The organism is Chryseobacterium paludis (assembly GCF_025403485.1).
Lineage (GTDB): Bacteria > Bacteroidota > Bacteroidia > Flavobacteriales > Weeksellaceae > Chryseobacterium > Chryseobacterium paludis.
Genome location: NZ_CP099966.1, coordinates 1,268,774 through 1,326,444 on the forward strand (window position 1 = coordinate 1,268,774; position 57,671 = coordinate 1,326,444).

Annotated in this window: 58 protein-coding genes (2 of these 58 running past the window's edge); 41 read left to right on the forward strand and 17 right to left on the reverse strand. The window is 35.6% G+C overall.

Going from position 1 to position 57,671, the window contains the following annotated elements; translation table 11 throughout:
• Positions 1–120 carry the 5' portion of a DUF2490 domain-containing protein gene (locus NG806_RS05425; RefSeq protein WP_214824820.1) on the reverse strand. It extends 702 nt beyond the left edge of the window, so 120 of the gene's 822 nt are visible here — the first part of the coding sequence; it begins with the start codon at positions 118–120; the stop codon falls past the left edge of the window.
• Positions 121–448: 328 nt separating this feature from the next.
• Here NG806_RS05425 and NG806_RS05430 point away from each other — a divergent pair, with 328 nt between their 5' ends.
• The gene (locus NG806_RS05430; RefSeq protein ID WP_214824816.1) at positions 449–1,108 is read left to right on the forward strand and encodes a phosphatase PAP2 family protein; all 660 of its coding nucleotides are present in this window, start codon (positions 449–451) and stop codon (positions 1,106–1,108) included.
• A gap of 41 nt (positions 1,109–1,149) precedes the next feature.
• Here NG806_RS05430 and NG806_RS05435 read toward each other — a convergent pair whose 3' ends face one another.
• Positions 1,150–2,292, reverse strand: a complete 1,143-nt coding sequence (locus NG806_RS05435; protein WP_261512253.1) for a serine hydrolase domain-containing protein — start codon at positions 2,290–2,292, stop codon at positions 1,150–1,152.
• 270 nt (positions 2,293–2,562) lie between these two features.
• Entirely contained in the window at positions 2,563–2,955 is a 393-nt protein-coding gene (locus NG806_RS05440) for a VOC family protein (protein WP_214824812.1), read from the reverse strand.
• Positions 2,956–3,048: 93 nt separating this feature from the next.
• Here NG806_RS05440 and NG806_RS05445 point away from each other — a divergent pair, with 93 nt between their 5' ends.
• The 3 genes from NG806_RS05445 to NG806_RS05455 are packed head-to-tail and all read left to right on the forward strand — an operon-like array spanning position 3,049 to position 5,517.
• On the forward strand, positions 3,049–4,233 hold the full coding sequence (locus tag NG806_RS05445; RefSeq protein WP_261512256.1) for an MFS transporter: 1,185 nt from the start codon (positions 3,049–3,051) through the stop codon (positions 4,231–4,233).
• Positions 4,227–4,976: a DeoR/GlpR family DNA-binding transcription regulator gene (locus NG806_RS05450; RefSeq protein WP_214824810.1), complete on the forward strand. Its 750-nt coding sequence runs from the start codon at positions 4,227–4,229 to the stop codon at positions 4,974–4,976. The genes NG806_RS05445 and NG806_RS05450 overlap by 7 nt, the downstream gene beginning before the upstream one ends.
• 1 nt (position 4,977) lies before the next feature.
• Entirely contained in the window at positions 4,978–5,517 is a 540-nt protein-coding gene (locus NG806_RS05455; RefSeq protein WP_261512257.1) for a hypothetical protein, read from the forward strand.
• A gap of 25 nt (positions 5,518–5,542) precedes the next feature.
• Here NG806_RS05455 and NG806_RS05460 read toward each other — a convergent pair whose 3' ends face one another.
• The 4 genes from NG806_RS05460 to NG806_RS05475 all read right to left on the reverse strand — a co-directional run bounded on the left by NG806_RS05460 (position 5,543) and on the right by NG806_RS05475 (position 8,116).
• The gene (locus NG806_RS05460) at positions 5,543–6,217 is read right to left on the reverse strand and encodes a succinate dehydrogenase cytochrome b subunit (RefSeq protein WP_261512258.1); all 675 of its coding nucleotides are present in this window, start codon (positions 6,215–6,217) and stop codon (positions 5,543–5,545) included.
• 32 nt (positions 6,218–6,249) lie between these two features.
• The gene (locus NG806_RS05465) at positions 6,250–6,672 is read right to left on the reverse strand and encodes a cupin domain-containing protein (protein ID WP_214824807.1); all 423 of its coding nucleotides are present in this window, start codon (positions 6,670–6,672) and stop codon (positions 6,250–6,252) included.
• A gap of 195 nt (positions 6,673–6,867) precedes the next feature.
• Positions 6,868–7,155, reverse strand: coding sequence for a DUF6150 family protein (locus NG806_RS05470; protein ID WP_214824805.1), 288 nt, complete (start codon positions 7,153–7,155; stop codon positions 6,868–6,870).
• A 112-nt stretch (positions 7,156–7,267) separates the two neighbouring features.
• A complete protein-coding gene (locus NG806_RS05475) occupies positions 7,268–8,116 on the reverse strand; it encodes an AraC family transcriptional regulator (protein WP_261512259.1) in 849 nt (282 codons plus the stop codon).
• Between the two features lie 87 nt (positions 8,117–8,203).
• Here NG806_RS05475 and NG806_RS05480 point away from each other — a divergent pair, with 87 nt between their 5' ends.
• Positions 8,204–9,403, forward strand: coding sequence for an MFS transporter (locus NG806_RS05480; RefSeq protein ID WP_261512261.1), 1,200 nt, complete (start codon positions 8,204–8,206; stop codon positions 9,401–9,403).
• 101 nt (positions 9,404–9,504) lie between these two features.
• Here NG806_RS05480 and NG806_RS05485 read toward each other — a convergent pair whose 3' ends face one another.
• Positions 9,505–9,774 (reverse strand): hypothetical protein, encoded by a 270-nt coding sequence (locus tag NG806_RS05485; RefSeq protein ID WP_261512262.1) that lies wholly within the window; start codon positions 9,772–9,774, stop codon positions 9,505–9,507.
• Positions 9,775–9,909: 135 nt separating this feature from the next.
• Here NG806_RS05485 and NG806_RS05490 point away from each other — a divergent pair, with 135 nt between their 5' ends.
• The 15 genes from NG806_RS05490 to xth all read left to right on the forward strand — a co-directional run bounded on the left by NG806_RS05490 (position 9,910) and on the right by xth (position 24,911).
• Entirely contained in the window at positions 9,910–10,743 is an 834-nt protein-coding gene (locus tag NG806_RS05490; protein WP_261512263.1) for a helix-turn-helix domain-containing protein, read from the forward strand.
• Positions 10,744–10,795: 52 nt separating this feature from the next.
• The gene (locus NG806_RS05495; RefSeq protein ID WP_390882575.1) at positions 10,796–11,932 is read left to right on the forward strand and encodes an FAD-dependent oxidoreductase; all 1,137 of its coding nucleotides are present in this window, start codon (positions 10,796–10,798) and stop codon (positions 11,930–11,932) included.
• Positions 11,933–12,070: 138 nt separating this feature from the next.
• Positions 12,071–12,397 (forward strand): ArsR/SmtB family transcription factor, encoded by a 327-nt coding sequence (locus NG806_RS05500; protein ID WP_261512265.1) that lies wholly within the window; start codon positions 12,071–12,073, stop codon positions 12,395–12,397.
• A 60-nt stretch (positions 12,398–12,457) separates the two neighbouring features.
• Positions 12,458–12,928, forward strand: a complete 471-nt coding sequence (locus tag NG806_RS05505; protein ID WP_261512266.1) for a DUF6428 family protein — start codon at positions 12,458–12,460, stop codon at positions 12,926–12,928.
• A 29-nt stretch (positions 12,929–12,957) separates the two neighbouring features.
• The gene (locus NG806_RS05510) at positions 12,958–13,575 is read left to right on the forward strand and encodes a low molecular weight phosphatase family protein (RefSeq protein WP_261512267.1); all 618 of its coding nucleotides are present in this window, start codon (positions 12,958–12,960) and stop codon (positions 13,573–13,575) included.
• Between the two features lie 9 nt (positions 13,576–13,584).
• The gene (arsB, locus tag NG806_RS05515; RefSeq protein ID WP_261512268.1) at positions 13,585–14,619 is read left to right on the forward strand and encodes an ACR3 family arsenite efflux transporter; all 1,035 of its coding nucleotides are present in this window, start codon (positions 13,585–13,587) and stop codon (positions 14,617–14,619) included.
• 79 nt (positions 14,620–14,698) lie between these two features.
• Complete coding sequence (locus NG806_RS05520; RefSeq protein WP_261512269.1) at positions 14,699–15,088, forward strand: DoxX family protein; 390 nt, start codon at positions 14,699–14,701, stop codon at positions 15,086–15,088.
• A gap of 87 nt (positions 15,089–15,175) precedes the next feature.
• A complete protein-coding gene (locus NG806_RS05525; RefSeq protein ID WP_261512270.1) occupies positions 15,176–16,249 on the forward strand; it encodes a sensor histidine kinase in 1,074 nt (357 codons plus the stop codon).
• Positions 16,230–16,931: a LytR/AlgR family response regulator transcription factor gene (locus NG806_RS05530; RefSeq protein ID WP_214824767.1), complete on the forward strand. Its 702-nt coding sequence runs from the start codon at positions 16,230–16,232 to the stop codon at positions 16,929–16,931. Before NG806_RS05525 ends, NG806_RS05530 begins: the two co-directional genes overlap by 20 nt.
• Before the next feature lie 141 nt (positions 16,932–17,072).
• Entirely contained in the window at positions 17,073–20,096 is a 3,024-nt protein-coding gene (locus NG806_RS05535; protein WP_214824765.1) for a SusC/RagA family TonB-linked outer membrane protein, read from the forward strand.
• Positions 20,097–20,107: 11 nt separating this feature from the next.
• The gene (locus tag NG806_RS05540) at positions 20,108–21,544 is read left to right on the forward strand and encodes a SusD/RagB family nutrient-binding outer membrane lipoprotein (RefSeq protein ID WP_261512272.1); all 1,437 of its coding nucleotides are present in this window, start codon (positions 20,108–20,110) and stop codon (positions 21,542–21,544) included.
• A gap of 218 nt (positions 21,545–21,762) precedes the next feature.
• Positions 21,763–22,191 (forward strand): hypothetical protein, encoded by a 429-nt coding sequence (locus NG806_RS05545; RefSeq protein ID WP_214824761.1) that lies wholly within the window; start codon positions 21,763–21,765, stop codon positions 22,189–22,191.
• A gap of 810 nt (positions 22,192–23,001) precedes the next feature.
• Positions 23,002–23,625, forward strand: coding sequence for a DUF3347 domain-containing protein (locus NG806_RS05550; RefSeq protein ID WP_261512273.1), 624 nt, complete (start codon positions 23,002–23,004; stop codon positions 23,623–23,625).
• Between the two features lies 1 nt (position 23,626).
• Positions 23,627–24,079: a heme-binding domain-containing protein gene (locus tag NG806_RS05555; RefSeq protein WP_261512274.1), complete on the forward strand. Its 453-nt coding sequence runs from the start codon at positions 23,627–23,629 to the stop codon at positions 24,077–24,079.
• Positions 24,080–24,131: 52 nt separating this feature from the next.
• The gene (xth, locus tag NG806_RS05560) at positions 24,132–24,911 is read left to right on the forward strand and encodes an exodeoxyribonuclease III (RefSeq protein ID WP_261512275.1); all 780 of its coding nucleotides are present in this window, start codon (positions 24,132–24,134) and stop codon (positions 24,909–24,911) included.
• A 49-nt stretch (positions 24,912–24,960) separates the two neighbouring features.
• On the opposite strand, the gene NG806_RS05565 is transcribed toward xth, so the two are convergent.
• Positions 24,961–27,852, reverse strand: a complete 2,892-nt coding sequence (locus tag NG806_RS05565; RefSeq protein WP_261512277.1) for an AsmA-like C-terminal region-containing protein — start codon at positions 27,850–27,852, stop codon at positions 24,961–24,963.
• A gap of 273 nt (positions 27,853–28,125) precedes the next feature.
• Here NG806_RS05565 and NG806_RS05570 point away from each other — a divergent pair, with 273 nt between their 5' ends.
• The 3 genes from NG806_RS05570 (at position 28,126) to mug (ending at position 30,584) form a co-directional block, all read left to right on the forward strand.
• The gene (locus NG806_RS05570; RefSeq protein WP_261512278.1) at positions 28,126–29,031 is read left to right on the forward strand and encodes a helix-turn-helix domain-containing protein; all 906 of its coding nucleotides are present in this window, start codon (positions 28,126–28,128) and stop codon (positions 29,029–29,031) included.
• 75 nt (positions 29,032–29,106) lie between these two features.
• Positions 29,107–29,943 carry an SDR family NAD(P)-dependent oxidoreductase gene (locus NG806_RS05575; protein WP_261512279.1) on the forward strand — a complete coding sequence of 279 codons (837 nt, stop codon included), beginning with the start codon at positions 29,107–29,109 and terminating at the stop codon, positions 29,941–29,943.
• Positions 29,944–30,083: 140 nt separating this feature from the next.
• The gene (gene mug / locus NG806_RS05580) at positions 30,084–30,584 is read left to right on the forward strand and encodes a G/U mismatch-specific DNA glycosylase (RefSeq protein WP_261512281.1); all 501 of its coding nucleotides are present in this window, start codon (positions 30,084–30,086) and stop codon (positions 30,582–30,584) included.
• A gap of 10 nt (positions 30,585–30,594) precedes the next feature.
• On the opposite strand, the gene NG806_RS05585 is transcribed toward mug, so the two are convergent.
• Positions 30,595–31,245, reverse strand: coding sequence for a DNA-3-methyladenine glycosylase (locus NG806_RS05585; protein ID WP_261512282.1), 651 nt, complete (start codon positions 31,243–31,245; stop codon positions 30,595–30,597).
• Between the two features lie 229 nt (positions 31,246–31,474).
• Here NG806_RS05585 and NG806_RS05590 point away from each other — a divergent pair, with 229 nt between their 5' ends.
• The gene (locus NG806_RS05590) at positions 31,475–32,080 is read left to right on the forward strand and encodes a hypothetical protein (RefSeq protein WP_261512283.1); all 606 of its coding nucleotides are present in this window, start codon (positions 31,475–31,477) and stop codon (positions 32,078–32,080) included.
• 37 nt (positions 32,081–32,117) lie between these two features.
• Here the strand turns inward: NG806_RS05590 and pdxR are convergent, their stop codons facing one another.
• The 4 genes from pdxR to NG806_RS05610 form a co-directional block, all read right to left on the reverse strand.
• Complete coding sequence (gene pdxR, locus NG806_RS05595; RefSeq protein WP_261512285.1) at positions 32,118–33,581, reverse strand: MocR-like pyridoxine biosynthesis transcription factor PdxR; 1,464 nt, start codon at positions 33,579–33,581, stop codon at positions 32,118–32,120.
• A 132-nt stretch (positions 33,582–33,713) separates the two neighbouring features.
• Positions 33,714–34,148, reverse strand: a complete 435-nt coding sequence (locus tag NG806_RS05600) for a carboxymuconolactone decarboxylase family protein (protein ID WP_261512286.1) — start codon at positions 34,146–34,148, stop codon at positions 33,714–33,716.
• Positions 34,149–34,313: 165 nt separating this feature from the next.
• The gene (locus tag NG806_RS05605) at positions 34,314–34,955 is read right to left on the reverse strand and encodes an FMN-dependent NADH-azoreductase (protein WP_261512287.1); all 642 of its coding nucleotides are present in this window, start codon (positions 34,953–34,955) and stop codon (positions 34,314–34,316) included.
• Between the two features lie 21 nt (positions 34,956–34,976).
• Positions 34,977–35,423, reverse strand: coding sequence for a DoxX family membrane protein (locus tag NG806_RS05610; RefSeq protein WP_261512288.1), 447 nt, complete (start codon positions 35,421–35,423; stop codon positions 34,977–34,979).
• Positions 35,424–35,923: 500 nt separating this feature from the next.
• Between NG806_RS05610 and NG806_RS05615 the strand changes: the two genes are divergently transcribed.
• From NG806_RS05615 to NG806_RS05625, 3 genes are all read left to right on the forward strand, one after another.
• A complete protein-coding gene (locus NG806_RS05615) occupies positions 35,924–36,742 on the forward strand; it encodes an SDR family NAD(P)-dependent oxidoreductase (RefSeq protein WP_261512289.1) in 819 nt (272 codons plus the stop codon).
• A gap of 63 nt (positions 36,743–36,805) precedes the next feature.
• Positions 36,806–37,687, forward strand: coding sequence for a helix-turn-helix domain-containing protein (locus NG806_RS05620; RefSeq protein WP_261512290.1), 882 nt, complete (start codon positions 36,806–36,808; stop codon positions 37,685–37,687).
• A 136-nt stretch (positions 37,688–37,823) separates the two neighbouring features.
• Positions 37,824–38,633, forward strand: a complete 810-nt coding sequence (locus NG806_RS05625) for an SDR family NAD(P)-dependent oxidoreductase (protein WP_261512292.1) — start codon at positions 37,824–37,826, stop codon at positions 38,631–38,633.
• A gap of 56 nt (positions 38,634–38,689) precedes the next feature.
• On the opposite strand, the gene NG806_RS05630 is transcribed toward NG806_RS05625, so the two are convergent.
• Together NG806_RS05630 and NG806_RS05635 are read right to left on the reverse strand one after the other, a co-directional pair.
• Positions 38,690–40,861 (reverse strand): S9 family peptidase, encoded by a 2,172-nt coding sequence (locus tag NG806_RS05630; protein WP_261512293.1) that lies wholly within the window; start codon positions 40,859–40,861, stop codon positions 38,690–38,692.
• A 13-nt stretch (positions 40,862–40,874) separates the two neighbouring features.
• Positions 40,875–42,269 (reverse strand): aminopeptidase P family protein, encoded by a 1,395-nt coding sequence (locus tag NG806_RS05635; RefSeq protein ID WP_261512294.1) that lies wholly within the window; start codon positions 42,267–42,269, stop codon positions 40,875–40,877.
• Between the two features lie 187 nt (positions 42,270–42,456).
• Here NG806_RS05635 and NG806_RS05640 point away from each other — a divergent pair, with 187 nt between their 5' ends.
• The 7 genes from NG806_RS05640 to NG806_RS05670 all read left to right on the forward strand — a co-directional run bounded on the left by NG806_RS05640 (position 42,457) and on the right by NG806_RS05670 (position 49,884).
• A complete protein-coding gene (locus NG806_RS05640; protein WP_261512296.1) occupies positions 42,457–43,335 on the forward strand; it encodes an AraC family transcriptional regulator in 879 nt (292 codons plus the stop codon).
• A 93-nt stretch (positions 43,336–43,428) separates the two neighbouring features.
• Positions 43,429–44,334 (forward strand): dihydrodipicolinate synthase family protein, encoded by a 906-nt coding sequence (locus NG806_RS05645; RefSeq protein ID WP_261512297.1) that lies wholly within the window; start codon positions 43,429–43,431, stop codon positions 44,332–44,334.
• A gap of 17 nt (positions 44,335–44,351) precedes the next feature.
• A complete protein-coding gene (locus NG806_RS05650) occupies positions 44,352–45,833 on the forward strand; it encodes an aldehyde dehydrogenase (NADP(+)) (protein WP_261512298.1) in 1,482 nt (493 codons plus the stop codon).
• Between the two features lie 5 nt (positions 45,834–45,838).
• Positions 45,839–46,837, forward strand: coding sequence for a 4-hydroxyproline epimerase (locus NG806_RS05655; RefSeq protein WP_214824725.1), 999 nt, complete (start codon positions 45,839–45,841; stop codon positions 46,835–46,837).
• Positions 46,838–46,845: 8 nt separating this feature from the next.
• Positions 46,846–48,114, forward strand: coding sequence for an NAD(P)/FAD-dependent oxidoreductase (locus NG806_RS05660; protein WP_261512299.1), 1,269 nt, complete (start codon positions 46,846–46,848; stop codon positions 48,112–48,114).
• Between the two features lie 34 nt (positions 48,115–48,148).
• Complete coding sequence (locus NG806_RS05665) at positions 48,149–49,132, forward strand: alpha/beta hydrolase family esterase (protein ID WP_214824719.1); 984 nt, start codon at positions 48,149–48,151, stop codon at positions 49,130–49,132.
• Between the two features lie 257 nt (positions 49,133–49,389).
• Positions 49,390–49,884 (forward strand): GNAT family N-acetyltransferase, encoded by a 495-nt coding sequence (locus NG806_RS05670; RefSeq protein WP_261512300.1) that lies wholly within the window; start codon positions 49,390–49,392, stop codon positions 49,882–49,884.
• A gap of 502 nt (positions 49,885–50,386) precedes the next feature.
• Here NG806_RS05670 and NG806_RS05675 read toward each other — a convergent pair.
• Positions 50,387–51,727 (reverse strand): hypothetical protein, encoded by a 1,341-nt coding sequence (locus NG806_RS05675; RefSeq protein ID WP_261512301.1) that lies wholly within the window; start codon positions 51,725–51,727, stop codon positions 50,387–50,389.
• 366 nt (positions 51,728–52,093) lie between these two features.
• Between NG806_RS05675 and NG806_RS05680 the strand changes: the two genes are divergently transcribed.
• From NG806_RS05680 to cobA, 7 genes are all read left to right on the forward strand, one after another.
• Positions 52,094–52,510, forward strand: a complete 417-nt coding sequence (locus tag NG806_RS05680; protein ID WP_214824711.1) for an RrF2 family transcriptional regulator — start codon at positions 52,094–52,096, stop codon at positions 52,508–52,510.
• 79 nt (positions 52,511–52,589) lie between these two features.
• Positions 52,590–53,303 carry a phosphoadenylyl-sulfate reductase gene (locus NG806_RS05685; RefSeq protein ID WP_261512302.1) on the forward strand — a complete coding sequence of 238 codons (714 nt, stop codon included), beginning with the start codon at positions 52,590–52,592 and terminating at the stop codon, positions 53,301–53,303.
• Between the two features lie 10 nt (positions 53,304–53,313).
• Entirely contained in the window at positions 53,314–54,222 is a 909-nt protein-coding gene (gene cysD / locus NG806_RS05690; RefSeq protein ID WP_261512304.1) for a sulfate adenylyltransferase subunit CysD, read from the forward strand.
• Positions 54,223–54,334: 112 nt separating this feature from the next.
• Complete coding sequence (locus NG806_RS05695) at positions 54,335–55,573, forward strand: sulfate adenylyltransferase subunit 1 (protein WP_261512306.1); 1,239 nt, start codon at positions 54,335–54,337, stop codon at positions 55,571–55,573.
• 3 nt (positions 55,574–55,576) lie between these two features.
• Positions 55,577–56,407 (forward strand): serine O-acetyltransferase EpsC, encoded by an 831-nt coding sequence (epsC, locus tag NG806_RS05700; RefSeq protein WP_261512307.1) that lies wholly within the window; start codon positions 55,577–55,579, stop codon positions 56,405–56,407.
• 25 nt (positions 56,408–56,432) lie between these two features.
• On the forward strand, positions 56,433–57,344 hold the full coding sequence (gene cysK / locus NG806_RS05705; RefSeq protein ID WP_261512308.1) for a cysteine synthase A: 912 nt from the start codon (positions 56,433–56,435) through the stop codon (positions 57,342–57,344).
• A 25-nt stretch (positions 57,345–57,369) separates the two neighbouring features.
• Positions 57,370–57,671: the 5' end (the start) of a uroporphyrinogen-III C-methyltransferase gene (gene cobA / locus NG806_RS05710; RefSeq protein ID WP_261512309.1), read on the forward strand. Its footprint extends 544 nt past the window's final position; the window shows 302 of its 846 coding nt (coding positions 1–302); it begins with the start codon at positions 57,370–57,372; its stop codon lies beyond the right edge, outside the window.

Below are 57,671 nucleotides of genomic sequence, written 5' to 3' on the forward strand. Positions count from 1 at the left end.
GGCCTCACCTAAACCGGGTGGACTGATCTGGGCCTGTAAAAGAAGACCGGCAAACAAAAATAAGGCTCCGGTAATTTTTTTTAATCTAAACGGTCGTACAACACATAAAACATTCTCCATCGTCACAAATTTAAAGGCTTTTTAATCCTACTTATTATTTAAATATCTTTTAAAGTGTCGAAAATCGGGACAAATTCTGGAAGAATTCTGGAAAAGGGTCTATCCATTTACTATATAACAAATTTTAGCAATTTGTGGCCGGAGTATCTGAACTCCGGCTTTTTTATGTTTATTTATTTTATGGATAATTCTATCCCCAAAACCTTGCATTAGCACACATTTTGTTATCAAAGATGCTTAGCGTTGCAATGAGATTGATTTGACTTCTAGAAAATTCAAGATTAATTTGAAATTCGAATGCTATCTTGTCATGATTAATTTTTAAAATATGAAATTCATAACCTACCTGGAGGCTAATAAAAGGCTCTTATTCTATTCAACACTGATAAGTTTAGTGGTTATATTTATTATGTTGAGCCTCTTTGTTACCTTCATTTCCCCTGAATATTTAGATCTTCATATTTCTCAAGAGATCCAGGAAAATCAAACCCAGAATCTTAATACATTAATGATAGGTGTCAGTTGGTTGGGAAGAACACCAGTATCCGTCGTGATGGTTTTTCTCACTTCTTTACTATTGGTCTTATTACAGTATAAAAAAGAAGCGATTCTCGTTCTATCGACATTACTATCAGGGATCGTTGGATTAATCCTGAAAATACTCATCAACAGACCCCGTCCTTCTCAGGATCTGATTGTTCTCTTAGAAAAGACCCAGTATCAGAGTTTTCCAAGTGGACATGTCTTATTCTATACCACTTTTTTCGGAGCACTAATTCTTATTTTCCTTCATATGAAGAAAATAAGATATACAATAAGAATACTTCTTATAACCCTTTGTCTCCTGATGATATTCTTTGGAGCTTTTTCCCGTATTTATCTGGGAGCACATTGGTTTACCGATGTTGTAGGGGGATTTATTGTCGGAATTCTATGCTTATTTGCTCTGGGATCTGTTTATGTTAAAAATATGAAAACAGTCCCATAACAGGACTGTTTTATTTTGAATTGATATTCTAAACTTCTTTATTAAAACAACAAATTGAAGGTATCTTTTGCATTCAATAAGGCGACCACCTTTGGTGACCAGGTATTAAGAAGGATGCAGACCGTTACTTTTTGTTTTGGGAAATAATAGGATTTACCACCAAATCCAAATACATGCCCGTCATGTCCTAAAGCCACTCCCTGATTTGTATCCAGTTTCATCAGCCCCAATCCATACTGTTTATTATATTTCAGATCCGGTTCCAGTCGTGCTGGATCATTATCTACAAAGGTTTGCAGTTGCTGCATAGAGGTAGGTGAGAGGATCTTCCCTGTTAATAAACTTTCTACAAATAGGGTAATATCTGAAGCCGTTGATATCATTCCACCATCTATCGCCCCTTCACCACCGATACCATTATTATCTATGTGAGTTACGTCAGTCAGAGGATCACTGATCGTTTCAGCATAATAGGATCGGGTAAGTTTATCCGGCAGTAGGGTACTCGCAGTTGTATTTTTCAGCCCAAGTGGTGTGATCACTTTCTCATTGATTACCTGATAAGATGGTTTCCCAGTTACTTTTTTAATGATAAGAGAAAGTAAGAGATAATTGGAATTGCTGTAATATCCTTTTCCAACAGGATCATCAGCCGGTTTGTCATAAATAAGTTGCAGCGTCTGCTCTGCAGAATAATTAACGATACTTCCATCAAAAACACCTGGAGCAATATCCGGTAAATAGTTATGGATTCCCGCTCTGTGATTAAGACATTGCTCGATCGTTACCTCATTGGCATTGGCGATACGATCTGTAATACTGTGGGGAAGGTATTGGTTAATTTTATCTTTAATATTCAACAAACCCTCTTCCTGTAATTTTAAAATAGTTGTAGCTGCAAACATTTTGGTCATACTCCCGATACGAAGCCTATTATCCGTGGACATTTTGATATTCTTTTCTCTGTCGGCCAATCCACCGGAACCAGTCCAGGTACCTTCAGGAGAAATTACCGCTACATTCACTCCCACAGCTCCGGCTGCCATAAACTGATCAACAATACGCTGATATTTTTGAGCATTTGGATTACTCCCAGGAGGCAGATCAGTGGACCTGTCTTCTTCACAAGAGTTCACTGCAATAAAAACAGCAGTCAATGCTGTTAGAAACCATAGTTTTTTCATAGAAAACTTTTTTTAGTTAGTATTAATTAAACTGAAACAGAGTAAAATTTTCGCTCTATGGTATTTTTTTAAAATTAATTATTGAATGGAAGGAAAGAATACTGCACTTATTATATCTCTAATTTGTGATGTTTTTTCAAAAATAGAGCATTATCTAAACAGAACTAAACAAATTTTTATTAAATATTTCATAATTTTCTGTTCTAAAATTTTAACTAAAAAAGAATCTTTCCACATAATATCACAGTCAATTATCTGTTTTCGTTACGATCATTCAGTGATCTCAATCCAATTACCTTCGGGATCTTTTACAATACTTTCATAATAACCATCACCCGTGGTTCTTGGTTCTCCAATAACAGTATATCCGTCATCCTGTAATTTCTTTGTCAGACTATCCACTTTTTCTTTATTTCCTACAGATATAGCCAGATGAGCATATCCCATTAGCATTCCTCTTGTCCCATCATTCTCGGTAATATCCGGACGTTCCATGAGCTCCAGTCTTGCAGAAGGATTGTTTTTAAATGATAAGAAATAGGAAGCAAATCTTTTAGTTTGATTTTCATATTTCTCATTGCTTTCCATTTCAAAATAATTCAAATAGAACTTTCGCATCAGTTCTATATGGTTACACCATAAGGCAAAGTGATCAAATTTCATTTTTTCTACATTTAAGTTTTCAAATATTATCTCTAAATGTTTTGCAAATTTATGCAAATTTGCATAAATTTGCAAAATAAAATAATCAGATTAATGAAACTTAAAACAATAGCGAAAGCAAAAACCGCCACTCAATTGATATTTCTAGTCTGTGGATTGGGAATTTCGAGTTGGGCTCCTATGGTTCCCTTGGCAAAAGACAGACTTGGATTAAATGAAGCAGATTTGGGATTGTTACTTCTTTTATTGGGTGGTGGAGCATTGCTAATGATGCCTTTATCAGGAATGATGATTAATAAGATAGGCAGTCGAAAAGTTATTGCTGTAAGTGTTTTATTCAGTGCTATAATATTACCATGGCTATTGATCATATCTGATGTTTATGTAATTGGAGCCGTTTTATTCGCATTCGGATGCAGTATAGGAACGATTGATGTTGCTATGAATGCTCATGGTGTGCAGGTACAGAATGAATATGGAAAACCTATTATGTCTTCTTTGCATGGGCTTTTCAGTGTTGGTGGACTTTTCGGATCTCTAGGCTTAGGTTTCTTAATGAAATTAGGGTTGAATCCTATTTATGCGGCAATAAATATATCCATATTACTTATCTTTCTTCTGGTAATTCAATTCCGATATCTTTTTGATTATGAAACAGAAAGGGAAATTATTCTTAAATTTTCTCACGTTGATGTGGAAAGTCAAACTACAAGCCGTTTTCAGTGGCTCGATTCAAAAGTTTTGGTATTAGGATTGATGTGTTTTATCGTTTTCCTATCAGAAGGAGCTATGCTGGATTGGAGTGCTGTATTTTTAAGAGATGATAAAGGCGTTGAGCATGAATTTTCAGGAATTGGTTATGCTGCCTTTTCTGTAGCCATGGCTGTCATGAGGTTATCCGGAGATTCTCTTGTCAGTAAACTAAACAGCAGAGTGGTGGTGATAGGAGGAAGTATAGTAGCTTCATTAGGAGTTACACTTTTAACTTTCAGTCCCTGGATACCATTATCACTTGTTGGATTTATATTGCTTGGAATGGGAGCCGCGAACATCGTTCCTGTATTTTTCAGTGAAGGCGGAAGAATTTCCGGGATCTCTTCAACGGTTGCTATTCCTGCTATTACTACAATAGGATATGCCGGATCGCTGGCTGGTCCTGCTTTATTGGGTTTTATTGCGCATCATTTTTCTTTGACGGTTGCATTCGAAATCATAGCTTTGCTGTTTGTTCTGGTCGCTATCATCTATAAATTCAGAAATAATCCATCATCATGTTAAAAGAAGAGCGTTTTCAGGTCATATTGACTCAATTAAAGAAAAAAAATAAAGTTAAGTTTGAAGATTTAGCTGAAGACCTTAACGTCTCTGAAGATACCATAAGAAGAGATATAGAGCAGCTTCACCGGAATGGACTTTTATCCAAAGTTCGTGGTGGTGCCATATCAAGAGAAAAAGATCCGCTTTCATTTCATGACAGACAATCTTTTCTAGCTGATGAGAAAAATGTTATTGCTTTAAAAGCACAGCAATTTATCAAAGATGGTATGACCATATTTTTGGACGGCGGAACTACCACCTGTGCGGTTGCCAATTATATGCCTGCTGATATCAATATCCGGATCATTACTAACAATACCTCACTTATTCCCATATTGAGTAAGTTTAAAAAAGTAGAGCTGATCTTTTTGGGTGGAGTATATGATGATGATTTGGCAGTGACCACAGGAAACACCACCTGTAATGAAGCCTCTAAGTTTATTGCAGACCTCTTTATCATGGGAACCTGTGCTGTGGACGCAAATTTTGGGGCTTCAGCCACCTCCATTAGCGATGTAGAAACGAAAAGAACCATGATCAGGTCTTCAAAAAAAACAATTGCACTGGCCAACCAAAGTAAACTACGACGTACGGAACCTCTTAAGATTTGTGATATTACAGATCTTGATGTTTTAATTACGGATTTGCCTGCTGATCATGATGAGCTGGAATCCTTTAGAAGTTTGAATGTTCAGATTATATAATATGAAAACTTTAGTCATCATATTATTATTAATATTCAATATCACAAAAGGACAATGTGATTATACATTGTATGAAAAAGGAATTATTTATATAAACAAAGATTTTATTGATAATGGTATTCAAAAGTATTATAATGATATTCTTTCTTCAGATGCATATGGAATATCAATATATGAAAAGACTTATCCCATTTACAAAACTGATAATTACAGAAACTGGTTAAATATTGATAAGACAATTGCTGATAATAAGAAAGATAAGTGTCTAATTAAATTGAATAAACTTTATTGGAAAAAAGATTGGAAAACCTCAAAGTATTATAAAAATTCTAAAGTTTTTAGTAAAGAAAAATTTAAAGGACCATCGCATATAGCTATTTTCACAACATTAAGAAATGATTCGTTAAGAATTGACATAATATCTAACTCTAAAGAAGGTATAAAGTACTGTGGAAGCGTAAATAAGTATTTATTAATTTTTGATAAAAATAAAAGTATAATAGACGTGAAGAAATGGAAAAGCCACTATGAGTGTTTGTGATTTTATGGATTATTGTATTTTCCACTTATTTTATCCATCCAACATAAATTGATATGGGCATCATGGCTAGTGTTAATGGTATTATTATAGCAAAAGCATATCCAAAATTCAGAATCAGGGAATTGAATTTGTTGGGGTTGCCTCCAAGGGAACGGAATGCACTTTGGAAACCATGTGCCAAATGCCAGGCAAGAGAGGAACATCCGATAAGGTATATAACCACTTCAACAGGATTCGTGAATTTTTCAATCATCATTTTATACAAGGGCAATTCTTCTCCGAATTGAAACTGATGAATTCGATTGGGAATCCAGAAATTTCTAGTATGAATAACCAGGAACAGCAAGAGTAATGTCCCTAATAAGGTCATACTTTTACTGTACCATGTAACCCCGGAGATATTTTTATTAACTGCATAGCCCACAGGTCGGGCTTTTTTATTTTTATACCAAAGCATATATCCCTGAATAATATGAATAATAAATCCAATAATTAGAAAAACCTCTATGGTTCTGATTATTGGATTGGTAGCCATAAAATGGGCTCCTATGCCAAATATTTCTCCATTATCATTATAAAAAATCAGTGCATTAATCGAGGCATGTACAATAAGAAAGCTGATTAAAAATAAACCACTTAATGCCATTACAATCTTCCTTCCTATAGAAGTTTTAATCAATGTATTTTTTCGATAACTCATAACTTTATTAGATAAATGTGGATGTAAGGATATTATTTTTTTTCAGGGATTAAAAATGGTTTCCCTTTGTCACCAACAAAAAAAGCAAGAAGTTTAGCTGGCTTATTTTTGCTCATATTCCTTGTTCCCGAATGCAATCCTTCCGGCTTTTCATAGAAAGCATCACCCGTTTTATAATGATAAACCTTACCATCGAAGGTTGATTCCAACTCACCCTCCAGAACATAGCCAAAAGTAGGTATAGGATGTCGGTGTGGTGCAGAAACTTCACCCGGAGCAAAATTAACAATAACCATTTTTACTTCCTGTTCTTTAAGGCCTGAGGTTTCGATAAATTGTTTAAAGATAACGCGTGGGGGTATTGCTGCTTCAGTTGAATTCCCGGAATGTTGTGCCTTTGCAGTCATGACAAAAGTAAGGCAAAAGGCAACAGAGATAATTGCTGATTTTTTCATTTTGTACTTTAATTTTCCTTGATTATTATTAAAGCAAAACTGGAAATAAAAAAACTATATTTTCTTAAACTGGTTTAAGAAATGCAGGTCTCAGGATAACAGCATTATAAAAAGATCTTTTTGTTAATAAAGAAAACCACTGCAATGCAATGGCTTTCTTTTATAAAATGTAATTTCTATTAATCTGTAAATTGATCAGTTTTTTAATTTACCTTTCAGTGGGTGCTCACTTTGCCAGCGGGCACTTGCATCATTGCTCACGTAATGGATTGATAAATCAGAAGCTGCTTTAGAGTTTGAAAAACAAATCGAGCGATCAGAACTGTTCTCAAAATTTTCAAAGTACCAGAAAGCTTCATTTTCCAAAGCTTTCAACTTAGAATTCGTTTTATAAACCAGTAGATCTGCTGAGCTTTCAACATCAGTTTCATATACTATCAGATCACTTTTAGATTGAAAATTTTTAATATTAATACTTGGCATGTGTTCGGTGTTTTGGTGTTATTATAAGCAATATTTGATTTAATTAAATATTACTGGTCTAAAGATACTGAATTATAATTTAATGAATTACAATCTTTTATAACCTCTGTAATTAAACCATTTCTTTAACTGTCTGTTTGGATTTTCTAAATTCAGTTAAGCTTATTTTATGACGCTTTTTAAAGAATTTATTTAAATGACTTTCATCGGCAAAACCAAACTCATTAACGATCTCATTGATCCGCATATCACTGAACATAAGTCTGTGCTCAATTAGTCTCATTTTGTAGTTATAGATATAATTCTGAATGGTTTCTCCACATTGATTTTTAAAATAACTCCCTAAATAAGTTTCTGATAAACCAAATTTCTGACTGATAACAGAAGCCTTTAACTGCTGTGGTTCGTAGATATGAGTCTGAATATGACCGATGATCGATAACATTCTCTTATCCGAATTTACTGTAGCATTCACGGGTCTCATCTTTGATATATTTCTCGCTGCAATCACAATTAATGCATTCACATAATGCAGAGTAAGATCTTCCTGATAAAGATCGTGGTGTTTCATATTATGCAAAAGAGAATCAACAATTGATTTTACCAGAAATTCATCCGGCTTATTTTTTAAAACACAACCCGACAAATGAGAGGCATGGTATAATAAACATTCGATACAATTGATGCTTTTCCAATTATACTCTCTTACATAGTTTTCACTAAATTTGACAAATAAAAATTCTGATATTTCAGAAATATCAAAGTAGTGCTGATCGTTAGGGGTAAGCATGATCAGGCTTCCCTTATTATAAGTAACCTTATTATCATTTATTTCTAAAAATCCTGATCCTGAAATAACATACACCATCTGAAAAAAAGAAAACTGCAGGTTCCTTACGGGGCATTTTTCCGTTTTACAATATTCTACATCAACCAGTCGGTCTATATTTTCTTTATTCATCCCGTAAAATTACTCATTTATCATTAAAATATACTGATATATTAAAAAAAATCTGTTCAATTTTGCTAAATAATTTTAAGACTCATCATGAAACGATCGATTTATATTTTGGCCCTGGGAGCCTTTGGTATTATCACCACAGAATTTGGGGTGATTGGTATTCTTCCCAATATCAGTAGGGAATTTGATGTATCTATCGATACTGCAGGTTGGTTATTGAGTGCTTTTGCTCTTACAGTAGCCGTTTCCTCACCTTTCATAACCGCGTTTACGACTAAGATAAATCGGAAACTTTTACTGTGTATGGTACTTGGAGTATTTGTATTATCAAATCTTCTTTCCTCTATTTCCACCAATTTTACGATGTTGATGGTGGCCCGTGTTCTACCAGCTTTCCTACATCCTTTATTCTGGAATATCTCAATGGCAATAGCTTTTAAACAGGGTGGTGCTAAAGCCGTTTCTATAGTTATGGCAGGTCTTAGTCTCGCTACCGTTTTAGGTGTTCCGCTCACAACTTATGCTGCAGATTTGTTCAACAATTGGCAAGCTTCTTTTTATGTAGGAAGTTTTATAAGCCTGATTGCTTTTTTGGGATTATTATTCTTTGTCCCATCAATGCCTGCCAATAAGGATAAAACATCACAGAATCAGTTATATGTACTGAAAAACCCTCAACTTTGGCTTAATCTTACCTCTACCATTCTTACTCTTGCAGCCATGTTTTCAAGTTATACTTATCTGGCTGCTTACCTTGAAAAAATTTCACATATGGATGGGGCAGAGATCAGTATCATGCTGCTTTTGTTTGGCGGAATGGGAATTGTCGGCAATTGGTTGATGGGTCTTGCTCTAAACAGAAATCTGTTATTAACGGTCAGATTATTTTTCATCTCTTTAATTTCAGTTCAGATATTGGCCTATTACTTTGGCGGAATTTTCACACCGATGGTTCTTATTATTTCTCTCTGGGGAATGATTCATACCGGAGGCTTTTTAGTTCCAAATATCAGAACTACTCAGGCAGTACCTCATAGCGCGCTCGAATTTGTCAATAGCCTTTTAACATCTTGTTACAATATCGGCATCTCTCTGGGAGCTTTTGTAGGTGGATTTATCATTGCTAAATATGGGATTCATCAAATTGTGTGGATCAGTATTGCATTGCTTGGTACTACATTAGCACTTAGTTTTATCACTTTCCCAAAAAAATCGGAGATCGAAGAAGAGGAAAGAGAAGAAGAGGAAAAAATAAAAATTTCCCAAGTAATCTGCGAACAAGCCTAGATTGGATCAATAACAAATAAATTTTTTCTTTAATTCCCATACAGTTTCATTCAATTAAATTATTTAAAATGAAACTGTATGGAGTTTTTTTATTAAAGTTTTCAACTATTTTTCTTTGGTGTAATATGAACTACATTTGAAGCTCCGGGCTCAATAACAAAACGTACACCAGCTCCTTTTTCCTGATTTCTCCCCTGAACGGCAGAACCAGTCGTCAAAGTAAGCTTTCCCTGAAAAATCGGATGTGGAATAACCAGTGATATTTCAATTTCCTCCGCGTCAAGCTGTATAATAATGGATTCTGCATCAATTTTCGTACGCGTTCCATCCTTTGATACGGCATAGGCTGTGTACTGATTATTTTCATTCATTCTTCAATAATTTTAATCGGTTAAATTAGTAAAATCTTCCTTCATTTCTCTTATTGTGTTTTGATAGTAGTCGTTTTATTTATAAATTGGTATTCGTTTTATTAAACAGATTTTTATTAATAACACCCATCTATTATGCTACCTCCCGAAATGTATCATCAAGAATTTGAGGCTCCTGAGGAATTACAGGATACCATAAAATGCTTTTGGTATAACAGGAGAGACTCTGAAGAAGCACAATCAGATTTTGAGGTAGTCCCAGACGGTTATGCAGAGATTATTTTCCATTTTGGAGGTGAATGCAGTATTTCTTATAATGGAACATTACAACCATTACCATCCCCATTTATGATAGGACTTCTGAATCAGCCTGTTATATTTCAAATGAAAAACCGTCTAGAAATCATTGCCATCAGATGTTTTCCATGGACTGTTTTTGATTTATTGGGACTGCCATCAGGTAAGGTTGAAGTCCATACATTTGAACATCCTATCGCACAGCTTCATCCCACATTAAATACATTAATTCAAAATGGCAGAGTAGATGAAGCAATAGAACACGTCAAAGAGTATTTCCTTAATGCGCATAAGGCAATTGCTAAAGATAGTATGCTGTTTAAAGCTGGAATAGCTATGACTGAAGCTAAAGGCACTTTACCAGTAAGCCAGGTTGCTCAGGCTGCTCATGCTACCGTTCGGACATTGGAAAGAAAATTCAAAGAATCTTCAGGCCATACCGTTAAAGATGTATCCGGTTTAATGCGGTTTGAACAGGCACGAAATCATTTATGGCTTCATCCCGAAACTAATATTGCAGGTTTAGCCATTGATCTTGGATATACTGATCAGTCTCATTTAAGTAGAGAATTCAAACGCTACAGTGGTATCACACCTGCTGCATTTGCCAGAAAAGCAAAAAAAAGAAGACAGATGGTAAGTGATGATTTTGTCGCATTTATACAAGCCTGAGCCAAGAGCATTTCTGAAATTTGTATTGAAATTAACATACAAATTAAAAGACATGCAATATTTATTAAAAGACAAAAAAGTAGCGATCATCGGTGGTGGACCAGTTGGTTTAACAATGGCTAAGTTACTACAACAAAAAGGTGTAGATGTAACCGTTTACGAAAGAGATTATGATGCACAAACAAGAATTTGGGGTGGTACTCTCGATCTTCATAAAACTTCCGGACAGGAAGCTTTGAAAAAAGCCGGACTCTTGGAAAATTATTATTCTGAAGCAATTCCTATGGGAATCATCTTTGCTGATAAGCAAGGTAATGTGTTACACACCCGAAAACCTACACCTGAAAATCAGCATGATAATCCGGAAATAAACAGAAACCATTTAAGAAAAATATTACTTAACAGCCTAACAGCTAATACCGTAGTTTGGAACAGAAAATTCACAAATCTTGATGTGCAAAACGGAAAATGGCTATTACAATTCGAAAATCAACCCGATGCTACTGCAGATTTTGTTATCGTAGCTAATGGAGGAATGTCGAAAGTAAGAAGCTATGTAACTGATGCTAAAATCGAAGAAACCGGAAGCTTTATTATTCAGGGGGATGTACCTACACCTGAACTCAATTGTCCTGAAGCTTATCAGCTTTGTGATGGCAGCAGATTAATGACGGCAGATAATGGAAGTTTATTCGTTGCTAATCCTTATAATAATGGTGCATTGACCTATGGTTTAATTATTCAGAAACCTGAAGAATGGAACTATGGTCACCCATTAGACTTCGAGAATAAAGACTCCGTTATCGAGTTCCTTTCAAACAGACTGTCAGATTGGAGTGGGCCCTTCCAACAGGTATTTCAGGCAACTTCATTTTTTGTGGGATTACCAACAAGAAAATTGCCATTGGATAAACCCTGGAAAAATGATCGCCCTCTCCCAATAACGCTTATCGGAGATGCAGCACACCTGATGCCGCCGTTTGCTGGTCAAGGTGTAAATATTGGATTGGTAGATGCCTTAACTTTATCTGAAAACCTTACCGAAGGAAAATTTGAAACTGTTGAAGAAGCCATTAAAGATTATGAAAAAAGAATGATGATTTATGCTGCAGATGCTCAACTTGAATCAGCTACGAATGAAATAGAAATGCGCGATCCCGGCTTTTCTTTTTTACAGTTTTTCGAGTAAAATATACAGTGGGCTTCAATTTTTGAAGCTCACTGCTTTTATAGATAAATTGTAAAACAAAGCATTTCTGACAAAATTTTAAAAAAATAATTTTTTGTATTTCTATTTATCGTAATATTGCAATATAAAGTTAAAATCATGGGAGCAACGAAAACAGACCATTTTACAGATGAGCAAAATAAAATAGCAATTATCGCTAAGGCATTAGGGCATCCTGCCAGAGTAGCGATTATTGAATATCTGCTAAAAGTAGATACCTGTATTTGCGGAGATATTGTAAATGAACTTCCATTGGCTCAGGCTACGGTTTCGCAGCATCTAAAGGAGTTAAAAAATGCTGGTTTAATTAAAGGGAATATCGAGGGAACAGCAATTTGCTACTGCATTGATGAAAAGACTTTTGAAATCCTGAATGAATACTTTTTAAAAATAATCTCCAGGGTTACGACCCAAAAATGCTGCTAATGCATTTTTTTGAAATAATATATCGCAATATTGCAATAAACAAATAAAACAAAAAGAACAATGAAATTATCTGAAATCAAAAAAATCTTACCAACATTAAATAACGTTGAGTTTCAACTGGAAAGTGGAAATTTTGTTCCTGAACACTTTCATGTTACAGAGATAGGAACAATAACAAAACATTTTATTGATTGTGGTGGAATCATTCGAAGCGAAAAAACCATCAGCTTCCAACTATGGAATGCCAACGACTTTGAACATCGCTTAAAGCCTACTAAACTTATAAACATTATCAAATTATCTGAGGAAAAATTAGATATTGAAGATCATGAAATAGAGGTAGAGTATCAAGATGTTACCATTGGAAAATATGATTTAGATTTTAATGGAAAAAATTTTATCCTTAAAAATAAAACGACAGCGTGTCTTGCTCAGGAGACCTGTGGTATTCCCACCGAAAAGCAAAAGCTTAATTTATCCGGTCTCTCTTCTAACTCCAGTACTTGTAAACCGGAATCAGGATGCTGCTAAAATAATCTCTAATTAAAAATAAATAAACGATGTATCCACGACTTTTACAAACTATAGAATTAGTACAAAATATTGAAATCCCAGAGGAAAGAAAAGAAATATTAAAACCACTAACAGCATTTATCCAAAGAAAACTAGGAGATAAAAAAGCAATAAATCTTAATTTTATATGCACTCATAATTCCAGAAGAAGCCATCTATCCCAAGTTTGGGCACAGATAGCCAGTGATTATTTCCATATTCCAAAAGTAGCCTGTTATTCTGGAGGGACTGAAGAAACGTCGATATTTCCTAAAGTTGTAGAAACTCTGGAAGAACAGGGACTTCAAATATTGAAGCTATCAGATAGTGAAAATTCTGTTTATTCAATTAAATATAATGAAGAATCACATCCTATTATTGGCTTTTCCAAAAGACACGAAAGCCTTTTCAATCCTGCTTATGGCTTTGCAGCGATTATGACATGCTCACAGGCTGACGGTGGATGCCCTTTTATTGCTGGTGCCGACCAACGTATTCCCATTACATTTGAAGACCCTAAAGTCTCCGATAATACACCTGAACAGACGAGAATTTATCATGAAAAAAGTTTAGAAATAGGAGCTGAGATGTTTCATGTCTTTTCACAGGTAATACAAATGGATTAAAACTATACCATGCAACCAAAACTAAAATTTCTTGACAGGTTTCTTACTTTGTGGATATTTCTTGCGATGTTTTTAGGAATCGTTTTAGGCTATTTATTTCCTGCCACTTCAAATATGATCAGTTCATTATCAATCAGAACAACGAACATTCCTTTGGCGATCGGTTTGATTATAATGATGTATCCACCATTGGCAAAAGTTGATTACTCATTGCTGCCAATGGTATTTCGGGATAAAAAAGTAATAAGCATTTCGTTATTATTGAATTGGATCATTGGTCCTGTTTTAATGTTTATACTGGCTGTTTTATTTTTGAGAAATGAACCTGATTACATGATAGGCTTGATCCTTATTGGTCTGGCGAGATGTATCGCAATGGTCCTGGTCTGGAATGATCTGGCAAAAGGAAATCGTGAATATGCAGCATTATTAGTCGCATTAAACAGTATATTTCAGGTATTTAGCTACAGTTTTATGATCTGGCTGTTCATCAACATACTTCCTGAAAAATTAGGTCTTGCCAATTTTAATGTCAGTGTGTCTATCCGGGAAGTAACAGAAAGTGTTCTAATTTATTTAGGGATTCCTTTTATTGCCGGTCTTCTAAGCCGTTATTTCCTTACAAGATTAAAAGGAAAAGAATGGTATCAGAGAAAATTCATAGCTAAAATATCTCCATTTACATTATATGCCTTATTATTTACCATTGTACTTATGTTCACCCTTAAAGGAGATAAAATAGTAGAACTCCCTATGGATGTGATAAAAATAGCTGTTCCCCTGATCATCTATTTTGTACTGATGTTCATGATGAGTTTTTTTATCAATAAACTATTGAATATTCCTTATGACAAAAATGTATCCGTCGCATTTACCGCTACAGGAAATAATTTTGAACTGGCAATAGCGGTTTCAATAGCTGTATTTGGGATTCATTCTCCACAGGCATTTGTTGGAGTGATTGGACCATTAATTGAAGTTCCTATTTTAATATTATTAGTTAAGATAAGTTTATGGCTAAAGAAATATAGCTATAAAGTATAAAACATCATTGGTATACATTTCAATGTTGTTGCTATATAATGTAAAACAATTATTTTTCCGATTCAATATTTTTGGGGTCATGAAAAAGAACTTCTACCTCCGTTTTGCATTATCCGTTATTTTACTGATGCATAGTGTGTTTTCTATTGTTAGTGGAGACGTCAATAATTTTGGTCTCCACTTTCTTAATACGATAGGATTCAGTCCATTGGGACTTTACCTCGCCTGGTCAGTTAAGCTTACTCATCTTTTATCGGTTCCATTGCTTTGGATAGATAAATATTTAAAAACTGTGGCAGTCGCCAATATTTCAATTTTTATTCTTGGGATTATTTATGTCCACTGGCAGAATGGGTGGTTTGTAGTAGGTGGTGGAAGGAATGGGGTGGAATTTAATTTCCTGCTTATTTTCTGTTTTTTAAACCTTATGTTTCCTGAAGTTTCTTTCCAAAACAAAAAAAACAGGTAGTTGGTATACAAATGGGTTAATTTCGTAGCCTTTCTATTTTTATATTTGATTGAAAGATATTACTTTGTAGTTTTAAATCGTATAAAATTGAAGTCTACCACAAAATCAAAACTATATATTCATTTACTCTTTTGGATATTCTATTATATTCTGGAAGCGTATCTTGATTTTTATTGGTCCAGATATCAATTCCCTGATTTCAAATGGCAGATAAGGCTTCAAAATACAATGATCCTTGAACTGATCTATTTTCTGGTTAAAATTCCTCTTGCCTATTCTTTACTTTATGTTTATGAAAAGGTTGATATCAATAAATTTTCCAAATACTTCCTGTCAATCATTATAGTAATCATTGCGGTATTAGCCCACCGCTTTTTTACACACTATGTAATTTATCCTTATATCTATGGGGTGACAGAAACTCTGGATGGTAAACAGCCTTCTGGCTTCATCAATGGTCTCGTCGCCTTTAATTCATTTATGGATCTTATTTTTATGGTAGGTCTGGTATTTGGTATTGAAATTACACGGCAGAAAAATCTTCTTAAAGATCAGATATCTATGCTTAAAGCAGAGAAGCTTGATCAGGAACTAACCATGCTTAAAGCACAGATCAATCCACATTTTCTTTTTAATACACTCAATAATATCTATGGAATGGCACTTAAAAAAGCTGATGAAACGCCGGATGTAATTCTACAGCTTTCAAAAGTAATGCGTTACAATATTTATGAGGCCGCTGAAAAGAACATCTCTATTGAAAAGGATATTGAAAATATAAAAGACTTTATACAAATCCAGAAAATCCGACACCGTCACCTTTCTGTGGATTTTAGTGAAGCTATTGATAATCCTTCTCAGGAAATCTCACCACTGATATTGATCCAGTTTGTTGAAAATGCCTTTAAACATGGCGTTTCGGAAAGTCTCGGAAATTCATTCATCCATATTGACATTCAGCTGAAAAACAGAATTCTTTATTATTCTATTGAAAATTCCAAAGAAGAAAGATCAGGTGAAAATTCAACCAAAATAGGATTGAAAAATATTCACAGGCAGCTTGAATTACTCTATCCAAAACACACCCTTCAAGTTGAGGACAAAAGTGACCGTTATATTGTAAAACTAATGATTGATTTCAATGACACACTCAGCATCTAAAAAATACAACTGCATTATTGTAGAAGACGAACCTATTGCAGCAGAAATTCTTGAAAACTTTGTTTCTCAGGATAAAGAACTGAATCTTGTAGGAAAATGCTCTGATGCCGTTTATGCCAGCAGCCTTTTAAGCATCCACGATGTAGATCTTATGTTTTTGGATCTTAATCTTCCGGTGATAAAAGGATTTGATTTTCTGAAAAAATTAAAAAATCCGCCGTTTGTTATTGTTACCACAGCTTATCATCAGTATGCTGTAGAAGGATATGAACTCGATGTTACGGATTACCTGATGAAACCTATTCCTTATAGCCGGTTTCTTACAGCGATTGGAAAATTTAAACATTTAATGGAAGCCGAAGAGGCATTACTAGAAATTGCAGATCGTGATTTCATTTTCATCAACAGTGGAAAAAGGCAGATAAAAATAACTTTATTAGATATCTTTTATATTGAAAGCTTAAGAGAATATATTAATATTCATACAAAGGCAGAGACTTTTACCTTCAAAATGCCGATCAGCAAAATAGAAGAAAGTTTAAATCCGAAAATGTTCGTCCGTATTCACAAGTCTTACATTGTTTCTAAATCTAAAGTAGAAGTAAAGTCGGCGAACATGATGCAGATTAACGGCAAGAAACTTCCTATTGGCAGAACGTACAAACCTTCCATAGAATTTTAAACCCATTAAACACTTATAAAACACCTGAATATCGGGTGTTTTTATTTTTAGTAGACCTCATACCGTTGTTGATATTGTTTTTTTGACATCGTCTTAACAATTATTGAATTTTGATTAACAATAGTTAAAAAATCAATAATTATGAAATATCGATTAAAGCTTCTAAGTGCGGGTGTTGCCTTTTTTATGGGTCACGATTTGCTTTTAAGTCAGGAAAAGCAGGACACCATTAAAACCCAGGATATAGAAGGTGTAGTGGTTACTGCCTTAGGAATAAAAAGAGAAAAAAGGTCTCTTGGATATTCGACACAAGAGGTAAAAGGCGATGATATCAGTAAGAATCCAACCACCAATTTCCTCAATAACCTTTCTGGAAAAGTAGCAGGTCTTGAGATCAAACAATCCACCAATTTTGGAGGCTCAGTAAATGCAGTATCACGAGGATACAAATCTATTCTGGGCGATAATCAGGCACTTTTTGTAGTTGATGGAGTTCCCATTATCAACAGGAATATCAATTCTACATTTCAGCAGAATGGTGGTGGGGGATATGATTACGGAAGTCCTGTATCCGATATCAATCCCAATGATATAGAAACTGTAAATGTACTGAAAGGTGCTGCAGCAACAGCTTTATATGGATCAAGAGCTCAGAATGGAGCTATTATTATTACCACAAAAAAAGGGAAGAAAAACTCGAAAGGTATAGGTCTTGAATACAGTGGAAGTTTTTCTGTTTCTACAGTTGATAAATCTACTTTCCCTGAATATCAGACACAATATGGACAAGGATATTTAGGAAACGTTTTTGGAATGTATCAAAATAAACCAATTGCACCTTTTTATTATGATGCTTCTTATGGAGCACCCTATGATCCCAATCTTATGGTCTGGCAATATGATGCATTCATACCTGATTCCCGTAATTTTGGTAAAACGACACCTTGGGTAATGGCTAAAAATGGACCGATAACATTCTTTGATAAAGCAATCAATCAAACGAATAATATTGCTTTCAGTGGTGGAGATGACCGGACAACATTCAGATTAAGTTATTCCAATACCAATGCTACAGATATTCTTCCCAATTCCTCTTTAATGAAAAATAATTTTAGTGGTAATGCATCCTACAAACTGATGGATAATCTTACGGCTACTATCTTCGCCAATTATATTACACAAAGTACAAAAGGAAGGAATGCAACGGGCTACACGGATAATCTTATGGGCAACTTTCGTCAATGGTGGCCTACAAATATTGACATTCAATACCTGAAATATTTGTATGAAACATTTGATAAAAATTACACCTGGAATATAAAATCTCCAACTAATTTGTCTCCTGCTTACTGGGACAATCCATATTTCACGCGATATAAAAACTATCAGAACGATAAAAGAGACCGTTTTGCAGGGAATTTCAGTCTTAACTATGATCTTTCTAAAAACATCAATATACTGGGCAGGGTAGGTATAGATGGATATAATATGATGATTGAAGAAAGAAGGGCTGTAGGTTCTGTTCCTGCATTTTTTAGCTTTAATACCATCGAGCAGCCATCAGGATATGCAGTTACCAATCTTCGTTTTACAGAAACCAATTATGACCTTATCGCTACCTATAAAAAGAACATTAGTGAGGATTTCAATATTCAGGCACTAATAGGTGGAAACATCAATGTTCAGTCCAATTATTCCAATGCCCAGACCACCACAGGTGGACTTTACATTCGTGATCTTTATACGATTTCCAATTCGGCGGCTACGGCAGCAAAACCAGTGATCACCGATACTTCAAAATATATTTATGGAGCTTTTGTTCAGGCTTCTTTGGGATATAAAAACACCTATTATCTTGAGGGAACTTTCAGGAGGGATCAGTCCAGTTCATTACCAAAAGGAAAAGAAGCTTATTATTATCCATCCCTTTCGGCAAGTGTGGTATTTTCTAATTGGCTGAAACAAAAATGGCTGACCTTTGGAAAGGTAAGAGCAGCCTATGCAGAAGTAGGTTCGGATACGAATGCTGATCAGTTGAGAAACAGGTTTATCGTACAATCTTCTTTTGGAAACAGCCCCGTTTATTCTTATAATACTACTTTAAGAAATGCTGACCTTCTTCCTCAAAAATTAAAAAACCTGGAGGTTGGAACCAATATGCAGTTTTTCAAAAACAGGATAGGCTTTGATGTTGCATGGTTCAGAAATATTGCATTTGATCAGATTCTACCACTTCCGATTTCTTTATCCAACGGATCGGGAAGTAAAATTCAGAATACAGGAGAGCTCACTACAAAAGGACTCGAGGTATCTTTAAATATAACTCCTTTAAAATTCAGTGATTTTGCCTGGGATATGTCGTTGAACTGGTCTAATCCCATAACTAAAGTTACTGCACTTCGGGAAGGTATTGAAAATATTACCATCGGAGCTTTACAGGGCGGTATATCTATTAATGCACCTCTTAATGAAGATTATGGAAGCATCTGGGGATCTGATTACGTTTATGATCCCAATGGAAACAGGATCATCGGAAGAAATGGAGCATATCTACATACCGACGATACCAATCACAATTTTGGAAGTTTCCAACCTGATTTTTTTGCAGGATTAAACAATTCTTTCACCTATAAAAACTTCAATTTAAGTTTTCAGATCGATTGGAAGAAGGGAGGCAATATATTTTCCCTGGATCAGTATTATGCTTATGGAACAGGACTACATCCTGACTCTGTAGGGCTGAATGATTTGGGAAATCCTATCAGAAATACCCTTGCTAATGGTGGAGGTGTAGTTTTACCCGGAGTAATGGAAGATCCCAATAATCCCGGACATTATATTCCTAATACAATTCGTCTTGATCGTTCTATTTCCAGTCAGTTTCTGGAAACAGATCCACCGGCGGCGGCATTTGTTTATGATGCCAGTTTTATAAAACTTCGCCAGGTATCAATTTCTTACACTTTTGACAAGAAATTTTTAGGCAATACCGGAATTCAGAGCCTTAGTCTGGGCTTAGTAGGGAGCAATCTTTGGATCATTCATAAAAATCTTCCTTATGCAGATCCTGAAGCAGGGCTTTCGTCAGGTAATATTCAGGGATATCAATCCGGAGTGATGCCATCTACAAAGAATTTTGCATTCAATCTGAAAGTTAATTTTTAAAAACTATGACAATGAAAAATACAATTATAATAAGTTCTTTAGTATTACTATTGGTAAGCTGTACATCGGATGATGTAAATATGGATCCTCATGCTACCTATAATACGATACCCGAAACGCTGATTACTTATGCGGAAAAGGAATTAAGTGATTATATGACCACACCGAATGTTAATGAAAATAATTTTAGGTTAACCATGCAATATTGGCAGGAAACAACCTATGTGAATGAAAGTAATTACAATTTTACAGCAAGAAATGTCTCCAATAATGTTTGGGGAGATAATTATGTAAATGTTCTCAATAACCTTAATAAAGCAAAAGAACTGATCGAGCAGTATCAACCGGTCCCTTCAGAACTGAATACCTGGCCAGCTAAAAAAAGAAACCAATTAGCAATTATTGATATGCTCTCGGTTTATACATTTCAAACCTTAGCAGATACTTTCGGAGATATTCCCTACAGCCAGGCACTTAATAACAATCAATATCCACTTCCTGTTTATGATAATGATACGGAGATCTATGAAAGCCTTATCAATCGTTTGAAGGTCGATATAAACAATCTCGAGGAAGGACAGGGAACATTCGGACAGGGAGATATCTTATATGGCGGAGATATTGGAAAATGGAAAAGATTTGGAAATTCTCTTCTGCTGAAGCTGGGGATTTCTATTTCCGATGTAAATCCCTCCCTTGCTCAATCTACCATTAATAAAGCTATTTCTGGAGGAGTCATGATCAGTGAATCTCAGAGCTGCATATTCAGGTATCTGGCTGAATCGCCTAACTTTAGTCCTATATTTGAGAATGTTCTTAATAATAACCGGGATGATTTTTTTGGTGGAAAACCATTCGTCGATTTTCTTAATGCGACTTCAGACGCAAGGGTATCCAAATATTTTCAGGACGTAGATGGTATTTATATAGGTCAGGTCATTGGTCTACCCGGAGAGTTCTCCAGCTTTTCTGCTCCCGGAATTTTCGCATATAAACAAGAAACCCCTGGAAATCTCCTTACTTATACTGAAGTTTCTTTCTACCTTGCTGAAGCCGCTGCCAGATTTGGAATTGGTGGAAACCCCGAAGTACTTTATAAAAATGCTGTTCAGGCTTCCTTTCTGGAGTGGGGCTTTACAACGCAGGATGCCCTGGACTACCTTACTGACAATCCTTACAATGCAGCAAACTGGAAAAAATCGATTGGTGAACAGGCTTGGGTTGCCATGTATAATCATCCGGTAGTATCCTGGAATTTTTACCGCCGATTGGACTATCCAGCTTTACAGGCACCACCAACAGCCATTAATAATGCTGGTGGAAAAGTACCTGTAAGATTACAGTATCCGGGACTGGAAGCAACAACCAATGGAACCAACTATTCTAAAGCCGCTGCTGCGATCGGTGGTGATAAACTGACAACAAAAGTATTCTGGGACCGAAATTAAAGTAAGCCTTTAAAATATCATAGTCTTTCTTCATATATATTATTTTCAACTGTGATTTTTTGCCTGCATTCTGGTGCAGGCTTTTTAATTATACATAAAATTCTTTTGTAGACGTGATTTCTTTGTTTGTAGATGTTTTTTCCTAACGTTTTAAGATTTACCCAAATTTGAATCAATAATTAAAGAGTATATAATAATTAATAATAAAAAGCAGACTTATGAGAGCAATGAGAATCCAAAATTGGGTGTACAGATTTTTTCTAATCCTTTTTGTAGGAGTATTTTTTATCAGCTGTAAAAATGACGATGGAGAAGATTCTAACCCTATGACAGATCATAGTATAGATGTAGTGCTTGGTACATTTAAAGGAACACTGAATTCAGGCGGCCAGGATTATTTTAATGCCATTGTCATGGTTTCAAAAGTCGACGATTCCCATGTTAAGGTTCAGGCCAAAACCAATGAATCTTATTCATTTGTAACCACCAAGACACTAACTGCAGTAAATACTCAAGGAGTAGGGGTTGTGGGTAATAATAATGAGGGAAGTATCGACTACCTTATTTCAACGAAGGCTCTCATGGTAAGCACTCAAAAAACTTCTGAAACGGATAAAATATATCTTTTCCAGGGAACAAAACAGTAAAACAATATATAATTTAGTTTTCCCATTACGGGATCGTAATGGCTTAATGAGTACAAACTCTTAAGCCATTTTTTATTTATATATGATCAGCTTGTAATGGAAGTCATAATAGCCGTTGATTATCCAAAGAAAATATTTCATTAAGTGAAGTCAAAATGAAAAAAAATATTAATTTTGCCTGGAATGTTTCAGCACAAGTTTATATCAATTTTTATACTATTGGGATTATTTTTTATGCCAACGCAAATATTTGCCTGTGGCCTGAAATCTCATTCGGTAGAAAAATCACGTTGTGAGATCAGCATTTCAAAATCTACACATAAAGATCACTGTAATTCTTGTGGTTCAAAAAAATGTTCCGGGAAATGTAAAAATCCTTTATGCAAATGTCCCACCTCAAATCCAAATCCAACTTTATTAAATCAACAGGAGTTCAGTTTTTTAAGGTTAAAAGATTTTAATTCTATTTTATTCTCATCTCATGAAACTACAGTTTCTAAAGGTTTCCAATCTATTTGGCTAATCCCTAAAATAGTTTAATCCCCATATTTACAGTCCAAATTATGTTCTTTTGGAAGTCATTTCAGTTTTAATTTATAATTGAAACAATAGAGATATTTCTATTGTTATTAAAACAATGAAATGAATATCAAATAAGAGCTGATACAATTTCAAAAAACATATTGGAATCCAGACAAAGGAAATCGAATTCATGAAGGTAAACTGAAAAAATTCGATAAAAAATAATTTAAAAGTCATGCTATAGAAGTAATGACATTCAACAATTTTAATCATAGAAATATCAACATAATGAAAAATATATTCTTATCAATCATTGCAATGACAATAATAGCTTTAGCGTTATCATCTTGTAAAAAATCAACAAATAAAACTCCTGATCAAACTTCCGAAACTGTAGAATTACAGTTAAAGGAAAATAATAAACCCACTGAATTAACCAAAACAGAAGCGGGAAAAACCGTTGTAGAAAAAGATATAAAAAACTTTTCTATTGATCCGATCATTAGGGACTATTTAATTCTAAAAAATGCACTAGTAGCTGATAATGATCAGGCTGTAGCTAAAGCCGGAAAGCAACTGTTTACAACTTTGAGGAATGTAAATATGAAGGCTATTCCCGCAGATAAACACAAAGAATATATGGATATCGCCGAAGACGCCAAAGAAAATGCCGAACACATCGGAAACAATGCCGGAAAGGTTGATCACCAGAGAGAACATATGGCATCATTAAGCAATGATATAGCTGATCTTATAGCGGCATTTGGAACCACACAAAAATTATATCAGGACCATTGTCCGATGTATAATGATGGCAAAGGTGCCATCTGGATCAGTGAGACAAAAGCAATTAAAAATCCTTATTACGGTGATAAGATGCTTACTTGTGGTTCCGTAAAAAAGGAATATTAAAATGAAAAAAGGAGTAAAGATACTGGCAGCAATTGTTCTGCTTATTTTTATTGCTCTACAGCTTTATCAGCCTGTCCCAAATATGGATAAGGGGCAGGTTTATAAAACCGATTTTATGGAAGCACATACTTCTATACCAACTGATGTAAAGGCCATACTGAAGACATCATGCTACGACTGTCACAGTAATCATACAAACTATGAATGGTATGATTATATACAGCCAACCAGAAGTTTTGTAGATAATCACATCAAAGATGCAAAAGAGGATTTGAATTTTAATGAATGGACTACCTATTCCGGTCGGAAGCAGAAAAGATTAATTACTTCAATTAAAAAACAGATTGAAACTAAAAAAATGCCTATGTCTTCCTACACATTTATACATAATGATGCTAAGCTAAGTGATCAACAAATAAAATTATTAACAGATTGGCTGGCAAAGCAGGAATAGGCCGATGGAATAATTTTTGTCTTCAATAAACCTCAATAACATATACAATACCATGAAAATAGCAACTTACAACGTCAATGGAGTTAATGGACGATTACCTGTTTTACTTCAATGGTTAAAGGAAGCCCAACCGGATATTGTCTGCCTCCAGGAGCTGAAAGCTCCCCAGGAACGTTTCCCAATCAATGAGATCAATGCCGCGGGATATGAAGCGATCTGGAATGGGCAGAAAAGCTGGAATGGAGTAGCGATACTTTCAAAAGGCTATGAGATTACAGAAGTTCAAAGATCCCTACCCGGAGATCCTGAGGATATACAGAGCCGTTATCTTGAGGCAATTATTGATCAGATGGTTATCTGCTGTTTGTATCTTCCTAATGGCAATCCATATCCGGGACCCAAATTTGATTATAAGCTATCATGGATCAAACGTTTGAAAAAACGAACAGATGAATTAATAAAAATGGAACTTCCTGCGATTATTATTGGTGATTTTAATATCATTCCGACTCCATTTGATGTCCATAAACCTGAACGTTGGGAAAATGATGCCCTGTTTAGGAGTGAAGTAAGGAAAGCATATGAGGAGCTGCAAAAGAAAGGCTGGCTTGATTCTATAAGAACTTTATTTCCTGAAGAAAAGATCTATACATTTTGGGATTATCTCTATAAAGCTTATGATCGAGATGCTGGAATTAGATTAGATCATATTCTACTGAGTCCTTACTTAGCGTCAGGATTAAAATCCGGGGGCGTTGATAAGCATGTCCGGGGCTGGGAAAAGACTAGTGATCACGCTCCAGTTTGGATAGAATTGGAGAAAGATCAATAAAGTAATTTATTTATAGGAAGCGTCTGCAAATTTAATGCAGACGCTTCTTTTATTTTTCTTTAAGATCTTTTTTAATTTGTTTTTCTGAATTTTCAGCTTTCTTTTCCTGAGCTTCTTTTTCTTTACGCTGTTGTACGCGGGATTTTTTCTCGGCACGTCTTTCCTGACGAATCACTTTGTTGGATTTTGTATTGTACAAAGCATCTACAATTCCCTGTCCTGTTTTACTGAATATTTTTATTTTTGGGTGATCATGGGTTCCTGTTACAACAACCGGAAAACCGATCCATCCACCAGGCGGAAGACCAACCCTTACCCGTAGATCCAGCAATCCATTGAAACTGGTAGTCCCACTAACGGAAGGTCTCAGAACAGAGACTTTAAAAGTGAACTTATCAACATGGATCAGGTTATTTTTAATAGCAGTTTGAATATTCACCCCTTTCATATCGGGATTATTAAAAGCATTAGCTCCAACTTTATCGCCGATTACTGAAAACATTTTAAGGTTTTTCACCTCTACATTGCGAAGATTTACAATACCTCCACCTTCCAATGAAGGATAAATCGGGGTCATATTTTTGTCAAAATCGCCTTTCAGCTTATAATCAATTGATACGATTCCTTTTACATTTTTGGCAGCAGTGGCCATCTCCCTAACCATATCAATTTCTTTGTATGCTCTCTGAACATCAAAATCCCGAACCTTAAGCGCTACATCGTAATTGGCCGTTAATGGAGATTCATCCTGATAACGGGCATCAACATTCATCCGGCTTCCTATGATGTTAAATGAGGTGTTTTTAAGATAAACCTGTCCTGTATTTACAGAAGCCAGCCCCTGAAGCTGATTAAGGACTAAACCTTTAAATTCAACCTTTTTCGCATGAGCTTCTAAAGAGACATCGAGATTTTTTGGAATAATTACAACACCACTGCTTTTAGGATTTTCTACTTTTGCATATTCTACTTCAATAGATTTATCGGTATTATCTCCATTTTTTAAAGCCATAAATTCATCAATTAAAATATAATTGGAATTCAGGTCAAATTTTCCATGTAGGGTTCCTTTTCTTTCAATAAAATAATTAATTGTATTCAACAGGTAGCCATTTAATGCAAAATCAGATTTACCATAGGTGGCATTAAATTTTCTGAACCACATTTTTTCATTTTCAAACTGAAAGTTCCCTTCTTTGATATAGAATGATTTCGGCAAATATTCTGTAGTCGCTTTTATATTTTTCAATATTAAAGTTCCTCTGTTATCTAATTTGCTGTACTGACCTGTTGTTGCATAACTCTGTCTCCCATTAAGAGAAAGATCAGCCATAATGAGCCCACTTACATCAAACCCTTTTTTAGCAAATACTTTATAGATCCTACCCACATTTAAGACTCCTTTTGCTTGTACTTTATACAGCAGATCTTCAAAATCCTGCAGATCAGCAGTTACAAAAACAGGATTTCCTTCAAAATCAAAACTAAAAGGATTCAGTTTTACTCCCAGACTTTTAAAAGTACCATCTGTATTGTTGATATTAGCAATAAGATTGATATTCTGAATAGGGTTGGGGTAGTAGTTTGTTTTCAACCATCCATTTTTCAGATGAAGATATCCATTGGTTTTAGGAAATAATTTTTTATCAAGGCTGAAAATTCCGTTGGATTTGATATTGGTATCCATAAGCCCGCGCATATCGATGTTTTTCAATCCCAGTGCCTGATCCAGTGTCTGAAGATCGACAGCACCTTTTATATCTGCATTTACCTGCATCTCATTTAGGCCTTTTGTTCGTACAACAGCCCGGAAATTGTTATTCCTGCCGAGATCAAAACTTAGATTTCTAAGATTTAAATTCAGCTGTTCTGTATCTAATGATGGCAGGTCTACATTGAGATCCATATTAAGGTTATTCATAGGAACCGGAGCTTTTCCATTAGAAACAAAACCATCTTTTACCAGAAGGCGTGCTTTTAGTCTGGGTTTTAATTTTTTAGGCTCGCTAAATCTTCCTTTCAGACTAAAAAACAAATCACTGTTCCCCTCTATCTTGGTATCTTTTGCCCAATCCAGATATTGCGGTGGCAACACAGAGATCATATCACGGATCGTTGTTTTCTCAGAAGATGCATTAATATCAAGGTTATATCCATCTTTTAAAATACTTAGAGAACCTGTAAATTCTAAAGGGAGATCATTGATCTTTAATTCGTTTTTCCTTAATACAAAAGTCAGTGCATTCGTATTGATCCTCGTTATCAGATCAGCACGCAGACTCTTTTGTTTAGCATAATATATTCTGTTAAGGGCAAAATCAACTTTATTAATTTCAAGGTCAGTTTTCAGGTCAAAAATATCTTTGCTAAATCCTCCTTTACCAGTATAGTTCAATCCTTTAGCATCTACCAAGACTCTTGCAGAATGATCATTATATTTTATATTCCAGTTTCTGAATTTGATGAGATCCAATTTTATAGAAGCACCTTCTTCTGTAGTATCTTTAGGCTTTCCGGAAGGTTTAGAAACATAAACATTGTAATTAGCCTCTCCTTTACTATTGACAAAAACATTTGCGTACGCATCTGTTACATAAATCTCATCGATCTTAATTTCACGATCAAAGATCAGGTTCTTCAAATTGATTCCTACTGCAACTTCTTTTGCGGCGAGTAGGGTATCCTGTTGAAAAGGTTTGGAACCTTGTAATAAAAACTGATCTACAGAAACGGTAAGCGATGGAAAGTGTCTGAAAAATGTCAGATGCGTTCTTTTATAATCAAGTTTCCCTGCGAGATGTTTATTTGCAAATAATTTTACCTGCTGAGATATTGTCCCGGGAAACAATATAGGAATAATGAACATCAGGAATAGAATGGACACCACTGAAATCCCAGTCCATTTTAAGATCTTCAAAATTATTTTTTTAAATTTTTCCATAAATAGATAATTTTGATTTGAACAATATTTATTACCTACTAAAGCGGCAATTAGTTAACAGTCATCTAAAATTAAGCCATTTATCATAATATTTTTTGTCAATTTAAAATAATAGATCATACAAACTATTAAATTATAATCCTAAAAACGCAGTCTTTTAATTGATAATAAGTATAAAATCAAACCTTCCAAACTAATTAACATTGTCCATTAAATTTAATAAGAATAGCCTATATTAGTAGAGATAGTTTTCATTTGCCAATACGATGAGTCATGGGAAAATCAATAGAATCGCTTGAAGAATTTTACAGACATAAACTCACGAATGTTTCGGAGGGTTTAAGAAAAGACAATGATCAGTTTAATATTTTCAGTATTGAAGAAAATAGCATTAACGGTATATCATCACCTGCCTATATACGCCGGAATTTTTATAAGATCATGCTATTTAAAGGTAAAAATATATTCCATTACGGAGATAAAAGTATTCCCATTGAAGGGGATACCTTGTTGTTTTTCGATCCTAAAACACCTTATACTTATGATTCTGTTGAGCCAGGAAGTAAAGGATGGTTTTGCGTATTTAAGCAGGAATTTTTCCATACCAGCCTTCGCATCAATCTAAGTGATCTCCCTTTATTTTCAATAATAGATCATCCGGTATTTAAACTTAAGCCTGGGGAAGCAAAAGAGATACAGTCAATTTTTGAAAAAATTATTAAAACAATTGATAAAGATTATATTTATAAATATGAATTAATTAAAAGCTACGTCAGTGAACTGATCTATTTAGCCATGCAGCTGCATCCAAGTGAAGAGGTTTTCCATCATCCTGATGCAAGTTCTCGTATCACCGCTGTATTTAATGAATTACTGGAAAGGCAGTTTCCGATAGAATCAAAAACACAACGGTTTGAATTGAGATCTCCAAAGGTTATAGCAGATCAACTTTCCATTCATGTCAATTCCCTCAACAGGGCCGTTAAAAATGCAACAGGCCTTACAACGACTGAGCATATTTTTGAAAAACTTACTGCAGAAGCAAAAGCTCTTTTAAAACATACGAATTGGAATATTGCAGAGATCAGTTACGTTCTAGGATTCGAAGATCAGGCTCATTTTAATAAATTCTTTAAAAAACAAACCAATATCAGCCCATCAATTTTCCGCCAGGTTTGAATCTGACAAAAAATGGTTTTTATACAACAAAATAAGAGCCTATTTCTACATCTACCTTTGTATAAAAATAAAACAATGAGTAATACAAAGGTTTGGTATATAACGGGAGCATCTAAGGGAATGGGATTTTCATTAGCTAAGCAATTATTAATAAAAGGACATCGGGTAGCGGTAACTTCAAGGTCTGTTAATGCTTTTGAGCAATTTTCAGAATATGGAGACAGATTTCTTCCACTAGAGGTTGATCTTAAAAATGAAAGCTCTATAGCAGAGTCATTAAAAAAAAGTTATGATACGTTTGGGCGATTAGATGTTGTTGTAAATAATGCCGGCTATGGACTCGGTGGGGCACTTGAAGAGCTTACAGGAGATGAAATAAAAGATAATTTCGAAGTTAATTTCTTTGCAGTTGTTAAGGTCATTCAACAGGCTTTACCATATTTGAGAAAACAAAAATCCGGACATATTATTAATATTTCATCAATTGCCGGTTTTGCTCCAGGATTAGGATGGTCGATGTATTGTGCCGCAAAATTTGCAGTTAGTGGTCTTTCTGAAGCATTAGCAAATGATCTTAAACCTCTTGGAATACATGTTACCAATGTTCTACCGGGTTGGTTCCGAACAAATTTTGCCAATGAAGATTCAATAGCCTACAATAAAAATCAGATAGAGGATTATAATTACCTTCGTGAGTATCATCATAAAATGAACAATATGAGTGGAACTCAACTGGGAGATCCTGATAAGATAGCAGATGTATTCTTAGAATTAACCAACAGTACTTTGCCTGCAGTGAATTTATTTCTAGGAAGCGATTCTTTTATGAGAGCCAAAAGTAAGATAGAACAGCTCAATTCAGAAATGGATCGTTGGAAAGACAGCTCATTTTCTACAGATTTTTCTGGATAAGAAAATAATCCATATCCTCTATATAGCTTATAGAGGATATTTTATGCAAAACGAATGGGAAATAAATTAAAATTTCTAAATTGCTCATTATAATACAATGAAGATCATCTGTATAAAACAGTTTACTATCTACTTCTAAAATGCTAACAGATATTATCACCAACAACCTCACCGTTATTTTTTGTGGAATCAATCCCGGTTTAAAATCCGCAGACGATGGACATCATTTTTCCGGAAGAAGCAATCGCTTCTGGAAAGTTCTTCATAAATCTGGTTTTACACCCTATCAGATCGAAGCTATACATGATACCAGTATTATAGATTTTGGATATGGACTGACGACCGCAGTTGCAAGGGCAACTTCCCGCGCAGATGAACTTTCAAAAGAAGAATTCGACCAATCCCTTGAAACTTTTAAAACAAAAATAAACAAGTTTCAACCAAAATATATTGCTTTTCTGGGTAAAGCAGCCTATAAAGCTTTCTCAGGAAAAAAGGAAATTATGTGGGGACAACAACCTGAATGCCTCTGTGGTGCACAAGTCTGGATACTCCCTAATCCCAGCGGCTTGAACAGAGGGTTTAGTCTTGATGACCTTGTTCGGTCCTACGGTGAATTCTATCAGGTAATTTCACATTAAATTCTCCTGATTATCCCTTATTGGGTTTACTTACATATGGATTGCCTTTAACAAAAAAGCGCCAGGGCAGAAGTGCATCTTCCTGAGCATAAGCAACTCCAATACGTGGTCCTTCTATAATTTGATCAGATGTATATCGGATCCCGTGATCTTCAATCCATATCTCCTCTCCGGATAGATCTTTTTTATTAAAGGAACGATCAATTCCCAGAGCTTTAGCCGCAGAACCAGGACCTGATGTAATAGCAGCTTTAGTAAAAGGCATATTTCGTCTCAGTTCCATGATGTCTTTTCCTACCAACGGTTCAACAGCTCTTATCAATACAGCATGCGGTTCATCCTTAACAGAGGTTACAATATTAAAAAGATGATGAATGCCATAGCATAGATAAACATAGGAAATACCTCCTTCGTGATAGAGGATTTCGGTTCTGTTGGTGCGTCGTCCGCCATATGCATGGGAAGCTTTATCCAGTACTCCAAAATACGCTTCAGTTTCTACAATGATACCTGCCGTTATCTCATCATTGATTTGGGTAAAAAGTATTTTTCCCAAAAGATCTTTAGCCAGAAAAATAACATCTTGATTTTGATAATAAGAGTATTGTAATTTCATTTCTATGTCGCATTCAAAATTTTTACCCTGACCTTTATCTTTCATCTCAATGGTATTGATATCATACAAAAGTACAAATTTAGACTCCCTAAAAGTTATTTAAATCAAATATGACCATATCATTATAGTTAAATAAATCCTGAGACAGATCAATTAAATAGAGTACTAAGTCTTGTAAACGAATGGATCTTGTGGGTCAGCACCTTTCTTGAATCTGGGACAGATCTTCGGCCACCGAACAGACTAATTTTGCATTATAAATCAGTCAATATTTATGAACTTCCCAAATAAAATATCATCCTGTTTTCTTCTTATCCCACCAAAGTTTTTAGTAAAAATAACAGTGTTCTTTTTCATAATAGGTAGTCCAACACTGGCTCAGGCTCAACTTGAACTCTATGCAAAATTTAACCAGGATGGCACCGTAAATCCTGTTATTAATTACAATGGGAGCAAAAGGATCAGTGATAAAGTTGATCTTATATTTTTCGGTCTGATCAGGGAGCAGTGGAGTCAGGCCCTAGTCGGACTTTCCTATTCACCCTCCAGCTCAGTTCGTTTTTCGGCAACTGCCGGTATCGAGCATGGCCAAAGTTCACCCAGATATTCGGCCAGTGTGTGGTTAAAGAAAAACAAAACGACATTTCTGATCCTTGGAGAATTGGGAAATGGTCATGAAAATTATCTATATAAGATCAATATCTCTCATGAGTTCTCAGAGAAATTCAGTTTGGGAATTATGGATTGGCGGTATCATGGTCTTGGGCCTAATCTAAGATATACCATTCCAAAACTTCAATCAACCATATGGATTATGCCAGCCTACGATCATGAACAAAAAGTATTCAGAAGTATTATGGGAATCAGCGTACAGATGTAGCCTCAAAAATTTAGATGGTATGGTATTTCTTAGCTCATTATATACTTTTTCGTAACAGCTCAAGTGAATTCTCAATTTCCTTTTCATTAAGTGATGCAAACCCCAATCTAAGTCCATTGGGAATAAATACTTCATTATTATAAAACGAACCGTCAGACATTTTCAGTCCATTTTTAGCAGCTGTTTGTGAAAGATCGGACAGGTGTATCGCTTCATCGAATACGGACCAAACCGCAAGTCCACCCTCAGGGATTTTAAAAGTGATGACATCATTGAAATTAGTTTGCAGGATTTCACAAAATAAATCTCTGCGTTGACGGTAAATTTTTAATGATTTACGAAAATGTCTTTCCATTTCTCCGTTATCAAATAAAGATGAAAAAGCCTCTTCAAGTAAGGAATCCCCTTGTTTATCTATCAATTGCCTCAATGATGATGCAGCATCTACAAAAGCAGGATCAGCAACCATAAATCCAATTCTCAGTGCTGGTGCAAAAGTTTTTGTTATGGATCCGATATAAATAACATTACTGTTGTGATCTATACTTGCTAAAGGGATATAAGGTTTATTGTTATAATGAAAATCGAAATCATAATCATCTTCAATGATAGCAAAACGATATTCCTTGGCAAGCTTCATCAGTTTCAGTCTTCTTTCCATGCTCATCGTAACAGTGGTTGGAAAATGATGGTGTGGAATAATATAAACAGCTTTAATTAACGTATGCTTTAGAACCTCTTCCAGAAAATCGATATCCATTCCGGAATGATCCACAGGAATCCTCAAAAGATTAGCTCCTACATATTTGAATATCTCATCTGCGGAACGGTAATTCGATACTCCAACAGCAATATGATCTGAGGGTTTAAGTAAAAGCTGAGTGGACAGATAAATACCCATCTGACTACCCTTTGTAATTAGTAAATTCTCAGGATTAACCGTTAATCCCCTTGTATTGGCAAGGTAACTGCTTAAAGCATTACGAAGATGTTCTGAGCCTTTTGGGTATCCATATTTTAAGAAGCTTTTTCCATAAAACTTTTTAGAAATGCTTCGATATTCCCGCATTAATAGATCAATTGGTGTCAATCGTACATCAGGAAACCCATCATCGATCGTTAAAACGGAATGCTGGAAATTGTCACTTCCTTTTCTTCCCAGAAAAGGGTTTGTCCAAATAAATGATTCCCCTGGTTTATTGGAAATTTCAGTAGAAGCATTTCCTTTATTCTTGGAAACAACAGGTAATTTAGAGAATACAAATACCCCTTTACGTTCTATAGACTCAGCCCAACCCTGGCTTATCAGTTCTTCATACGCTAATTTCACTGTATTCCGGTTAAGCCCAATTAATTCGGAAAGCACACGTGTGCTGGGTAATACATCTGTAGGTTGAAGTGTACCATTAGTAATCAGATTGATAAAGCTGTTACATAGCTGAACATAAAGTGAGACACTCGAATCTCTGTTAAGTTGTATCAGTGATTTATAGGGTAGCATGCTGGATTGATTTTTAGGATTAATAAAACTTTAAAAAGCTTTAGCAGATAGAATATCATATAAAAAAACTGCTCCATATTTTTCATAGGAGCAGCGATGATCTGTATAAATGATCTGACTAAGATTACGAACTTAAGCCGGAATCAGCTGTGTTGTAATGCCTATTCTGTTCCATGCATTAATTGTTATTATAGCAAGGATAGCCTGAGCCAGATAACTTTCTCCTAAGGCTTCTAACGCATCTTGGTAGGTTTCGTCTTTTACATGGTTACCAATCAAAGTCACCTCTTCTGTCAAAGCCAATATAGCACGTTCTTCCTTAGTGAAAAACTGAGTATCACGCCATGCATTAAGTGCATAGATACGTTGCTCGGTTTCACCGGCTGTGCGTGCTTCCTTAGTATGCATATCTATACAAAATGCACAACCGTTTATTTGTGAAGCTCTGATCTTAATTAAATCTTTATGAGTTTTCGTTAATGGAGTGCTTTCAATGAATTTTTCAAGACCTAAGATTGCTCTGTAACCTGCTGGTTCTACTTGGTCGATTTTAATACGTGTTGCCATTTTATTATTTAATTTTATAATTATTATTCTAATACCTCTCAAACATAGAAAGTTGCATTAATTTCATAGGTCAAAGGTAAGGTGTTTTTGGATGGTGTTTATAGACCAGATTTTAAAAAATATACAGCCCAGATGATACAAATGAACGCGAACTTTGTAAATCTGCTATTTGATTTCACTATGAATCAAATGGGCCAATTGGTCGCCCAATTTTGCTATTTCGCCAGATAACTCATCATTTTTCCGCTTGGTTCCATTGATAGCGAATTCATGAATATGATCGATTCCCATGATGCCAAAAACCATTTTTAAATATTTGCTCTGGAAATCCATATGTTCATTTCTTTCTCCTTCTCCATAACCCTGGCTTCCTCTGGAGAATAAGAGAAAAAGGGTTTTATTCTTAAGCATACCCAAGTATCGTTTGTCATTCTTTTCTGGATTGGTAGTAAAAGTTTCATTGAAACGTAGGATTTGATCAAGATATGCCTTTAAACTACTTGGAATAGACCAGTTGTACATTGGTGTTGCAAGCACTATAATATCTGCTTCCTGTAGTTCCTGAATATAAATATCACTGGATCTCAGAATCTCAAGCTCTTCATCATCTCTTTCCTCTCTCTTCTTTGAATCAGCTTCAATCCACCTTTGACTGATATGTGAAACTTCAGTTTTTGCTAAATCCCTGTAATTGATTGGGTAAGTTTGACTTCCATTTTTCAGGTGTCTAATAAAAGTATCGCTGAGATCTCTGCTGAATGAGGTTTCTATATTGGCACTTGCATTGATAACAAGAATTTTTTTCATCACATTCATATTTGGAAATAATTAGCTCTCCTTTTTCTTTAACAGGTTATCCAAACTCCAGTTGTAATTCGGCATACGTGATAATAAGAAACTTGCTGTAGTTGCTGTAAAAACTCCAAAATTGATTGGCTTTTGTATTCCTACAGAAAAGATCATAAATAGAATAAATGTTAATGTAAGCAACGAAGCCCCAAGTGCGGCGTATTTTGTTTTAAAACCAATAATCAGAAGAATACCAATAAGCAATTCCGATACGGTAGCAATACCACCCATAATATTCACCATAGGTCTGTCTAAAAATGGCATTAGGGTAGTGGTATAATTAATAAAATTTTCCCAGTTTCCCCATTCAATATTTCCGGTACCGGGAGCACCTAAAAGTCCTAATCTGTCAGACACAGGAGTTAAAAATGTAATTCCCAATGCACATCTTAAAAGAAGCTGCGGGATTTTAAATGAATCTTTCATAAGTATTGTATTATATTGGCACAAAAGTATGGACTCCCTGAACCTCTTTATGCACCCAGATTAATCAAATTGTATGGCCCAGATGATTTGACATCCGTACTAATTTCATCATAATTAAATAGATTCTCATTAAATTTGGAACATTAGGCTAATCTTCTTTTCTATTAAAATAACGATGTTATGAAAGGCTGGCTATGAGAAGAGATTTGAAATAGGGCAATTGGCTAAAACAATAATGAAAATTATTATGCAGGTCACTGAAAGCCCACAGAAAACATCCAAGCCGTGGAATTTGGACATTGGTATTTAATTAAGAGAAAATAAATCATAAGTTTAAAGGTTTTTACTTTGCCTGTGTTCTACCAAACTGTTTTTTAAATAAACCCCTTGAATACCTTACATAATATTGGCGTTATTTTGTATCATTAATACCTCCTTTTGTATAAGAAATCCCGATGACATCGTTCTAAATTTGTATCCATAATTTAAAACATATTTAAATGTCAAAGACAATTTTTATCACCGGAACTTCAAAGGGATTTGGAAGAATCTGGACAGAAACTTTTTTGGAGCAGGGCTATAAAGTTGCTGCAACAGCAAGAAATCTGGATACACTGCAGGACTTGATTCATACGTATGGAGAAGCTATTCTGCCAATCGAACTGGATGTGAATGACCGCGACGCATGCTTCAAAGCTGTTGAAAAAGCAAATGAATATTTTGGTTCTATTGATGTAATTATTAATAATGCAGGATATGGATTATTTGGAGCTATTGAAGAAACGACTGAAAAAGAAGCGCGTGACCAGATAGAAACAAATGTTTTTGGATTATTGTGGGTAACCCAGGCAGTTATTCCTATTATGAGAAAGCAAGGTTATGGACATATTATACAGGTATCTAGCGTTTTAGGGGTTGTATCACCGCCTGTTTTGGGATTATACAACGCATCTAAATTTGCTGTTGAAGCCATTAGCGAAAGCTTATCAGCAGAGGTTAAAGGATTTGGAATTAGTGTGACCATTGTCGAACCAAATTCATTCGGAACCGAATGGAGTGGTACCTCTGCAGTTCATACAGAAGCAAATCCTGTTTATGATGAAATTAAAAAAGCATTTTTTGAATCATTTACAGAGGATTCTATAGGAATACCGGAGGCAACAAAGAATGCCATTCTGAAATTAGTCAATTCACCAATGCCTCCTTTACGTATGATCCTTGGAAAAGTTGCTTATCCCTGGATAAAGCAAACATATGAACAAAGACTTGCTGTATGGGATGAATGGAAGGAGATTTCTGCTGAAGCTCACGGTAAATAGAAATTCTGATATTATTTTAAAGTCTACTACTATGAGCTATAATAACTTAAAATAACTTATCTAATGAAACATTATAAATCATTGATCGATCTGCACCGTACAAATGGATTCAAGCTTCCGGAGAACCCTCAGCTTAGTCTTTTGGAGTGTGATAAGACCTGTTTTATAGAAGACACCGAATTTACAACTGATTTTTATATTATTGGTTTAAAAAAAATTGCATCTGGTGTGATCCGATATGGTAGAACCAATTATGATCATGAAAATGGCTCTATGTATTTTATCAAACCACGGCAGGTTGTTTCAATGAATAATCTCGAATTAGAAGAAGAAGGTTTTATGATGATCATTCATGAAGATTTTTTAAATGGACACCCACTTCAGCAAAAGATCAGATCATACAATTTTTTTGAATATCAAACCAATGAAGCTTTGCACTTGTCCCCTAAAGAAGAACAGGTCATTTGGGAATTGTATAAGAAAATAGAGCAGGAATACGATAATAATCAGGACGAATACAGCCAGGATATTATGCTTGGGTATATAGAATCAATTTTAAAATTTTCACAACGGTTTTATAAACGTCAGTTTATTAACAGGAACCAGCTTTCCGGGCATTTGTGTAATAAATTTGACAGCATGCTTTACTCTTTTTTTTCAGATGGAACAGAGGGCCTTCCAACTGTTAAACTTATGGCAGACAAACTGAATGTGTCGGCACGTTACCTGACAGACGTACTCAAACAGGAGACAGGAAAAACAGCTATCGAGCATATTCATCTTTATCTTGTCTCAGAAGCAAAAAACAGATTGATCTTAAATAATTCAAGTATTGCTGAAATAGCTTATCAACTGGGCTTTGAAAATCCACCTTATTTCACACGTCTTTTTAAAAAAGAGGTTGGAATAACTCCTAAAGAATTTAGAAAAATAGGTTTTAACTGATAACCTGTAATTAATTGTGGGCTGATCTCTAAAAATAAAGCGCAGTCACAACTTCAAAAACTTAAATAATAAAACAAAATACATTTTCATAAATAGAAATAGGTAAGTATTAAAATCAATAATTAAAATTAAAATAATGCAAAAAAATATAAACATGGGTACTGCAGTAGTAACGGGGGCATCATCCGGATTAGGCGCTCTTTTCGCAGAACGTCTGGCAGAAAGAGGCTATAATCTTAAACTCATCGCACGTCGTGGCGAGAGATTGGAAACACTAGCTACAAAAATCCGTAATCAATTTGATGTTGAAGTCGCTTTTATTATTGCAGACCTTGGATCTAAAACAGATCTGGAATCGGTAATACAAAATCTATCCAATGATGAGGAAATAACGTTGCTGATTAATAATGCCGGAACATCTACATTAAATAATTTCATCAACACCCCTTCAGAAAAACAATCGGCCATGATTGATGTTAATATTACTGCTTTAATGGCACTGTCAAATGCTGTTTTACCAGGCTTTAAGAATCGGGATAAGGGAACGTTAGTGAATATTGCATCGGTATTAGGATATTTTACACTTCCTGTCAGTTCTATTTACAGTGGTACAAAAGCATTTGTTGTCCATTTTACCAACGGTTTGCAACAGGAATTTAAAGATACAAATGTAAATGTTCATTTAGTTCTTCCAGCAAGCACAGCAACTGAAATTTGGGAAGTAGGAGGCGTTCCGATTTCTGCTTTAAATCCTGAAACGGTAATGACCATTGAAAATTGTGTAGATGCAGTAATGAAAGGTCTTGATTTGAAGGAATCTGCAATCTGGCCTTCAGTGGAAGACATAGAACTCTACAACCTATACGAAGAAGCTCGATTAAAACTTTCTACGGCAACACAGACAGGAAAACCTGCTACCAGATACGCAACGAATGTGGCTAAATAAATAATACAAATTTAAACAGATAAAAAATCCCACATTACTGTGGGATTTTTTATCTGTTATTTTGCTCCGGGAGGGCAGTGTTCTTTTAAATATTTTGTAAACAATGTTGCCAGGTGCAGTGATGTTCCTTCTCCTTCACTAATGGAGTGTGTTCTGTTAGGGTAGGACATCAGCTGGAACTGTTTATTGTATTTTACCAGTTCATTGACATATACCTCTGTATTTTGGTAGTGTACATTATCATCTCCTGTTCCGTGAACCAATAAAAGATTTCCTTTCAGGTTTTTAGCATAAGCGAGGGGAGAACCATTCACAAAATCTTCTCTGTTTTCCTGTGGAAGTCCCATATATCTTTCCTGATAAATATTATCATAAAATAGTTGATTCGCTACCGGAGCAATTGCTATTCCCGTTTGGTAAATATCCGGATACTGTCCTAAAAGATTCAGTGTGGAAGAACCTCCGCCACTCCAGCCCCATACGGCAACTCTGGAAGTATCTACATAAGGCCATTTAGCAAATAAAGCTTTAGCTCCCATTGCCTGATCACGAATATTAAGCTGTCCTATTTTACGGTAAACAGATTTTCTCCATTCGCGTCCCTTTGGAGCCGGCGTTCCTCTGTTCTCAAGAGAAACATATAAATACCCGTCCTGAGCCATATCACCAATATATAAACCATTCCAGCCTGTATAGAAGCTATCTGTTACTGTTTGTGCTCCAGGTTCTCCATAAACCGTGAAAACAATCGGATATTTTTTATTCGGATCAAAGTTTTTAGGTTTTACCACCCATCCATCCATCGTCACCCCATCCTGTGTTGTGATCTGGAAAAACTCTGCTTTAGATTTTGAAGGATCTGCTTTTGCAGAATTTTTTGCAGCGACCAATTCTTTATGATCGGGAAGTGATATCACGGCTCCAACTGAATGTCCGCTGACGCTGCTATTATTAAACATCGCCAGTTTTCCATTGGGTGATATTGCATATTTATTAGAGCCTGGATAAGCTTCAGGCGTTATTCTTTCTGCCTTTCCTCCGTTCATGCTCACTTTGTATAAATATTCCTGGGTAGCATTATTTGGTGAAGCTAAGAAGTAAATAAGTTTGTTTGGAATATCAAAAAACTCTGGCTGTATCACATCAAAAGCATCTTTTGTAATCAGCGTTTCTTTTCCGTTCATATCTATTTTATAAATATGTCTCCAGCCATCTTTTTCAGACAGCCACAGGAATGATTTACCATTCTCTATCCAGTCCCAACCACTAGGGTCGTTGTCATTCCATCGGGATTTTATATCAATCCATGCGGGATCTGTTTCAGTATAAATAGTCTTACTGCTTCCAGAATTGGCATCAGCAACAACAATCTTACTTTGATTTTGTTTTCTGTTCAGCTGTTGCAGGATAATGGATTTGGAATCCAATACCCATTCCATTCTTGGGATATAGTTTTGTACTTCATCGCCTGCAATATTGGCCTTCTTTGAAGATTTAGCAGCTAAATCGTACAACCAAATACTGCAACCAGAGGGATTTTCTCCAACTTTCGGATATTCTACAGGAACGGTAAACGAATACAGACTATCTGTATTATTGATCATCAGGAAATTTTTAGTGCTGCGTGCATCTAATTTCCAGTAAGCAATTTTACTTCCATCCGGAGACCATCTGAAACCATCCTGAGTACCAAATTCTTCCTCATAGGCCCAGTCGAAAGTACCATTAATGATTCTGTCAGTACCATCATTGGTGATTTTACTTAACTGATTGTTTGAAAGATCTTCAATATAGATATTGTGTTTAGATACATAGGCAACCTTTTTACCATCCGGAGAGAACTTTGCAAACATAAGAGAAGATTCTGGTAATCCCTTTCCAAGCTGTGTAAGCTTTTTACTGTTTTTATTAAAAATCCAGTAATCACCGCGTGTATTATCCCGCCAGACTTTCTTAGTATTAGCAAAGAATAATAAACTTTTCTCATCCGGAGATACCTGAAAACTCTGTACTTCTAAAGCTTCAGAACTTCCGGAAGGAATTAATTCGCTGTTACCTAAAAAAGACTGATTTTTTCCGGGATTCAGTAAATCAACGATTTCGATCCCATTTTTAGTAAAAGAATAATAAGCGTTACCATCAGGTGTCCATTGTGTTTTTTGCGCAGCAATTGGCGATAAACACAAGAAGTATAATGCAATGTAAATTAGTTTTTTTATATCTTTCATATAAGGTATTTAATTAAGCTAAATGTTCTGTTCTGTAGTTTTCAATTTCCGCAACGGTTTTAATCAGACCATTTCCTAAAAGCCTGTATCCGTCATTGGTGATCAGGAAGTCATCTTCAACGCGTACTCCTCCAAAATTTCGGTATTCATTTACTTTATCATAATTAATAAAGTCTGCATTTTTATTTTCAGCCTGCCATATATCGATCAATTCCGGGATCATATAAATACCCGGTTCAACCGTTACAACAAATCCCGGTTCTAACGCTTTCCCTAAACGCAGAGATTTAAGCCCGAATGTTTGGGTATCCTTTGGTTCTTCTTCGGTATATCCTATATACTGTTCGCCCAGGTCCTCCATATCATGAACATCCAAGCCCATCATATGACCCAGCCCACATTGGAAAAATAAAGTATGAGCATTATTTTTAACGGCTTCTTCAGGGTTTCCCTTCATTAATCCCAGGTCAATAAGACCTTCCACCAGATATTGGGAAGCTTTTAAATGGATATCCTTAAATTTTACTCCAGGTTTCAAAAGACGTTGCGCATTCTCAAAAGCGTTTAAAACAACTTCATACATTTCTTTTTGTTTGGTAGAAAAAGTAGTATCTACAGGGAATGTACGCGTTAAATCACCAGCATATCCCATTGCTGTTTCAGCTCCGGAATCATTAAGGAAAAGATCTCCGCTTTTCAAAGTATTGAGGCGATAATGATTATGAAGTATTCCTCCATTTATAGTAACAATGGGTTGATAAGACATTTGACATTCTTTATTTGCAGCAAGGTATTGAATAGCATTTGCTATTTCATATTCTTTAACACCTGGTTTTACCATACGCATTGCTAATAAGTGCATTTCATTAGATACATTGATAGCCAGTTCTATCTGTTCTATTTCCTGAGCTTCTTTTACAGAACGTTGTTTTACGATTGCTTTGATCATTTCAACAGAAGGCTGCAATTCTGCTATTTTAATTCCAAGAAGTTCACCCAATAAAATTTTATTGGAAGACTGGTAGGGAGGAAGATAATGTACCTTTCTGTTAGAAGCCTGCGCTTTCTGAATATATTTAGCAAGTTCTGTATAGGGTAAAGTTTCCTGCACACCTGATTTTATACTTTTCTCTTTCAGTGTTTCCTGTCTTCCCATCCACACAATATCATCAATACTTAATTCATCCCCGAAAATAATGGTCTTATTTTCATCAATGTCAATAACTGCAGCAATCCTTGGTTCCTGAATTCCGAAATAGTATAAGTAAGTACTGTCCTGACGGAAATAATAAGGATTGTGCTCAAAGTTCACAGGATTTTCTATATTTCCCAAAAACAATAAAATTCCACTGCCCATATTGGCTTTTAGTGCGGTTCTTCTTTCTTGATAAGTTTGTGCTGAAAACATATGATAAATACTTTTATTTAAAGGTTTAAAGTTACAATTTTGTACTATTTATGATGGGTTTGTTTATAAAAAATAAACAATATATAAAGTTGGGATTTTAATATGATATTCAATGTTTATATTTTGCTTAAATTCGGTAATATTTTAACATATTATATTCTCCACTAACATAAAGTATTAATATTATATGAAAAGTCTCCAGTTTTCAGTTCCTGCCAATACCAGTAAAAGCATTCGTATTCAGGAAGATATAATGACTAATTTTTATCCTTATTTTCATCGTCATGATGAAACTCAGATCATGTGGATTGTAAAAGGTCACGGAACATTGGCCATCGAACAAAGCCTTTTTAATTTTGAAGCTGGTGATATTTTCTACCTAGGATCTAATCAGTCACACGTCTTTAAAGCAGACTTTAATAAAGATGAAAAGCATAAAGTTCATTCGGTATCCATTTTCTTTGATCCTTATAAAAAGATTGCCGGGGTTTTTGATCTACCCGAATTTGAAGAGCTTAAAAATTTCATAACTCATTCGGAATTTGGATTTCAAGTATCACATGAATTAAAAGCCGAAATAGGCAATGAAATCACAGAATTACAAAAATTAATGGGTATTGATCAAATCATAAACTTTGTAAAGATCTTAAGCCATCTGATGCAAAACAGACATTTACATATTCCCTTATCTACAGGAAAAAATTTACCCAGTCATATTTCTGATAATGATAAACGGATTATAAATGCACAAAACTATATCAAGAAAAATTTTGCCGAAAATAAGCTGACACTTGACAATGTTGCAAAAGAAGCCTGTATGACGCCACAAGCTTTTTGCAGATCTTTTAAAAAACGTACTGGCATTACTTATATTGAATATCTTAATGATTTACGCGTACAACGTGCATGTAAGCTCTTAACATCTTCAAACATGTACAATATCTCGTCTGTTGCTTTCAATAGCGGATTCAATAGTCTGACTAATTTTAATCGTGTTTTCCGGATGATTATGAAATACTCACCTAAAGAATATCTGAAGCGATATAAAGAAACAATTATGGACTAAATTCGTAACGTGTTAAAATATGGTCATTATCCATTAAAATATTAACATTTATGGATTTAAAATTCCGGTAGTTTTGAATAAACATAATTTAATATGAGTACAAAACTTAACTGGAAAGGTATTTATCCAGCCGTATTAACACCTTTCACAAAAGAAGGTGATATAGATTTTGAAATGTTCGCTAAAAATACTGAAGCTCAGATTAAAGCTGGTGTCCATGGGATTATCCTTGGGGGAACATTAGGAGAAGCAAGCGTATTAGAAACAGAAGAAAAGTTTGAACTTTTAAAATATGCAAAGGATATTACCGCCGGAAGAATTCCTGTTATTCTCAACCTTTCTGAAAATACAACGAAAAACGCAACAAATTTCGCGAAAAAAGCAAAAGAAATAGGTGCAGACGGATTAATGTTGCTTCCGCCTATGAGATATAAGGCAGACAGCCGTGAGGTCGTAGAATATTTTAAAGCAGTTGCAATGGCAACAGATCTTCCTATCCTTATTTACAACAATCCCGTTGATTATGGGATTTATGTAACGCTTGATATGTTTGAAGAGCTTATAGCTTATCCTACTATTCAGGCGGTGAAAGAGTCTACAAGAGATTTAGCAAACGTGACCAGAATGATCAACCGCTTTGGTAAAAGAATTAAAATCCTTGGTGGAGTCGATACCATTTGCCTTGAAACTTTAATGCTTGGAGCTGACGGCCTTGTTGCAGGTTTGGTAGATGCATTCCCCAACGAAACAATGGCCATGTATAATCATGCTAAAGCTGGAAATTATGATAAGGCCATTGCCATTTACAGATGGTTCATGCCTTTATTAGAGCTGGATATTCATCCTAAACTGATTCAATACATTAAACTTGCAGCAACCGCAGAAGGAATAAGTAACCCCTATGTCAGAGCTCCAAGACTGGAGCTGTATGGTGCCGAAGCCGAACAGATCAATAAGATTATTTCGGATGGTATAGCCAATCGCCCGGCATTAGATTAACATCAGAAATAAAAACTATGATTGAAGAAACATCAAAAGAAATTATTGATCAGAGGATTCAGATGGCAACGGATGCTTATCAGTTTCTGAAGAATACGACAATAAAAGAACGTGCAGTGTTTATGAATACTGTGGCGGATAAAATTGAAGCTTTAGGAGAAGAACTCCTGATGACAGCTCATGAAGAAACGTCGTTACCTTTAGCAAGACTAACCGGTGAAAAGTCAAGAACAATAGGGCAGTGGAGAAGTTATGCAAAAGCAGTATCAACAGGAATTTATACAGAAGCAAGGATTGATCTTTCCCAACCTGAAAAACAAAAGGGGGATCTGAGAAAATACAATATAGGAATAGGTCCTGTTGTTGTTTTCGGAGCCAGTAACTTCCCGTTTGCATTTTCTACAGCAGGAGGAGATACAGCGAGTGCTATGGGTGCGGGAAATCCTGTACTTGTAAAAGTTCATCCAGCTCATACCAAGACCTCACAAATAATGGCTGATGCTATAACAGCTACTGTAAAGGAACTCGGATGGCCGGAAGGTGTATTTAGTCATATTACCGGAACATCTAATGATATTGGTGCTTACTTAACGAAACACAAAGACATAAAAGCGGTAGCATTTACGGGTTCATTTAATGGCGGAAAAGCCTTGTTCGATTTAGCGAATCAACGTGAGGAACCTATTCCCGTATTTGCAGAAATGGGCAGTATCAATCCTGTGTTTGCTTTTGAGCATTTACTGAAAAACAGAGCAGAAGATCTGGCAAAAGAATATGCATCTTCCTTAACATTAGGCGTTGGACAGTTTTGCACTAATCCAGGTGTTTTTATTGCATTAAAAGGAGAAAGCCTGAATAGATTTATCACGGCATTAAAAAATGAAATTCCGGGTATTGCTCCTGTCAATATGCTTCATAAAGGTATCTTTGAAAACTTTGAAAAACTGAAGCGTATTGCTTCTACACAATCGGAAGTGGATGTAATTACAGAAGTAAATGCAGAAGCAAATGAATGGCAGGGACGAGCTATTGTTGTAGAAACTACGGGAAAGAATTTTATTAAAAATAATATTTTAAGTGAAGAAGTTTTCGGCCCGTTCGGTATTATTGTAGCCTGTGAAACACCGGAGGAAATACTACAGATTGCTCAACATTTGAAAGGACAGCTCACCATAACCATAACAGCTACAGAGGAAGATGTACGTCAAAATATTAAATTGATTAATATTTTGAAAGATAAATGCGGTCGGCTTTTATTCAATGGGATGCCGACCGGTGTCGAAGTCGTTTACGCCATGCAGCACGGAGGACCTTTTCCATCAACTACCGATGCGCGTTTTACATCGGTAGGACCGGATGCTGTCAAACGATTTGTCCGTCCTATTTCTTTTCAGAATTGGCCGGAGGAATTTTTACCGGAAGAATTAAAGAATGTAAATTCATTGCAGATCAGCAGAATTGTTGATGGTGAAATTCATTCAGGATCATTAAAATTATAACCAAGATGAACAGAACTTTTTTTTGCATAGATTCCCATACCTGTGGTTGCCCGGTACGTCTCGTAGCAGGTGGTGGACCCATTCTGAAAGGAAATTCAATGATGGAACGCCGACTTCATTTCATGAAAGAATATGACTGGATTCGTAAAGGATTGATGTTTGAGCCGAGGGGGCACGATATGATGAGTGGAAGTATCCTTTATCCTCCAATTGATGAAGCTAATGATATCGGCGTTTTATATATTGAAACCAGTGGATGTCTTCCTATGTGTGGACATGGAACGATAGGAACCGTAACAATTGCTATAGAAGAGGGTTTGGTCGTTCCAAAAATTCCCGGAAAATTAAGACTTGAAACCCCAGCAGGACTGATCTTGATCGATTATGCTCAGGAAGGAAAGAAAGTAAAGTCTGTAAAATTAACGAATGTAAAATCTTTTCTTTACGCAGAAGATCTGGAAGTAGACTGTCCGGACTTAGGATCCATAAAAGTAGATGTAGCTTATGGTGGAAACTTTTACGGCATTATTGATCCTCAGGAAAATTTTGGAGATATTTCCGATTTTACAGCAAGTCAACTCATTCATTATGGAAAAATAATCAGAAAACTCCTCAATGAGAAATACATCTTTACCCATCCAGAAGATGAAAATATTTTTGGATTAAGTCATATCCAGTGGACCGGTACACCTACAGATCCTAAAGCGAGCGGAAGAAATGCTGTTTTAGTTGGTGAAAATGCTTTGGACCGTTCACCTTGTGGTACAGGAACCTCAGCAAGAATGGCTCAATGGTATGCTAAGGGGAAATTAAAAGAAGGGGAAGAATTCATCCACGAAAGCTATATCGGTTCTCAGTTTATCGGACGGATAGAGGGAACGGAAACCGTTGATGGAAAATCAGCTATTATCCCTTCGGTTGAAGGTTGGGCAAGAATTACAGGGTATAACCATATTATTATCGACGATGAAGATCCTTATTGGTTAGGATTTCAGGTTATGTAAGCAAACAAATGACACAAAATAAAGGAAAAGCACTGGTTATTGGTGCCGGAATAGCAGGACTCAGCTCTGCATATTACCTCTTAGAGAAAGGCTGGCAGGTAGAAATCCTGGAACAAAATGATCTCACCAATAATTGTTCATACGGCAATGCGGGAATGATTGTTCCTAGTCATTTTACCCCGTTGGCAGCACCTGGAGTCGTTGCTCAGGGAATACGCTGGATGTTTGACAGTAAAAGTCCATTTTATGTAAAGCCCTCATTAAGTCCACAATTAATATCCTGGGGAATCAAATTTTTAAAACATTCTAATCAGAAACATGTTGATCGCTCTGCTTCTGCAATCAGAGACCTTAATTTAGCCAGCAGCCAGCTTTATAACCAAATTGCCCAAAAAGAAGAATTTGATTTTGAGCTTACTCAGAAAGGCCTTCTAATGCTATATAAAACAGAAAAAGTAGCTGAAGAAGAGATAGAGCTTGCTCATACAGCGGTTAAATTGGGTTTATCTGTTGATATCCTTGACCAAAAAGGGATCGAGGAACTGGAACCGAATATTAAACTGGATATTATTGGTGGCATCAATTATAAATGTGATGGCCATATGAATCCGGTGAAACTGATGAAACAACTGATTACTTATCTTAAAAATAATGGTGTTGTTTTCCATACTCAACATAGAATTACAGGATTTGAGACCCATGGAAAAAGAATTAGAGCCGTTATTGCTAACGGTGAAAAATTCACAGCTGATCAATTTGTGATGACAGGAGGTTCGTTTCTTCCTGAACTGGCAGAAAAAGTGGGTATAAAAATTCATTTGATGCCCGGCAAAGGGTATTCATTTATGCATAAACCGGAAAATCCAGACAATAGGATAGAGCGAGCCGCTCTTTTACTGGAAGCAAGAGTAGCTGTGACTCCTATGGGTGGGCATATCCGATTTGGAGGGACTATGGAATTGGCACCCCATCATCGTAGTAAAATTAATATGAATCGGGTAGAAGGGATTGTACAGTCTATTCCGAAATATATGCCCGAATTTCAGATCGAAACACCTAAGGAATCTGATATTTGGTTTGGCTACAGACCTTGTGCTCCTGATGGGCTTCCTTATTTGGGAAAGGCATCAAAACTTGAAAATTTAATTATTGCAGGTGGTGGTGGAATGATGGGATTAAGTCTGGGACCTGTTTTTGGAAGAACAGTTTCTGAAATTGCGGATGGCCAAAAGCCAACTGCAGATATCAGCTTATTTAATCCTCAAAGATTTAGCTGATCTGATACAATAGGCACACCAAATTTTTTAATATATGAAAACAAAAAATGTACTTACAGGCTATCTATTGAAGTTAGTTTGTTTAATCAGCTTTGTATTCTTCTATGCTTGCGAAAGCAGAGACATTACACCAGCCAGAGATGAATCACCTACAGCAGGTAAAACTGCTGCTGTAACCTCTTACACCAGCGGACAGAAACAGCACGATTTCTCCTCCAGTGCGGGAGGAACAAGAAGTTACTACCTATCTGTACCTGAAAATTATGATAGTGAGAAGAAGTATCGCCTTGTCTTTGTTTTCGCAGGAACAGATACAACAGGACATGAAATGCAACAATGGATGGGACAAGGATGGAACTCCAGCACCCCCGGTCTTGAAAAATTAATGGATAATACCATATTTGTTTATCCTGATCAGGAATACACTTGGGATGGTGATAAAGGTTGGGCTATGGGAGATTATGCTTCACCTTATCAGGGATCGGAAGATATCCAGTTTACCAAGGAACTTTTGAATCTTATCAAATCAACCTACTCGATTGATCAAAACCGTATTTTTGCTACCGGACACTCTTGGGGTGGAGATATGACTAATGTTACTGCTTATTTCTTAAATGGAGTATTTAAGGCTATTGCTCCGGTTGCATCTAACAGACCATTCTGGTTTAAAAATAGTAATGGTAATTATGTTGCTAATTCTAATTATCATGGAAACACAACTGTGTGGATTTTCTTTGGCCTTGGTGACGATCATTTTGGTAACACCAGTCCTAATGGACTCTTCGGAAAAGAGCAAGCAGATTTCTGGAGACTGAAAAACGGAACAAGCAACAATCCAACATCTACATCAATTGGCAGTGGTAATGATACGACAAAGACCTATAGCGGCGGTACAGCAGATGTAAAACTTACGCTTTATGCAAGTGGGCAGTATTCAGGAGGAGGTAACTCTCTCTTAGGTCACCAACCACCGGATTATTACTTCAAAGCTGTAACCGACTGGTTCAAAAGTTTCTAACCCATTAACCACTCCAACTATTATAGCATAACAAAAAACAAAATTCCCCTCCCTCGGAGGGGTAGCAAATCAAAGATTTGACGGGGTGGTTACTACTATATCGAATATAAAAATAATTTTGAGTTTTGGATGATGTTTGGGCTTAATGATCAGCAATGATCTTAAGCCCTTTTTTTAATAGTTATTCTCACATTTTCATCACTTAATTCTCGGTATTTTGATGTATTTTTATGGGCTTAAAAAACTTCATTATCCTTATGCAATATAAAGACGATTCGATCACCATACGTGAATTTACAGCTCAGGAATTAACTTTGTTCTTATCACTCTTTGAAAACCCAAATGTTACTCAATTTCTTCCCTATAAAAGTAACGAAGAATATATAAAAACGTTTCAAAAATCATTGTCAGATTATCATGAAGGACCATTCAGCAGATGGGGTATCTTTAATACTGAAGATAATGACTTTGTGGGAATGTGTGTCGCAAGAGTTTTTGTGGACAATCCTGAACAAACAGAAATTGGATATGTTGCCAATGAAAAGTATTGGGGAAAGGGCGTAGCCACTAAAATATGCAAAGCACTTGTTGACTATTGTGTTTCACTAAATGACAATAGAGATATTGTTGCTGTTACTGATCTTGATAATATAGGATCTCAAAAAGTTCTTACAAAGAATGGATTTATCCGAATAGAGAATTTAGTACGGGAAAACGAGGTGGTAGCTTACTTTATATTTCAGAAAGATTAAATGAGAAATGGTTAATCGCAAAGACGCTAAAATCTTTAAAATCATAACGTTTTTAAGGCGCAAGGATTTTTATCTTCGATAAAAATTTAAAAATTTCTGCTTAATCCGCTAAATCTGCGAGATAAAAAATCTTTTTTTAACCACAAAAGTCACAAAAGCCTTTATTTTAAACACTTTAGAACACTTAAGTTTTCCTAAGCTAAATGAATAACGTTTTAAAGATCACAGAAGAAGAAAATCAAAGATTTTCAAAAAACTAAAGTGTACTTATTATTCGCAAGGCTTTTCACTTAAAATAACTTAAGTGTTATTTAAATAGAAACAACTTCTCGATACGGTTTTCCAAAACCTACTCGAAGGGACGAATCGAGCCCTCAGTATAAACCCTGCCGAAAATCTTTGATTTTCTTGCGCCTTAAAAACAGCATTCTAAAGAAACCTTTGCGATTAACCAATGACTCGCTATAACAAAGTTCGAAACTTATCTTAACCTAAAATGTTATTAATTCCCTTGTTTTAAACGGTTAGCCAAAGCTCTCTTATTCACATAATAATTTCTAATACCTGTAGAAATTTGCAACGAATAATCTGTCGTTGTATATTCTTCTTCTTTGAATTTTATGACATTGGCACCCGATGGAACATCCATAAAAAACTGATTGAACGATTCAGGAGAATAATTAAGTCTTGTTGTACTTGCTTTAAAATCACCTAAAGGCAGAGTTACGCCTTTGCTACTCACTGATGCATTCCCATGACACGAAATACATGATGATATTGAATTATCAATAGGCCCGTTTAACCTTCCTCCCAATCCATGATATTTGAGATAAGCTGCTGTTTTGTCTTTTTTCTCAGAATGTATTAATGAAGCATTAATAAAAGACTCTTTAAGTTCCTCATTAATAAATGCACCATCACGATGTATATCTTTTGTTATCCCTGAGTCGTTTCCCCAACTTAAACCAACAGGAACCATTCTATCCCAAACCGTTTTCCCTTTACCTGACCCATCATACATAAATGTCCCGTATACCCAACCTGTTTTTAATGCTCTCTTATCTTTAATTGCAATATCGATCTGAAGCAGTCTAACAGTTCGATCAGTTCTTGTTTTATCTGTACACTCTGCATTAGGATTGTATGAATAAATATTAGCTTTCCATTCCAGGGTATTTTTTAGAAAAGGGACTTTACTGAGAGTCCCGTCCGTAAACAACAATTTAAAGCTTACTGTTCCTTCCGGAAAGTTTGATTTTCCAGGAGCCGGATTCTGGTTGGGAGCAGGCCAAACTTGGCCTATTGTATAGCCTCCCGGAGCGTTATACATTCCTACTGCCCAATTTTCCAATTCGATGTCCTGTTGATCGTGTATTTTATATTTTGGTGTGGCAAACTCCCTTGTCAGGCCGTGAATATATTCACGTCCATTTCCTATATATTCCTTATTCAGGTACTTTCCATCATCATCAAGCCATGGGGCATGGTACCACTTTCTTATTTTATTTTCCTGACCTCTAAAATCAACCTCTCGGTTACCTTCCAAACAATAATTCAAAACCGTTTGCATGTAGAGCTCGGGTTCTTTTTTGAAGTCGATACTTTGCCATGGATAATTTTCTACAACCAATGTTTTTGGATAATCCTGGCTAAGCTCAAACGTTTTCATTCCCGATGGGGGAGTATAATTTGCATTATAGCTAGGAAACAAAGATTGAGTATAGGTGATCTTTTTCGTTGTGGAAATACCTTTGGATGGATTAATATTTTGGATGGATTGTTTGCAGCTGAATAAAATAATAAGCAGTATTAAAGTGCTTAAAAAGCTAAATTTTTGTTTCATATATAGTTTGATTTTAAATTCAAATCCTTCTATAACACAGTTTTATAAATCTTTATTCCATTATGAAAAATACATCTTTTTAAAATGAAAAAATGCAACGACCAGGTTAAGTTTATCGAAAAACAGTTAAACGAAGGCAATAAACTTTTAAGGGTATCATGTTTTTAAAACGCAAAAGTCGCAAAAGTTTTTTGAGACACTTTACAAAACGTAAGAAAGTGTAAAATCTACTGCACAATAAAGAACACATAAACAGAAAATCAAAGATTTTCAAAAAGACTTAAGTATTCTTCCTATACAACAAGAACACGCCCAATCTGAAAAACATTTCAATAATAAAAGAAAATGTTATAACTTGCGTCTATTATGATGTCCAAACGTTGCAAATATGCTTTAAAAGCAATGGTCAGATTAGCAAGAAATTACAATCAAGGCTTTTTGTCTACATCTATTATTGCACAAGATGAACATATTCCAAGAAAATTTTTAGAGCAAATTCTTTTAGAGTTAAAGAGAGTAAAACTTGTTAATAGCAAACAGGGTAAAGCAGGTGGATATTACTTACTTAAATCCCCTGACGATGTTTCTTTAGCTGACATTTATAGAATCTTTGATGGTCCTATAGCATTGGCTCCGTGTGTATCCTTAAACTTCTATGAACCATGTGATGATTGTGTGGATGAGGAAACCTGTTACCTTAGAAAAGAATTTATTATCGTTAGGGAAAAAACCAGGAAAAGCATGATGGAGGCCACTCTGACTTCGTTTATGAAAAAAAATTAGTTTTTTTTAATTTTAAATCCTACTAATTTGGTAGGACTAATAGGATTATATATATTTGCAGGAATAATTTCAATCCCAAATGGAAAATAATCTTAAAAAAGAATTCGAAGAACTGCTTGAAAAAGCATCTGACAATACGATTAACACAGACTTTCTACAAGTAGTTGTAGAAAAGTTTCCGGGTAAGGTCATTTTTTCCACCAGCTTTAGTTATGAAGATCAAATTGTAACTCACTTGATCAAAAATCTAGACGTGGATATTTTCACATTGGATACAGGAAGACTTTTTGAACAAACTTATGAAACCTGGACAGCCAGCAGAGCTTTTTTTAAAAAAGAAATCAAAGCCTATTATCCCGACACAGAGGAAATAAGAGAGTTTGTTTCTCAAAACGGACCCGATTCTTTCTATCAATCCGTGGAGCAGAGGAAAGCATGTTGCACAATCCGCAAAGTACATCCTCTGAAAAAAGCATTGCAGGGATACAAAGTTTGGATCACTGGTTTAAGATCAGAACATTCTACCAACAGACAGAATATGCCACAATTGGAGTGGGATGAGGACAACCAGATCATCAAATTTCATCCATTGCTTCACTGGACTTCAGAGCAGGTTTTAGAATATGTTCAAATGTATCATTTACCGTATAATTATTTACATAAAAAAGGATTTGTCAGTATTGGATGCGAGCCTTGTACAAGGGCAATAAAAGAAGGAGAAGATTTCAGAGCGGGCCGCTGGTGGTGGGAAGACGCGAATAAAAAAGAATGCGGACTACATATTCATAAATAAAAAAGAAAACATGTCAATATATCATTTAAATTACCTGGATCAATTAGAATCCGAATCGATTTACATCTTACGGGAAGTAGCAGGACAATTTGAACGCCCTGCCTTATTATTCAGTGGTGGAAAAGACAGTATTGTTCTGGCTCATCTGGCTTCAAAAGCATTCCGCCATGGAAAAATCCCTTTCACATTTGTTCATGTGGATACCGGGCATAATTTTCCGGAAGTTTTAAGCTTCAGAGATCAGCTGGTTAACGAACTTGACGTCAATCTTGTCGTGCGTAAAGTTGAGGATACGATCAGGAAAAAAGGCTTAACAGAACCTAAAGGTAAATTTCCCAGCAGAAACTGGCTACAGACTTATACGCTACTCGATACGATAGAAGAATTTGAGTTCGATGCCTGTATAGGAGGTGCCCGCAGGGATGAGGAAAAAGCCCGTGCAAAAGAAAGAATTTTTTCTGTTCGCGATGAATTTGGACAATGGGATCCTAAGCTTCAACGTCCTGAGCTTTGGAATATTTTCAATGGAAAAGTGCAGAAGGGAGAGAATGTAAGGGTTTTTCCCATAAGCAACTGGACTGAACTTGACATCTGGAACTATATCCGCAGAGAAAAAATTGCACTGCCTTCCATTTACTTTTCGCATGATAGGGAAGTGGTCGACCTCAATGGTCAGTGGATTGCCAATTCTGAACATGCTTCGTTAGAAATTCATGATTTTGTCACTACAAAAAAGATACGCTACCGTACAGTGGGAGATATGACCTGTACTGCCGCCGTTGAATCTTATGCTTCAACAATAGATGGAGTCATCGAAGAAATTGTGGCAACAAGGATTTCCGAACGTGGAGAAACCAGAATTGATGACAGGGTAACGGAAGCTGCAATGGAAGACCGGAAAAAAGGAGGCTATTTTTAATAAGTAATGAATCATAAGCAATGAGTAATTAAAATGGAAGCCGATCATATTACTCATTACCCATTATTTATTGCTCATAACTCATGTTTTACAACTCATAACTCAAAAACGAATGGATATTTTAAGATTTATAACAGCAGGAAGCGTAGATGACGGTAAAAGTACCCTTATCGGAAGACTGCTGTACGATAGCAAAAGTATTTTACAGGATCAGCTGGAAGTACTTGAGAAACATTCTAAGAATAAAAACGAAGACGGGGTAGACCTAGCTCTTTTAACCGACGGTTTACGTGCTGAAAGAGAGCAGGGAATTACCATTGATGTTGCTTACAGATACTTTTCAACCGCCAAAAGGAAATTTATTATCGCTGACGCTCCCGGCCATGTACAATATACCCGTAATATGATTACAGGAGCTTCTAACTCTGATCTGATGGTCATTCTTATTGATGCCCGAAAAGGAGTGATCGAACAAACGAGAAGACACTCTATTATAGCCTCATTGCTTAAACTGAAAAAAGTAGCGGTAACCATTAATAAAATGGATATGGTTGATTATTCACAGGAAGTATTTGAAACGATAAAAGCTGATTATTCAAAAATTGCAGATAGTCTTGGTTTAAAAGATGTGAGCTATTTCCCCATCTCTGCGCTTAAAGGGGATAATATTGTTTCCCTGTCATCTAAGACAGACTGGTATGAAGGAAATACTCTTTTAGACTATCTAGAACAGGTAACCCTTCATGACGAATTAAATAGTGGAAGCCGCTTCCAGGTTCAATATGTGATCCGACCTCAAACAGAAGAATTACATGATTACAGAGGATATGCAGGACAGATATTAAGTGGTCAGTTCAGGAAAGGGGATAAAATTCATATTCTTCCAGCAGGTTCAACCAGTGAAATTGCTAAAATCGAGATCAATGGAATTGAAAGCAATGAAGCATTTGAAGGGCAGCCCGCGGTAATTCATATAACAGAAGATCTGGATATCAGTAGAGGCGATCTATTTGCGACAGGAGAACAGCTTCCCATTATCGAAAAAGATCTTGAAGTTCTTTTATGCTGGCTTGATGTAAAATCATTACAACCAGGCAATAAGTATTTGCTACAGCAAAACAGCAGGTTAGTAAAAACAGTAGTAAAGACAGTAGATTATAAGATCAATGTCAATACACTCATACAGGAAAAAGCTGAAGGTGAGATCAAACTGAATGAAATCGTTAAAGTTACCCTAAGAACAGCACAGCCTCTGGTTTACGATAGTTTTATAGATAATAAAAGAACAGGATCTGCAATTTTGGTGGATGAAACCTCCAATTCAACTGTTGCAGCATGTATAATTCAATAAAAAATGGCAGTATACAATAACTTAATTGACAAAATCCGTAATAACAAACAAAGTAATAGTCACATTTCTTTTGATAAATCAAAGGCTAAAAATTTTGTTAAGCATTTGTACGAAGTACTTTTTATTTCTGAGAGAGAAGATATAGCAGATCAGTTGGAAGAAAATTTCGCCAAACTGTATGGCAGCCTTTTTTGTCTGATCAACAGCATAACTGATGATGAAGAAATTACTGAAGTACAAACAGACCGTTTTTTTGAGGCTTTGCCTGAAATATATGATCAACTGATTCAGGACGCTCAATCTATTTTGGAATTTGATCCTGCAGCAGATTCTCTGGAAGAAATACTTCTTGCTTACCCGGGATATTTTGCAACCTATGTTTATCGTATTTCCCATCAGTTTTGGAATCAGGAATTAAAAATATTGCCTCGTGTCATTTCAGAATATGCACATAGCAAAACAGGAATCGACATTCATCCGGGAGCGGTGATCGGAGCGTATTTTTTCATCGATCATGGAACCGGGATCGTCATTGGAGAGACCGCTGTCATTGGAAATCACGTTAAACTTTATCAGGGCGTAACCCTTGGAGCTTTGAATGTTTCCAAAGAAAAAGCCAACAAAAAAAGGCATCCTAATATCGAAGACCACGTCATTATTTATTCAGGAGCGACCATTTTAGGAGGAAATACAACCATAGGCAAAGAAAGTATCATCGGCGGTAATGTATGGATAACGCAAGATGTTCCTTCCAACTCCTTGGTTTATAATAAAAGTGAAATAAGAATAAAGGATAATAACATGTTGCCGGAGTCACTCAACTTCGTCATTTAAAATAGAAAATAAAAATTGTATTGGTATGAAATTTCAGAACGCACTAGAAACGATTGGAAATACGCCAGTCGTAAAAATTAACAAACTCTTTGATTCGGAACACGAAGTCTGGATCAAATTGGAAAAGGTAAATCCAGGTGGAAGCATCAAAGACAGGATTGCCTTAGCCATGATTGAAGATGCAGAAGCTAAAGGATTATTAAACAAAGACAGTACGATTATCGAGCCTACCAGCGGAAATACAGGAATAGGACTTGCTTTGGTTGCTGCCATAAAAGGATACAAACTTATTCTCGTAATGCCCGACAGTATGAGTATAGAACGCCGTAAAATTATGGAAGCTTACGGTGCTGAATTTGTACTGACCCCAAGAGAAAAAGGAATGAAGGGTGCCATTGAAAAGGCTAATGAACTGGCAGAGGAAATTCAGAATTCATGGATCCCAAAACAATTTGACAACCCTGCTAATGTAAAAGTCCACACCAAAACCACAGCACAGGAAATCATAAAGGATTTTCCAGACGGTTTGGATTATGTAATCACAGGAGTAGGAACAGGTGGCCACATCACCGGAATTGCAAAGGTTTTAAAACAAAAATACCCCAATATCAAAGTGATCGCTGTAGAACCCGAATTATCTCCAGTGCTGAGTGGTGGAAGTCCTGCGCCACATCCATTACAAGGTTTAGGAGCTGGATTTGTTCCATCCATATTGGATATTACTGTTCTCGATGGTGTCATTACTGTGGGCAAGGAAGAAGCTTTTAAATATACGCTGGATGCAGCAAAAAAAGAGGGCCTCTTTGTTGGAATATCTACCGGAGCTGCTTTAGCTGCCATTGCTAAGCATCTGCCAGAAATAAAGACTGGATCTAAAATTCTAACCCTCAATTATGATACTGGTGAAAGGTATCTGTCCATTGAAGGGCTCTTCTAACTTCTTCAACTAACACAGATTTTCAATGAATACACATTTAAAAACACCTAAGGTTTACCTTATCGGTGCAGGACCCGGCAACCCCGATCTGATCACAGTAAAGGCAGTAAAAGCAATTGCTAAAGCAGATGTTATCTTATGCGATCGTTTGGTAAGCCCTGAGATCTTAGAGACGTATGTAAATACATCTACAGAAGTGATCTATGTAGGTAAAGAATGCAGTAAAAATGCATCAACACCTCAATCTCGCATTAATACTTTAATGGTAGACTATGCACGTCAGAATAAAACGGTTGTAAGGCTAAAAGGGGGAGATGTATCCATATT

Bases quoted from the DNA above. Each gene is read 5' to 3' on its own strand.
- NG806_RS05430 (WP_214824816.1), top strand. From the start codon at position 449: ATGAAATTCATAACCTACCTGGAGGCTAATAAAAGGCTCTTATTCTAT.
- NG806_RS05435 (WP_261512253.1), bottom strand. From the start codon at position 2,292: ATGAAAAAACTATGGTTTCTAACAGCATTGACTGCTGTTTTTATTGCA.
- NG806_RS05440 (WP_214824812.1), bottom strand. From the start codon at position 2,955: ATGAAATTTGATCACTTTGCCTTATGGTGTAACCATATAGAACTGATG.
- NG806_RS05445 (WP_261512256.1), top strand. From the start codon at position 3,049: ATGAAACTTAAAACAATAGCGAAAGCAAAAACCGCCACTCAATTGATA.
- NG806_RS05450 (WP_214824810.1), top strand. From the start codon at position 4,227: ATGTTAAAAGAAGAGCGTTTTCAGGTCATATTGACTCAATTAAAGAAA.
- NG806_RS05455 (WP_261512257.1), top strand. From the start codon at position 4,978: ATGAAAACTTTAGTCATCATATTATTATTAATATTCAATATCACAAAA.
- NG806_RS05460 (WP_261512258.1), bottom strand. From the start codon at position 6,217: ATGAGTTATCGAAAAAATACATTGATTAAAACTTCTATAGGAAGGAAG.
- NG806_RS05465 (WP_214824807.1), bottom strand. From the start codon at position 6,672: ATGAAAAAATCAGCAATTATCTCTGTTGCCTTTTGCCTTACTTTTGTC.
- NG806_RS05470 (WP_214824805.1), bottom strand. From the start codon at position 7,155: ATGCCAAGTATTAATATTAAAAATTTTCAATCTAAAAGTGATCTGATA.
- NG806_RS05475 (WP_261512259.1), bottom strand. From the start codon at position 8,116: ATGAATAAAGAAAATATAGACCGACTGGTTGATGTAGAATATTGTAAA.
- NG806_RS05480 (WP_261512261.1), top strand. From the start codon at position 8,204: ATGAAACGATCGATTTATATTTTGGCCCTGGGAGCCTTTGGTATTATC.
- NG806_RS05485 (WP_261512262.1), bottom strand. From the start codon at position 9,774: ATGAATGAAAATAATCAGTACACAGCCTATGCCGTATCAAAGGATGGA.
- NG806_RS05490 (WP_261512263.1), top strand. From the start codon at position 9,910: ATGCTACCTCCCGAAATGTATCATCAAGAATTTGAGGCTCCTGAGGAA.
- NG806_RS05495 (WP_390882575.1), top strand. From the start codon at position 10,796: ATGCAATATTTATTAAAAGACAAAAAAGTAGCGATCATCGGTGGTGGA.
- NG806_RS05500 (WP_261512265.1), top strand. From the start codon at position 12,071: ATGGGAGCAACGAAAACAGACCATTTTACAGATGAGCAAAATAAAATA.
- NG806_RS05505 (WP_261512266.1), top strand. From the start codon at position 12,458: ATGAAATTATCTGAAATCAAAAAAATCTTACCAACATTAAATAACGTT.
- NG806_RS05510 (WP_261512267.1), top strand. From the start codon at position 12,958: ATGTATCCACGACTTTTACAAACTATAGAATTAGTACAAAATATTGAA.
- arsB (WP_261512268.1), top strand. From the start codon at position 13,585: ATGCAACCAAAACTAAAATTTCTTGACAGGTTTCTTACTTTGTGGATA.
- NG806_RS05520 (WP_261512269.1), top strand. From the start codon at position 14,699: ATGAAAAAGAACTTCTACCTCCGTTTTGCATTATCCGTTATTTTACTG.
- NG806_RS05530 (WP_214824767.1), top strand. From the start codon at position 16,230: ATGACACACTCAGCATCTAAAAAATACAACTGCATTATTGTAGAAGAC.
- NG806_RS05535 (WP_214824765.1), top strand. From the start codon at position 17,073: ATGAAATATCGATTAAAGCTTCTAAGTGCGGGTGTTGCCTTTTTTATG.
- NG806_RS05540 (WP_261512272.1), top strand. From the start codon at position 20,108: ATGAAAAATACAATTATAATAAGTTCTTTAGTATTACTATTGGTAAGC.
- NG806_RS05545 (WP_214824761.1), top strand. From the start codon at position 21,763: ATGAGAGCAATGAGAATCCAAAATTGGGTGTACAGATTTTTTCTAATC.
- NG806_RS05550 (WP_261512273.1), top strand. From the start codon at position 23,002: ATGAAAAATATATTCTTATCAATCATTGCAATGACAATAATAGCTTTA.
- NG806_RS05555 (WP_261512274.1), top strand. From the start codon at position 23,627: ATGAAAAAAGGAGTAAAGATACTGGCAGCAATTGTTCTGCTTATTTTT.
- xth (WP_261512275.1), top strand. From the start codon at position 24,132: ATGAAAATAGCAACTTACAACGTCAATGGAGTTAATGGACGATTACCT.
- NG806_RS05565 (WP_261512277.1), bottom strand. From the start codon at position 27,852: ATGGAAAAATTTAAAAAAATAATTTTGAAGATCTTAAAATGGACTGGG.
- NG806_RS05570 (WP_261512278.1), top strand. From the start codon at position 28,126: ATGGGAAAATCAATAGAATCGCTTGAAGAATTTTACAGACATAAACTC.
- NG806_RS05575 (WP_261512279.1), top strand. From the start codon at position 29,107: ATGAGTAATACAAAGGTTTGGTATATAACGGGAGCATCTAAGGGAATG.
- mug (WP_261512281.1), top strand. From the start codon at position 30,084: ATGCTAACAGATATTATCACCAACAACCTCACCGTTATTTTTTGTGGA.
- NG806_RS05585 (WP_261512282.1), bottom strand. From the start codon at position 31,245: ATGAAAGATAAAGGTCAGGGTAAAAATTTTGAATGCGACATAGAAATG.
- NG806_RS05590 (WP_261512283.1), top strand. From the start codon at position 31,475: ATGAACTTCCCAAATAAAATATCATCCTGTTTTCTTCTTATCCCACCA.
- pdxR (WP_261512285.1), bottom strand. From the start codon at position 33,581: ATGCTACCCTATAAATCACTGATACAACTTAACAGAGATTCGAGTGTC.
- NG806_RS05600 (WP_261512286.1), bottom strand. From the start codon at position 34,148: ATGGCAACACGTATTAAAATCGACCAAGTAGAACCAGCAGGTTACAGA.
- NG806_RS05605 (WP_261512287.1), bottom strand. From the start codon at position 34,955: ATGAAAAAAATTCTTGTTATCAATGCAAGTGCCAATATAGAAACCTCA.
- NG806_RS05610 (WP_261512288.1), bottom strand. From the start codon at position 35,423: ATGAAAGATTCATTTAAAATCCCGCAGCTTCTTTTAAGATGTGCATTG.
- NG806_RS05615 (WP_261512289.1), top strand. From the start codon at position 35,924: ATGTCAAAGACAATTTTTATCACCGGAACTTCAAAGGGATTTGGAAGA.
- NG806_RS05620 (WP_261512290.1), top strand. From the start codon at position 36,806: ATGAAACATTATAAATCATTGATCGATCTGCACCGTACAAATGGATTC.
- NG806_RS05625 (WP_261512292.1), top strand. From the start codon at position 37,824: ATGCAAAAAAATATAAACATGGGTACTGCAGTAGTAACGGGGGCATCA.
- NG806_RS05630 (WP_261512293.1), bottom strand. From the start codon at position 40,861: ATGAAAGATATAAAAAAACTAATTTACATTGCATTATACTTCTTGTGT.
- NG806_RS05635 (WP_261512294.1), bottom strand. From the start codon at position 42,269: ATGTTTTCAGCACAAACTTATCAAGAAAGAAGAACCGCACTAAAAGCC.
- NG806_RS05640 (WP_261512296.1), top strand. From the start codon at position 42,457: ATGAAAAGTCTCCAGTTTTCAGTTCCTGCCAATACCAGTAAAAGCATT.
- NG806_RS05645 (WP_261512297.1), top strand. From the start codon at position 43,429: ATGAGTACAAAACTTAACTGGAAAGGTATTTATCCAGCCGTATTAACA.
- NG806_RS05650 (WP_261512298.1), top strand. From the start codon at position 44,352: ATGATTGAAGAAACATCAAAAGAAATTATTGATCAGAGGATTCAGATG.
- NG806_RS05655 (WP_214824725.1), top strand. From the start codon at position 45,839: ATGAACAGAACTTTTTTTTGCATAGATTCCCATACCTGTGGTTGCCCG.
- NG806_RS05660 (WP_261512299.1), top strand. From the start codon at position 46,846: ATGACACAAAATAAAGGAAAAGCACTGGTTATTGGTGCCGGAATAGCA.
- NG806_RS05665 (WP_214824719.1), top strand. From the start codon at position 48,149: ATGAAAACAAAAAATGTACTTACAGGCTATCTATTGAAGTTAGTTTGT.
- NG806_RS05670 (WP_261512300.1), top strand. From the start codon at position 49,390: ATGCAATATAAAGACGATTCGATCACCATACGTGAATTTACAGCTCAG.
- NG806_RS05675 (WP_261512301.1), bottom strand. From the start codon at position 51,727: ATGAAACAAAAATTTAGCTTTTTAAGCACTTTAATACTGCTTATTATT.
- NG806_RS05680 (WP_214824711.1), top strand. From the start codon at position 52,094: ATGATGTCCAAACGTTGCAAATATGCTTTAAAAGCAATGGTCAGATTA.
- NG806_RS05685 (WP_261512302.1), top strand. From the start codon at position 52,590: ATGGAAAATAATCTTAAAAAAGAATTCGAAGAACTGCTTGAAAAAGCA.
- cysD (WP_261512304.1), top strand. From the start codon at position 53,314: ATGTCAATATATCATTTAAATTACCTGGATCAATTAGAATCCGAATCG.
- NG806_RS05695 (WP_261512306.1), top strand. From the start codon at position 54,335: ATGGATATTTTAAGATTTATAACAGCAGGAAGCGTAGATGACGGTAAA.
- epsC (WP_261512307.1), top strand. From the start codon at position 55,577: ATGGCAGTATACAATAACTTAATTGACAAAATCCGTAATAACAAACAA.
- cysK (WP_261512308.1), top strand. From the start codon at position 56,433: ATGAAATTTCAGAACGCACTAGAAACGATTGGAAATACGCCAGTCGTA.